The organism is Streptomyces sp. NBC_00996 (assembly GCF_045162675.1).
In the GTDB taxonomy this organism is placed as follows: Bacteria; Actinomycetota; Actinomycetes; order Streptomycetales; family Streptomycetaceae; genus Streptomyces.
This window is the reverse complement of record NZ_CP108723.1, coordinates 1,657,023-1,714,132: the sequence shown is the minus strand read 5'-3', so window position 1 is coordinate 1,714,132 and position 57,110 is coordinate 1,657,023. Positions and strand designations below refer to the sequence as shown.

General features: G+C 71.6%; 46 protein-coding genes and 3 pseudogenes (1 of these 49 only partly in view). 16 read left to right on the top strand and 33 right to left on the bottom strand.

What is annotated here, in order from left to right; genetic code table 11:
* Positions 1–255 precede the first annotated feature (255 nt).
* The gene (locus OG390_RS08260) at positions 256–1,743 is read left to right on the top strand and encodes an amidase (protein WP_406166286.1); all 1,488 of its coding nucleotides are present in this window, start codon (positions 256–258) and stop codon (positions 1,741–1,743) included.
* Between the two features lie 299 nt (positions 1,744–2,042).
* Here the strand turns inward: OG390_RS08260 and OG390_RS08255 are convergent, their stop codons facing one another.
* From OG390_RS08255 to OG390_RS08230, 6 genes and pseudogenes are all read right to left on the bottom strand, one after another.
* A complete protein-coding gene (locus OG390_RS08255) occupies positions 2,043–3,233 on the bottom strand; it encodes a thiolase family protein (protein WP_406166284.1) in 1,191 nt (396 codons plus the stop codon).
* A 115-nt stretch (positions 3,234–3,348) separates the two neighbouring features.
* Positions 3,349–3,993: a CoA transferase subunit B gene (locus tag OG390_RS08250; RefSeq protein WP_406166282.1), complete on the bottom strand. Its 645-nt coding sequence runs from the start codon at positions 3,991–3,993 to the stop codon at positions 3,349–3,351.
* Complete coding sequence (locus OG390_RS08245; RefSeq protein WP_406166280.1) at positions 3,993–4,775, bottom strand: CoA transferase subunit A; 783 nt, start codon at positions 4,773–4,775, stop codon at positions 3,993–3,995. Before OG390_RS08245 ends, OG390_RS08250 begins: the two co-directional genes overlap by 1 nt.
* 101 nt (positions 4,776–4,876) lie before the next feature.
* A pseudogene (locus OG390_RS08240) lies at positions 4,877–6,595 on the bottom strand (FAD-dependent oxidoreductase); the annotation flags it as partial.
* A gap of 330 nt (positions 6,596–6,925) precedes the next feature.
* On the bottom strand, positions 6,926–7,828 hold the full coding sequence (locus tag OG390_RS08235; protein ID WP_406166279.1) for a helix-turn-helix domain-containing protein: 903 nt from the start codon (positions 7,826–7,828) through the stop codon (positions 6,926–6,928).
* Between the two features lie 225 nt (positions 7,829–8,053).
* Positions 8,054–9,871 carry a TIGR03767 family metallophosphoesterase gene (locus OG390_RS08230; protein WP_406166277.1) on the bottom strand — a complete coding sequence of 606 codons (1,818 nt, stop codon included), beginning with the start codon at positions 9,869–9,871 and terminating at the stop codon, positions 8,054–8,056.
* 356 nt (positions 9,872–10,227) lie between these two features.
* Between OG390_RS08230 and OG390_RS08225 the strand changes: the two genes are divergently transcribed.
* Together OG390_RS08225 and OG390_RS08220 are read left to right on the top strand one after the other, a co-directional pair.
* Positions 10,228–10,968, top strand: coding sequence for a hypothetical protein (locus OG390_RS08225; RefSeq protein ID WP_406166276.1), 741 nt, complete (start codon positions 10,228–10,230; stop codon positions 10,966–10,968).
* Positions 10,965–11,510: a SixA phosphatase family protein gene (locus OG390_RS08220; RefSeq protein ID WP_406166274.1), complete on the top strand. Its 546-nt coding sequence runs from the start codon at positions 10,965–10,967 to the stop codon at positions 11,508–11,510. Before OG390_RS08225 ends, OG390_RS08220 begins: the two co-directional genes overlap by 4 nt.
* 3 nt (positions 11,511–11,513) lie before the next feature.
* Here OG390_RS08220 and OG390_RS08215 read toward each other — a convergent pair whose 3' ends face one another.
* A complete protein-coding gene (locus OG390_RS08215) occupies positions 11,514–13,505 on the bottom strand; it encodes an amino acid transporter (protein ID WP_406166272.1) in 1,992 nt (663 codons plus the stop codon).
* Positions 13,506–13,675: 170 nt separating this feature from the next.
* On the opposite strand from OG390_RS08215, the gene OG390_RS08210 reads away from it, so the two are divergent.
* The 3 genes from OG390_RS08210 (at position 13,676) to OG390_RS08200 (ending at position 18,713) form a co-directional block, all read left to right on the top strand.
* Entirely contained in the window at positions 13,676–14,302 is a 627-nt protein-coding gene (locus OG390_RS08210) for a YigZ family protein (RefSeq protein ID WP_406166270.1), read from the top strand.
* Between the two features lie 70 nt (positions 14,303–14,372).
* The gene (locus tag OG390_RS08205; RefSeq protein ID WP_406166268.1) at positions 14,373–15,536 is read left to right on the top strand and encodes an exonuclease SbcCD subunit D; all 1,164 of its coding nucleotides are present in this window, start codon (positions 14,373–14,375) and stop codon (positions 15,534–15,536) included.
* Positions 15,537–15,710: 174 nt separating this feature from the next.
* Positions 15,711–18,713 (top strand): AAA family ATPase, encoded by a 3,003-nt coding sequence (locus OG390_RS08200; protein WP_406166267.1) that lies wholly within the window; start codon positions 15,711–15,713, stop codon positions 18,711–18,713.
* Positions 18,714–18,809: 96 nt separating this feature from the next.
* Here OG390_RS08200 and OG390_RS08195 read toward each other — a convergent pair whose 3' ends face one another.
* Positions 18,810–19,256: an Lrp/AsnC family transcriptional regulator gene (locus OG390_RS08195; protein WP_369244993.1), complete on the bottom strand. Its 447-nt coding sequence runs from the start codon at positions 19,254–19,256 to the stop codon at positions 18,810–18,812.
* A 182-nt stretch (positions 19,257–19,438) separates the two neighbouring features.
* Here OG390_RS08195 and OG390_RS08190 point away from each other — a divergent pair, with 182 nt between their 5' ends.
* Positions 19,439–19,981: a rhodanese-like domain-containing protein gene (locus OG390_RS08190; RefSeq protein WP_406166265.1), complete on the top strand. Its 543-nt coding sequence runs from the start codon at positions 19,439–19,441 to the stop codon at positions 19,979–19,981.
* Positions 19,982–20,428: 447 nt separating this feature from the next.
* Here OG390_RS08190 and OG390_RS08185 read toward each other — a convergent pair whose 3' ends face one another.
* Positions 20,429–21,268 carry an ATP-grasp domain-containing protein gene (locus OG390_RS08185; protein WP_406166263.1) on the bottom strand — a complete coding sequence of 280 codons (840 nt, stop codon included), beginning with the start codon at positions 21,266–21,268 and terminating at the stop codon, positions 20,429–20,431.
* A gap of 77 nt (positions 21,269–21,345) precedes the next feature.
* Between OG390_RS08185 and OG390_RS08180 the strand changes: the two genes are divergently transcribed.
* Positions 21,346–21,861, top strand: coding sequence for an immunity 21 family protein (locus OG390_RS08180; RefSeq protein ID WP_406166261.1), 516 nt, complete (start codon positions 21,346–21,348; stop codon positions 21,859–21,861).
* A 64-nt stretch (positions 21,862–21,925) separates the two neighbouring features.
* Positions 21,926–22,771, top strand: coding sequence for an SDR family oxidoreductase (locus OG390_RS08175; RefSeq protein WP_406166260.1), 846 nt, complete (start codon positions 21,926–21,928; stop codon positions 22,769–22,771).
* A 96-nt stretch (positions 22,772–22,867) separates the two neighbouring features.
* On the opposite strand, the gene OG390_RS08170 is transcribed toward OG390_RS08175, so the two are convergent.
* Entirely contained in the window at positions 22,868–24,559 is a 1,692-nt protein-coding gene (locus OG390_RS08170; protein WP_406166259.1) for a DUF885 domain-containing protein, read from the bottom strand.
* A 63-nt stretch (positions 24,560–24,622) separates the two neighbouring features.
* Positions 24,623–25,150 carry an Lrp/AsnC family transcriptional regulator gene (locus OG390_RS08165; RefSeq protein ID WP_406166257.1) on the bottom strand — a complete coding sequence of 176 codons (528 nt, stop codon included), beginning with the start codon at positions 25,148–25,150 and terminating at the stop codon, positions 24,623–24,625.
* A 60-nt stretch (positions 25,151–25,210) separates the two neighbouring features.
* Between OG390_RS08165 and OG390_RS08160 the strand changes: the two genes are divergently transcribed.
* A complete protein-coding gene (locus tag OG390_RS08160; protein ID WP_406166255.1) occupies positions 25,211–26,404 on the top strand; it encodes a trans-sulfuration enzyme family protein in 1,194 nt (397 codons plus the stop codon).
* Positions 26,405–26,844: 440 nt separating this feature from the next.
* Here the strand turns inward: OG390_RS08160 and OG390_RS08155 are convergent, their stop codons facing one another.
* The 5 genes and pseudogenes from OG390_RS08155 to OG390_RS08135 form a co-directional block, all read right to left on the bottom strand.
* Positions 26,845–28,293: a GNAT family N-acetyltransferase gene (locus tag OG390_RS08155; protein WP_406166253.1), complete on the bottom strand. Its 1,449-nt coding sequence runs from the start codon at positions 28,291–28,293 to the stop codon at positions 26,845–26,847.
* A 147-nt stretch (positions 28,294–28,440) separates the two neighbouring features.
* Positions 28,441–31,092 (bottom strand): DUF6493 family protein, encoded by a 2,652-nt coding sequence (locus OG390_RS08150; protein ID WP_406166251.1) that lies wholly within the window; start codon positions 31,090–31,092, stop codon positions 28,441–28,443.
* Positions 31,089–32,496 (bottom strand): annotated as a pseudogene (locus OG390_RS08145) (SWIM zinc finger family protein). The gene OG390_RS08150 and the pseudogene OG390_RS08145 overlap by 4 nt, the downstream one beginning before the upstream one ends.
* A 196-nt stretch (positions 32,497–32,692) precedes the next feature.
* Positions 32,693–34,288, bottom strand: coding sequence for an alkaline phosphatase D family protein (locus tag OG390_RS08140; RefSeq protein WP_406166249.1), 1,596 nt, complete (start codon positions 34,286–34,288; stop codon positions 32,693–32,695).
* Between the two features lie 456 nt (positions 34,289–34,744).
* Positions 34,745–36,193, bottom strand: a complete 1,449-nt coding sequence (locus tag OG390_RS08135) for a PLP-dependent aminotransferase family protein (protein WP_406166247.1) — start codon at positions 36,191–36,193, stop codon at positions 34,745–34,747.
* On the opposite strand from OG390_RS08135, the pseudogene OG390_RS08130 reads away from it, so the two are divergent.
* Positions 36,157–36,597 (top strand): annotated as a pseudogene (locus tag OG390_RS08130) (EamA family transporter); the annotation flags it as partial. The gene OG390_RS08135 and the pseudogene OG390_RS08130 sit on opposite strands and share 37 nt — an antisense overlap.
* A 525-nt stretch (positions 36,598–37,122) precedes the next feature.
* Here the strand turns inward: OG390_RS08130 and OG390_RS08125 are convergent.
* Both OG390_RS08125 and OG390_RS08120 read right to left on the bottom strand, forming a co-directional pair.
* Positions 37,123–37,953, bottom strand: a complete 831-nt coding sequence (locus tag OG390_RS08125) for an alpha/beta fold hydrolase (protein ID WP_406166246.1) — start codon at positions 37,951–37,953, stop codon at positions 37,123–37,125.
* 146 nt (positions 37,954–38,099) lie between these two features.
* On the bottom strand, positions 38,100–38,744 hold the full coding sequence (locus OG390_RS08120; RefSeq protein WP_406177557.1) for an NADPH-dependent F420 reductase: 645 nt from the start codon (positions 38,742–38,744) through the stop codon (positions 38,100–38,102).
* A 113-nt stretch (positions 38,745–38,857) separates the two neighbouring features.
* Between OG390_RS08120 and OG390_RS08115 the strand changes: the two genes are divergently transcribed.
* Together OG390_RS08115 and OG390_RS08110 are read left to right on the top strand one after the other, a co-directional pair.
* Complete coding sequence (locus OG390_RS08115) at positions 38,858–39,742, top strand: RNA polymerase sigma-70 factor (protein ID WP_406166244.1); 885 nt, start codon at positions 38,858–38,860, stop codon at positions 39,740–39,742.
* A 269-nt stretch (positions 39,743–40,011) separates the two neighbouring features.
* Positions 40,012–40,773 carry a GntR family transcriptional regulator gene (locus OG390_RS08110; RefSeq protein ID WP_406166243.1) on the top strand — a complete coding sequence of 254 codons (762 nt, stop codon included), beginning with the start codon at positions 40,012–40,014 and terminating at the stop codon, positions 40,771–40,773.
* Between the two features lie 83 nt (positions 40,774–40,856).
* Here the strand turns inward: OG390_RS08110 and OG390_RS08105 are convergent, their stop codons facing one another.
* From OG390_RS08105 to OG390_RS08095, 3 genes are all read right to left on the bottom strand, one after another.
* Complete coding sequence (locus OG390_RS08105) at positions 40,857–42,014, bottom strand: ROK family transcriptional regulator (protein ID WP_406166241.1); 1,158 nt, start codon at positions 42,012–42,014, stop codon at positions 40,857–40,859.
* Positions 42,015–42,114: 100 nt separating this feature from the next.
* Positions 42,115–42,777, bottom strand: a complete 663-nt coding sequence (locus OG390_RS08100) for a response regulator (RefSeq protein ID WP_406166240.1) — start codon at positions 42,775–42,777, stop codon at positions 42,115–42,117.
* Between the two features lie 14 nt (positions 42,778–42,791).
* Positions 42,792–43,955: a sensor histidine kinase gene (locus tag OG390_RS08095; RefSeq protein WP_406166238.1), complete on the bottom strand. Its 1,164-nt coding sequence runs from the start codon at positions 43,953–43,955 to the stop codon at positions 42,792–42,794.
* Positions 43,956–44,063: 108 nt separating this feature from the next.
* Here OG390_RS08095 and OG390_RS08090 point away from each other — a divergent pair, with 108 nt between their 5' ends.
* The 3 genes from OG390_RS08090 to OG390_RS08080 are packed head-to-tail and all read left to right on the top strand — an operon-like array spanning position 44,064 to position 46,291.
* Positions 44,064–44,999 carry an ABC transporter ATP-binding protein gene (locus OG390_RS08090; protein ID WP_406166236.1) on the top strand — a complete coding sequence of 312 codons (936 nt, stop codon included), beginning with the start codon at positions 44,064–44,066 and terminating at the stop codon, positions 44,997–44,999.
* Between the two features lie 2 nt (positions 45,000–45,001).
* A complete protein-coding gene (locus OG390_RS08085; RefSeq protein WP_406166234.1) occupies positions 45,002–45,787 on the top strand; it encodes an ABC transporter permease subunit in 786 nt (261 codons plus the stop codon).
* Positions 45,788–45,847: 60 nt separating this feature from the next.
* The gene (locus OG390_RS08080) at positions 45,848–46,291 is read left to right on the top strand and encodes a hypothetical protein (RefSeq protein WP_406166233.1); all 444 of its coding nucleotides are present in this window, start codon (positions 45,848–45,850) and stop codon (positions 46,289–46,291) included.
* A gap of 1 nt (position 46,292) precedes the next feature.
* Here OG390_RS08080 and mug read toward each other — a convergent pair whose 3' ends face one another.
* The 12 genes from mug to OG390_RS08020 all read right to left on the bottom strand — a co-directional run.
* Positions 46,293–46,793 carry a G/U mismatch-specific DNA glycosylase gene (gene mug / locus OG390_RS08075; RefSeq protein WP_406166231.1) on the bottom strand — a complete coding sequence of 167 codons (501 nt, stop codon included), beginning with the start codon at positions 46,791–46,793 and terminating at the stop codon, positions 46,293–46,295.
* A 44-nt stretch (positions 46,794–46,837) separates the two neighbouring features.
* Positions 46,838–48,280, bottom strand: coding sequence for an adenylosuccinate lyase (gene purB / locus OG390_RS08070; RefSeq protein ID WP_406166229.1), 1,443 nt, complete (start codon positions 48,278–48,280; stop codon positions 46,838–46,840).
* Between the two features lie 80 nt (positions 48,281–48,360).
* Entirely contained in the window at positions 48,361–49,590 is a 1,230-nt protein-coding gene (locus OG390_RS08065; RefSeq protein WP_406166227.1) for a cytochrome P450, read from the bottom strand.
* Positions 49,591–49,613: 23 nt separating this feature from the next.
* A complete protein-coding gene (locus OG390_RS08060; RefSeq protein WP_406166225.1) occupies positions 49,614–51,008 on the bottom strand; it encodes an NAD(P)/FAD-dependent oxidoreductase in 1,395 nt (464 codons plus the stop codon).
* Positions 51,005–51,226 carry a ferredoxin gene (locus OG390_RS08055; protein WP_406166223.1) on the bottom strand — a complete coding sequence of 74 codons (222 nt, stop codon included), beginning with the start codon at positions 51,224–51,226 and terminating at the stop codon, positions 51,005–51,007. Before OG390_RS08055 ends, OG390_RS08060 begins: the two co-directional genes overlap by 4 nt.
* Positions 51,227–51,324: 98 nt before the next feature.
* Positions 51,325–51,957, bottom strand: a complete 633-nt coding sequence (locus tag OG390_RS08050; RefSeq protein ID WP_406166221.1) for a hypothetical protein — start codon at positions 51,955–51,957, stop codon at positions 51,325–51,327.
* Positions 51,958–52,064: 107 nt separating this feature from the next.
* A complete protein-coding gene (locus OG390_RS08045; protein WP_406166219.1) occupies positions 52,065–52,403 on the bottom strand; it encodes a DUF4326 domain-containing protein in 339 nt (112 codons plus the stop codon).
* Between the two features lie 22 nt (positions 52,404–52,425).
* On the bottom strand, positions 52,426–53,208 hold the full coding sequence (locus OG390_RS08040) for an SGNH/GDSL hydrolase family protein (protein ID WP_399079924.1): 783 nt from the start codon (positions 53,206–53,208) through the stop codon (positions 52,426–52,428).
* A gap of 81 nt (positions 53,209–53,289) precedes the next feature.
* Positions 53,290–54,303: a hemolysin family protein gene (locus tag OG390_RS08035; protein ID WP_406166217.1), complete on the bottom strand. Its 1,014-nt coding sequence runs from the start codon at positions 54,301–54,303 to the stop codon at positions 53,290–53,292.
* Positions 54,300–55,625 (bottom strand): hemolysin family protein, encoded by a 1,326-nt coding sequence (locus OG390_RS08030; protein WP_406166215.1) that lies wholly within the window; start codon positions 55,623–55,625, stop codon positions 54,300–54,302. Before OG390_RS08030 ends, OG390_RS08035 begins: the two co-directional genes overlap by 4 nt.
* A 159-nt stretch (positions 55,626–55,784) precedes the next feature.
* A complete protein-coding gene (locus OG390_RS08025; protein WP_399079918.1) occupies positions 55,785–56,210 on the bottom strand; it encodes a GNAT family N-acetyltransferase in 426 nt (141 codons plus the stop codon).
* 56 nt (positions 56,211–56,266) lie between these two features.
* A protein-coding gene (locus tag OG390_RS08020; RefSeq protein ID WP_406166213.1) for an LLM class F420-dependent oxidoreductase crosses the window boundary here: on the bottom strand, positions 56,267–57,110 show its 3' portion. It continues 74 nt past the right edge of the window; 844 of the gene's 918 nt are visible here — the last part of the coding sequence; the start codon falls outside the window, past its right edge; it ends in the stop codon at positions 56,267–56,269.

Here is a 57,110-nt window from a genome sequence, read left to right as displayed (position 1 = left end):
GACGGATTCCCGTCCGACCACTTCGCCGCAGGCAGTAGCGGGAGGCCGATTTCTCTCTCGGCGCCCTCGTGGAACGACCGTGGCCGGGGTGGGGATGAGCGGAAGGTCGCCCTCACTGGCTGAGGCACTCCGCACTGCGCGCGCCGGACCCGCGGGACGTCGCTGAAGTGTCCGACTGCCGAGTATTGAGACACCCAACCCGTTGTGCGAAGCGGCATTTCATGGCCTCTTCCAGTGGCCGATACGGTCGGATTCATGGAGTGGAATTTTCAGACGGCCGAAAAACTCGCGGCGGCCTTGCGTGCAGGTGAAGTGACCTCGGCGGAACTGACCGACGAGGCGATCGCCCGTATTGAGCGGGACGACAAGGCCATCAACGCGATCTGCGTGCCGGACTTCGACCGTGCACGGGCCGCCGCGCGCGGCGCCGACCAGGCGCGCGCCCGCGGTGAGGACCGGCCGCTGCTCGGAATTCCGGTGACGGTCAAAGAGTCCTACAACATCGCCGGGCTGCCCACGACCTGGGGCATGCCGCTGCACCGGGACTACATGCCGGCCGAGGATGCGGTGCAGGTGTCGCGACTCAAGGCCGCAGGCGCGGTGGTGCTCGGGAAGACCAATGTGCCCTTGGGGCTGCAAGATGTGCAGAGCTTCAACGAGATCTACGGCACCACCAATAACCCGTGGGATCACGGTCGCACGCCGGGGGGATCCTCCGGCGGATCAGCGGCGGCCCTGGCGTCCGGATTCGGAGTGCTGTCCATCGGCTCCGACATCGGCGGTTCGTTGCGCACCCCCGCACATTTCTGCGGTGTCTACGCCCACAAGCCGACGCTCGAGCTGGCGGCGACCCGCGGTATGGTCCCGCCGCCCGCGCCTGCATTGCCGGCCGACCTTGACCTCGCCGTCGTCGGTCCGATGGCGCGCACCGCCCGCGACCTCGCGCTCCTGCTCGACGTCATGGCCGGACCGGACCCGCTGACGCTCGGTGTGGCGTACGACCTGACGCTGCCGCCCGCGCGCCACGAGCGGCTCTGCGACTTCCGGGTCCTGGTCCTCGACGAGCATCCGTCCATTCCGACCGGGTCCGCCGTGCGGGCGGGCGTGAACCGGGTGGCCGACGCGCTTGTCGACGGCGGCGCCCGCGTCGAGCGGCACATTCCGCTGCTGCCCGATCTGACCGAAGCCGCGATGCTCTACACGCAGTTGCTGTTTTCGAGCTCCGCTGCACGTTTTCCCGTCGAAGCGTACGAGCAGCTGCGGACCCGCGCCGCCGGACTGAGCGCAGACGACCGGAGTCTCGACGCGGCGCGGCTGCGCGGCATGGTGTTCAGTCACCGCGACTGGATCGAGGCGAACAGCCGTCGCGAGCTCCACCGCCACGGCTGGCGGCAGCTCTTCGCCGAGTTCGATGCCGTGGTGTGCCCGATCACGCCTACTCCCGCGTTCCCGCACGACCACAACCCCAATCTGTTGGAACGCCGGATCGACATCGACGGCGTCGAGTACCCGTACTTGGACCAGCTCGTCTGGGCCGGTCTGGCCACCATGCCCGGTCTGCCCGCCACCGCCATACCAGCGGGCCGGTCCCCTGAGGGTCTGCCGGTGGGAGTGCAGCTCATCGGTCCGATGTTCGAGGACCGCACCCCGCTGCGGCTGGCCGAACTGCTCGAGCAGAAGATCGGCGGCTTCCAGGCACCGAAGCAGGGCGTACTACCTGGGCATCCGTCGAGGGCGAGGTGAGGATCACGACGAGATCCTCCGAATGCGCACAGTCGCTGCCCGGCACGCGAATGTCACCCGCCTCCCGCAACCCGACAGAAGGCCGTCGCCGCAGGTCGGCGGCGTGCACTTTCATCGGTGGCCTGGCGAACCACGGGGAAGTGCAGTGGAGTTGAGAGGGCCCACCGATGAAGCAGCCTGTGACAGCGCGGAAGGCGCAGGGCGCAGAGCCGCCATATGAAGCCGAGCGCGAGACCCTACATGTCGGTCGCCCGCCTCCACGTTCCCCGGGGAGCGGGGCACCGACCGCAGGGCGTCAGTCAGCGTTCCAGGACGAGGGCCAGGCCCTGTCCCACCCCGATGCACAGCGCGGCCAGACCCGTGCCCGAACCCGCTGCCGAGAGCTGGTGGGCGACCGCTCCGGTGATCCGGGCGCCCGAGGCACCGAGGGGATGCCCGAGGGCGATCGCGCCGCCCTTCGGGTTGAGGAGGTCGGAGTCGAGGTCGGGGAGGGCCGCGAGGCAGCCCAACGCCTGTGCGGCGTAGGCCTCGTTGAGCTCGATGGTGTGCAGGTCGCCGAAGTCGCGCCCGGCCTTCGTCAGTGCCTTGCGGATGGCGTCCACCGGGCCGAGACCGAAGTACTGCGGCTCGATGCCGGTCACGGCGCCGGCCCGGACCCTGGCCAGCGGCTCACGGCCGATTTCGGCCAGCCCGGCCTCGTCGGCCAGCAGCAGGGCCGCCGCGCCGTCGTTGAGCGGCGAGGCGTTGCCGGCCGTGACCCTGCCGCCCTCACGGAAGACGGGCTTGAGACGGGCCAGCGCCTCGAGGGACGTGTCGTCCCGGATGCCCTCGTCGCGTGGCAGGTCGACACCCTCGACGGGGACGACCTCGGCGTCGTACGCACCGTCCTTCCACGCCCGCGCGGCATTCTCGTGGCTGGCGAGCGCGAAGGCGTCCTGGGTCTCGCGGGTGATCCCGTACTGGTCGGCGATCAGCTCGGCGCTCTCGCCGAGCGGGATGGTCCATTCCTCGGGCATGCGCGGGTTGACCATCCTCCAGCCCAGAGTGGTGGAGTACAGCTGCTGGTTGCCGACAGGGAAGGCCCGGTCGGGTTTGGGCAGGACCCAGGGGGCGCGGCTCATGGACTCCACTCCGCCTGCGACGGCGATGGAGGCGTCGCCGAGCGCCACCGCGCGGGCGGCCTGGATGACGGCCTCCATCCCTGAGCCGCACAGCCGATTGACGGTGGCTCCGGGGACCGTGACGGGCAGGCCCGCGAGCAGGACGGCCATGCGTGCGACGTCGCGGTTCTCCTCCCCGGCACCGTTGGCGTTTCCGAAGAGCACATCGCCGATGAGGGCCGGGTCCAGCGCGGGGCTGCGGTCGAGCAGACCGCGCAGCACGCCTGCGGCGAGGTCGTCGGGGCGCACTGAGGACAGCGCCCCGCCATAGCGGCCGATCGGTGTACGGACGGCGTCGACGACGTAGACGTCCCGCAGGCGCTCGTTCATCGGGACTCCTTGTGCTGGAGGGGGAGATACGGACGGTGGCTGATGCCGGCCCGCCGGTCCGGGGTGCTGTCCGGGAATCCCGGCCGGCGGGCGATTGGGGGGAGCCGATCCACGGTCACCTGACGGTGTCGGGCACTCGTACGCGCGCGGCGGTACGGCTGACGATGTCGTCGGCGCTGACGCCGGGAGCCGTCTCGACGAGGACGAGCCCGTCCTCGGTGACGTCCAGGACGCCCAGGTCGGTGATGATGCGGTCGACGCATGCCCTGCCGGTCAGGGGCAGGGTGCAGGCCTCCACGACCTTCGGGCTGCCGTCCTTGGCGCAGTGGTCCATGACGACGATCACCCGCCGGGCGCCGTGGATGAGATCCATCGCACCGCCCATGCCCTTGACCATCTTGCCCGGGATCATCCAGTTGGCGAGGTCCCCGGCGGCGGAGACCTGCATGGCTCCCAGGATCGCCGCGTCGATGTGACCGCCTCGGATCATCCCGAAGGACAACGACGAGTCGAAGAAGCTCGCGCCCGGCAGCACCGTGACCGTCTCCTTGCCCGCGTTGACGAGGTCCGGGTCCACGTCCTCGTCGGCCGGGTACGGGCCGACACCGAGGATGCCGTTCTCCGACTGGAGCACCACATGCACCTCCGTCGGGATGTGCTCGGGCACCAGCGTGGGCAGTCCGATGCCGAGGTTCACGTAGTCGCCGTCCTGGATTTCGGCCGCCGCTCGTGCGGCCATCTCGTCCCTGGTCCAAGGCATTAGCGTCGCCCCGTCCTTTGTGCCGGAGGCGCGGAAATCGTGCGCCGTTCGATCTGCTTGTCCGCGGCCTGCTCCGGCGTCAGTTCGACCACCCGCTGGACGAAGACGCCGGGGAGATGGATCTCGTCCGGGTCCAGCTCGCCCGGCTCGACCAGGTGCTCCACTTCGGCGACCGTGACGCGGCCGGCCATGGCGGCGAGCGGGTTGAAGTTGCGGGCCGAGCGGTGGAAGACGAGATTGCCGTGGCGATCGCCCTTGGCGGCCCGGACCAGTGCGAAGTCGGTGGTGATGCCGTGTTCGAGCACGTAACGCCGCCCGTCGAACTCGCGTGTTTCCTTGGGCGGTGAGGCCACTGCCACGGTGCCGTCGGGTGCGTAGCGCCAGGGCAGGCCGCCCTCGGCGACCTGGGTGCCGACACCGGCGGGGGTGAAGAAGGCGGGGATTCCGCAGCCGCCGGCCCGCAGCCGCTCGGCGAGCGTGCCCTGCGGCGTCAGCTCGAGCAGCAGTTCCCCGGAGAGGTACTGGCGGGCGAACTCCTTGTTGTCGCCGACGTATGAGCCGGTGACACGGGCGATGCGACCCGCGGAGAGGAGGATGCCGAGGCCGCCGCCGTCCACACCGCAATTGTTCGACACCACGCTCAGCCTGCCCGCGCCGGTCGCGTACAGCGCCTGGATCAGCACATTGGGGACACCGCTGAGGCCGAAGCCGCCGACGGCCAGCGACGCTCCGTCCGCGACGCCGGCCAGCGCCTCCTCGGCGGTGGCAACCACCTTGTCCATGGGCATTGCACTCCGTTCGGGTCCGGCAGCTCGCCGGACCGGCGTCTGCCTTGCTTCCTGTGGTCCTGTGTGGGGCCTGGACCTGGTCCTGGGCCGCGCCGTCAACGCTGGAGCACGGTCCGAAGCGCGCCGAGCAGCTCGGCGTTGGCCGAGGATTCGTCCTGCGGAGTCGTGGCGGACCGCCAGGCGATGTATCCGTCCGGGCGGACGAGCAGGCAGGCGTCCTCGGCCACCTCCGATACGCGGCGCCACTCGCCGTAGGCGTCGCGGCTGTTCTCGCCGCCGATGCGCGCGCACTTGAGAGGGACGCCCAGGGCGGACTCGCAGGCGGCCGCGGCGGCCTCCCACACGCCGCCGGACGGCCCGGTCACCAGCGTGAAGATTCCCTTGCCGACGACGTCCAGCGTGGACAGGCGGTGGCCGTCGTTGTCGACGAGCCAGGCGTGCGGCAGCTTGGCGCCGGGGCGCGTCGTGGGCCGGTGGATCAGCTCCGGGTCCCCTGCCCATTCCTCGGCGGGGCCTGCGTCCTGGACGACCGCGGAGGAGACATAGCGCTGGTTCAGCTCGACACCGTGGGCGTTGAACTCGTAGTTCTTCAGCTGGACGGCTTCCTCCAGCGCCTGTCGCCGCTTGGTGCCGTCGGCCGTCTCGCTGCGGGATGCGGCGAGACCGTTCGCGATGTCGTCGTCCCCGCTGTACCCGTCGAGGCCCAGGGCCTCGAAGATCGGGCCGAACTGGTCGCGGCTCAGGTTGGCGCGATCGACGATCTGCTTGCCGATCGGTGCCCGCTCCGCGGTGTAGGTGTCCAGGAGAGCCGGCCCGGCCTGACCACGGATGACCATGGCGAGCTTCCAGGCCAGGTTGAACGAGTCCTGGATGGAGGTGTTGGAACCGAGACCGTTGGACGGCGGGTGCCGGTGCACCGCGTCACCGGCGCAGAAGACACGTCCGGCCGAGTATGTCGTGGCGTAGCTGTGGTTGACCGTCCACAACGAGCTCGACGTGATCTCGACGGGAATGTCACGGGCGCCGACGAGGTCGTGGACGATGTCCCGGGCCGTCGCCTCGTCCATCCGGGGCGGGGGCTGGTCGATGTCGTACCCCCACACCAGCAGCCACTCGTTCCACGGCCGCACCATGCGCACCAGGCCCATGCCGATGCCGCCCATGTGGGCGCCCGGCCGCAGCACCCAGTACAGAACGCTCGGACGGTGGGCCACATACCGGGACAGGTCGGCCTTGAAGGTGATGTTCATGCTGCCGGCCTTGCCGCTCTGACCGGCGATCGGCAGCCCGATCTGCTCCGCCACCCGGCTGCGGCTGCCGTCCGCGCCGATCAGGTAGCGGGCCCGCACGGTGAACTCGTCCCCGCGCACCCGGTCCCGTAGCAGGGCGGTGACACCGTCGGCGTCCTGCTCCAGGCTGAGGAACTCGGTGTCGAAGCGGACCTTTGCGCCGCGCGCGGCGGCGTTGTTCACCAGGATCGGTTCGAGGTACGTCTGCGGTAGGTCGATCATCTGCGTGGGGCTGGCGGCACCGTACTCGGTGGCCGCGTGCGGACCGGTGCCCCAGCTGCGGATCCGGCCGATCTCCTCGCCGGTCAGGGCGGTGCACAGGACGGTGTCGCCCATGAGTTCGGCGGGGCTGCCGGCCGCGGCGGCCTCGGCGTCCACGCCGAGGTCGCGCAGCACCTCCATGGTGCGCTGGTTGGTGATGTGCGCGCGGGGGGTGTTGGCCAGCCAGCCGTACTTATTGACGAGCAGAGTGCGAATTCCGTAGGTGGCCAGGAGCAGGGCGGCGGATCCGCCTGCGGGGCCGCTGGGAGCAGCCGAGCCGCTCGACTTCGTCGCGGACCTGGCCGACCGTTCCGGTGCCGAAGATGACCCGCGAGGGGTGGGAGGTGTAGACGAAGTTCCTCATCGTTGTCCGCCTTCGCGTGAGCCGTGGGTCCTGGACGTCTGCCACCGAGTGTCGGGGCCGTGAACGTTCCGTTTCCTGCACGATTCACGCGTGTTTCTGCAGGATCGGCGCAAGGCTTCCGAGGCTCGGCGGACCGGTCCGGGGCGCGCCGGATCGCGGCGGGGCGGGCAAGGGGGCGGTACGGCGGGAGGGCGCGAGTGATGCGGCGGCGAGGGCCGCGGAACCGAGGGTCAGGCCGCCCGGCGGAAGGCAGCGGGGGTCGTGCCCAGCTTGTCACGCATGACGCGTGTGAGGTGTTCCTGGTGGGAGAAGCCGCAGCGGACGGCCACGTCGGCGATGGGTAACGTCGTGGTGCGCAGCAGCCGGCGTGCGTGGTCCAGCCGCAGTTGGAGCAGGAACTGGTGGGGCGACTTCCCGGTGCTGGCTCGGAACCGTCTGGTGAACTGGCTCGCGCTCAGACCGGTGGCCGAGGCCAGCTCCGCCACGGGCAGCGGCTCGGAGAGCCGTGTCTCCATCAACTCGTGGGCGGACGTGAGCTGCTGACCCGTCAGTCCTGACGACGCGCTGTCGCGCTCCGCGGGCCGGCCGGCCGCATGCGCGTGGGCGAGCCGAGCGGCGAGCGTGCCGACAAGGTGGTCCGCGTAGGTGCGTGCGGAGGGCTCCCAGTGCCGCACGACGCCGTCCAGAGCCAGGACGAGTTGCTCGATCAGCGGGTCGGAGCTGCCCAGTTCCTCGGCGAGTTCCACCGTCCCGCCCTCACCGTGCGCTTGCTGCAGGACCGAGTCGGCGAGGTAGAGGTGGACGGTGTCCAGTCCCCCTTGGAGTTCCACGTCCAGCGCCCGGCCCGCGGGGTGGAGGAAGATCCCTCCGGCCGGAATCCGCTGCGTCCGCATCGACCGGCCGGTGCGGCGCCGAACGGTCACCGGGCCGCCCAGATGCAGGATCAGCAGGTGGGTGGGGGCGGCGTCGAATGTCGCGTGGTACGGCCGTTCTCGCTGGGTGGAGACATACGCGTGCTCCCAGCCCAGGCCCGAGCTGGTCCGCTCAGGTCTCACCCACGCCTGGCGCAGGATGCCGCTGGTGTCGAGGAGTCCCAGCTCGGACATCGGCGCCCCGAGGTCGAAGGTGCCCATGCGAGCCTCCCGTGGGTCCGTCGGCAGATCCATTTTATTGAATGTTTAATTGCTGCGGCGTATTCCCCGCAAGACCTTCTGCGCCCTGGCCGCTGCTCCGGTGCTCCTTCGCGACCGGGTGCCGCTTGCTGTACCGGACGGCTGGAGGAGACTCCTGTACGCCCGACACCCTCGAGCCTCAGCGACGGGTGAGCCGCACGGCAAGGGTTTCAGCGACCGCGTGTGTCATTGGCCCCCGCGGATGCTCAGCAGCTCCGTGTTGCGATCGCCGGCGCCGCCCGCCCAGCCCTCCTGGACCCCGGCCCTCATGCCGTCGGCCAGTCCGGGAGCGTTGTACGCCAGCTCCCGGTAGAGGGAGGCGAGGCCGACCGTCGACAGATCGTCGAAGTCCGGGGCGGTGCGGTGCGGGGCGGCCGACTCGATGAGGGTGGTGAACAGGGACAGCGTCCCGTCCTCGTTGTCGGCCAGTTCGAACAGCCGGGCGTGATGCGGATAGTCCACGTGGGAGGCGGTGTTGACCTCCCAGAAGGAGCGGGCGGGTGTCGCGTGCCCGTGCGGTGTGATCCGGTTGACGTGGCTGTGGCCGTTGATCCAGGCGACCACGTTCGGGAACCTGCTGAGCAGGGCGATGACTTCGGCGCCGTCGTGGCGCGGCTCGTCGGTGCGGGCGGCGTCGGGGCGGCGGGTCATGCTCGGGCTGTGGTGGTGGCTGAAGACCAGGATGTGGGCGTCGTCGGCGCCGGGATGGCGGACGAGACGGCCGTCCGTGTCGTAGGACCGGGAACTGTGAGCGGCCAGTGTCCTTTCCAGCCAGCGGAGTTGGTCGGTGCCGAGCGAACCCTCGTAGTGGCCGCTGCGGTACGTCGTGTCGATGCTGATCCCGATGACGTTCTCGGCGACCTGGAAGGTGTAGTACATCCGATCGCCGTCGAGATGGTCCTGCGTATAGCCGTGGCCGACCGGACCGGCACCGGCGTGGGCGGGGTCGAGGTGAGCGGCCAGATAGTCGTGCGGGGTGCACAGCCGGCGCCGCTCGTCGGCCGTCACGGTCCGCGCCGATGCCGCGTTCCTGCTCAGGATCGCCTTGAGCACCTCGCTCTTGGGATCGTCGCCCGACCCCAGCGCCTTCGCGTAGGCGGCGGCGTCCGCGGGCGGTACCGACAGCAGCTTGCGGGAGCCGACCGCGTAGTCGCTCAGCGCGGGCGAGAGGCAACCGCCGGGCAGATCGTCGTGGTTGCCGACCGTCGAGTGCCACGGGATGCGCAGCCCCGGGCTGGTCACCGGCCGGGTCACGGCGTCGAGGAAGCCGGGGATCAGGGGCAGCCCGCGCCGCTTGTCGAGGTCGCGCAGCACCGCGTCGCCCGGATGCCAGTACAGGGCGAGCCCGGAGTTCTGGACGCCTTCGTACGCCCGCGGGTCACCGGTGTTGGGGGTGATCCGACCGCCGCTCATCAGCGTGAGGAACCACTCCAGCTCGATCGCGGAGTTGTTGTCCACGTTGTCGCCCGTGGTCATCACGAACGCGGGCGGCTGACCGGTGTGCGGGCCACCGCCGAGCGCGTTCACCTGCTCCACGAGCGCGACCGCCCCCGCCACCGTCAGCGCCTCCTGCGCCCGCCACGCGGTGGGGGTGCGCGACCGCAGGAATTCCGTGCGCAGCGGGTTCTGCACGTCGGCGAGATGCAGATCGGTGAACTGGACGAAGCACGCGAGCGCCGTGCGCCGGTCCTCGCGCCCGACACGGGGCGGCGCCAGGTCACCCCGTACGACCGTGGGCCAGCCGGGGCCCGAGACCAGCCGCCGGTAGGTGCCCGGGTGCGCCGTGCCCCCGAGGCGCGCCGTCGTCTCCAGGGTCGTCGTGGCGTGCGGCGCCGACCGTTCGGCGCCGGCGCGTACGGCGGGCTCGGGCTGTGCGGAATGGGGCCGGCGTTGCCGGGGCAGGAGGGCTCCCGCCGTGCCGGCCGCCCCGACTGCCGCGGTGGCGCCCGAGGCGAGCAGAAATCGACGGCGGTTGATCGCGGACGCGGGTTCGGTCCCGGCCATGGGGCGGCCCTCCGGTGCCTCCGAGTGACTCACTGAGCGGAACCACTCATTCAGGTCCCAGGGGCACACGCGTGGCGACGCGATGAACGCCGCCGGAACAGCAGCACCGGCTGCCGGGCGACCTCGGCGGCCTCGGCCGCGGGACGGTCCACGGAAGGTCGGGCGAGTCTTGCGGGAGCCGGTCGAACCCTGGTGCCCGGGCCCGGGAAGGAGCTCCGTCCGGGGTGATCCCGAGTGCGAAGACCTGCCCGCGGCCCTCGTGGTCGTACGGCGACAGGCCCTTTGAAACGGGTACACGTGTCTGGAATGGGTCCCACCTCCCTGCGCCCGGCCCCCGGCCCGCCTACGCTCACCCCGTGCTCCGTATCATCGACGCCCGAACGGGCGAGCCCACCGACGTCGCCCGCGCCCGCCGCAGCCTGGTCCGCGTCCACGCGCGCGTGTGCGGGTACGACACCACGGGTCTGCGGGTGCTCCTCGTCGCGGATGTCCTCGTACGGGCCCTGGAACTCGGCGGAACTCCCGTCTGGGCGACCCTGAGCTGCTCGGCGGACCGGGCGGAACTCCGAGCCGGTGCCGCGTCGCTCGGTATCCGGCCGTTCGAGGAGCACCATGAGGCCGGGACCGGGCCGGGCGAGGCGCAGACCATCCACGTACTCGGCCCGGAGCGCGGGACGACGGGCGACGGGACGAGTGAGGGCGCGGCGACGGGCGGCGTGCGCGTCGAGGTCGCGCCGGTCGAGCCCGGCAATGGTCCCGTGGACCCCTCCGTCCTGCGGCTGGCCCTGCTCGCGCACCGCAGGGACCAGCCCGTGCGGCTCGACGCGGCCACCCTGGCGGACGCCGGCGATACGCTCGCGCGCTGGCGCGGTGCGGTGGCCGGCTGGGCGACCCGGCCGTCCCGGCCCGTCCCCGAGGACGTACGCCGGCGGCTGCGCGCAGCCTGGGAGGACGACCTGGACGTACCCGGCGTCCTCCGCGTCCTGCGCTGGGTGGAGACGTCCGACGTGCCGGACGGGGCGCGCTTCGAGACCTACGCCTACGCCGACCGTCTCCTCGGGCTCGAACTCACTCGGGAGATCGGGGCGTCGCTGTGATGGCGCGCGCCGGAGCCGGCCCGCTGCGCAGACTCGTCGTCCTGCGGCACGCCAAGTCCGCCTGGCCCGCGGGCGCGGCCGACCACGAGCGGCCCCTCGCGCCGCGCGGTCGGCGCGACGCTCCGGCGGCCGGACGAGCCCTCGCCGACGCCGACTGCCTGCCGGACCTCGCGCTGTGCTCCACCGCGGTACGCGCCCGCCAGACCTGGGAGCTGGCCGCGGAGCAGTGGGGCACCCCGCCGCCCGTACAGCTGGACGCGCGGCTGTACGGCGCGGACGTACCGGAGTTGCTGGAAGTCCTGCACGAAGTCCCGGCCCAGGTAAGGACGTTGCTGGTGATCGGGCACAACCCCGGCCTCGAGGAGCTGGTCCTCGAACTGGCGGGGGACGGGCTCGACGACGCGCTGGCACAGGTACGCCTGAAGTTCCCGACCTCGGCAGTCGCGGTCCTCGCCTGGCACGGCAGCAGCTGGCGGGAACTCGCCCCCGGTACGGCCCTGTTGACGGAGATGCTCGTGCCGAGGGGCAAGAAGCATCCCTGAGGCTCAGCCGACGTGGACCCGGGGCCTGCGCTCCGGGTCGGGCTCGGCGCGCCGGAGCACCTCCCGGGTGACCGGGGCGACCTCGCCCTCACCGAAGACGAGGAAGCGCACGAGGTGGCTCAGCGGATTGCCCTCGGTCCAGTTGAAGTAGGCGTTCGGGACCTGGCCGGTGCGCTCGCGCAGCTGCATGAGGACGGCGGCGATCGTGTTGGGCACGGTCGCGCTCTCCACGCGCAGCCTGCGTACGCCGTGCTTCTCGTCGCCGTGCACCGCCAGGTCGGCCGTGAAGTCGGAGGAGTCCGTGACGAAGACCTCCAGGAACAGTACCGGGCGGCCGTCGGGGATGTGGGTGTGTTCGCGCTGGCTGTGCTCCTTGGCGCGGTACTCCCGGGTGCTGTGCTCCTGCGGCTCGTTCGCGATGAGCTGCAGGGGGCCACTCGCGGCGGCTTCGTCGATGAACCGTGTCGCCGCCTCGTCGAAGGTGACGTCGGCGGCGCGCAGTTCGAAGGCGCGGCGCACCCGGGACGCGAACGAGGTGACCAGGATCGCGAGGATGAAGATCAGTGCGATCTTGATGCCGTCCGGACGCTCGATCACATTGGTGACCAGGGTGTATCCGAAGACCGCGGTGATCGCGCCGAATCCGGTCGCGGCGGCCCGGCGGCCCCGCTTGTGCACGGCGACGGTCGAGGCGAAGGACGCGGAGAGCATCAGGACCAGCACACCGGTCGCGTAGGCGCCGCTCTGGTCGTCGACGTTCGCGTTGAACCACAGCGTGATGAAGACCGCGGCCGTCATGAAGACCAGGACCAGCGGGCGCACCGCACGGGTCCACTCCGGTGCCATGCCGTAGCGCGGCAGATAGCGGGGCACGAGGTTCAGGAGCCCGGCGAGCGCGGAGGCGCCAGCGAACCAGAGGATCGCGATGGTCGAGAGGTCGTAGACCGTGCCGAAGGCCTCGCCCAGGTGCTCGTGCGCGAGATACGCGAGGGCGCGCCCGTTCGCCGAGCCGCCGCTCTTGAACTCGTCCTGAGGGATCAGGATCGTCGTCGCCAGGCTGGACAGAAGGAGGAAGCCGCTCATGATCACGGCGGCTGTGGTGAGCAGCTTGCGGGTGTCACGAATCCGGCCCGTCGGCTTCGCGTAGGTGTCCGTCGGGTCGCCCGTGACCTGGGGCATCACCGCGACACCCGTCTCGAAGCCGGACATGCCGAGTGCCAGCTTGGGGAAGACGAGCAGCGCCACGGCGATCATGGCGAGCGGCGAGGAGTGCTCGGCCGTCATCGCGTCGGTCCAGTTGCCGATCCTGACCGGGTGGCTCAGGACCTCGCAGGTGGCGACGGCCAGAACGACGACATTAAGTGTGAGATACGTCGCCACGAGCGCCACGGCGATGCCGATGGCCTCCTTGAAGCCCTTCAGGAAGACCGCACCCAGGGCGGCGACCAGGACGAGGGTGATCCAGACGTTCGCGTGGTGCATCCAATGCGGAGCGAAAGGATTCTCCACGACGTGCGCGGCGGCATCCGCGCCCGACAGCGTGATGGTGATCATGAAGTCGGTGGCGGCGAACCCGAGCAGCACGAGAACGAAGATCTTCCCCGCCCACCAGGGCAGCAGCCGCTCCAGCATCGCGATCGAGCCCTCGCCGTGCGGGCTCTCGCGCGCGACCCGGCGGTAGACAGGCAGCGCGCCGAGCAGGGTCAGCGCGATCAGCACGAGCGTCGCGAGCGGGGAGAGCAGTCCGGCCGCGAGTGCGGCGATACCCGGCTGGTAGCCGAGCGTGGAGAAGTAGTCCACGCCGGTGAGGCACATGACCCGCCACCACTTGTGGCCGTGGTGCTCGGCGTCCGGGGTGGCGTGCGGGCCCGGATGCCGTGCCGACTGTTCGCTCAGGCCCTCCAGGAGCCATGCCCGCCAGCGGGGCGTGGCAGCGGAGGGCCCCGGTTCGTCGGGTTCGGCGGCGTCCTTACTCTCCACCTGGGTGCCGGTCATGCTGCGATCTCCCTGCGATCGGTCGGGCCGCGTGGGGCCGAGGGTCTGGCCGGGGGCCTTGGACAACGACGAGCGAGTATTCACCACATCGTCGTCCGCGCCGCTGCCGGGGGCGGCCGGGCGCGGATCCGCCGTCCGCCACGCGCGTGTGCAGCGCATACGCTGGCCTGATGCAGGACGAGTACCGCACCGTGGCCCGCGCCGGCGTGCACGAGACCGAGGTCAACCGCTCCCGCTTCCTGTGCGCCCTCGCCCCGGCCGCCACCGAGCAGGAGGCGCAGGAGTTCATCGCCGGCGTCCGCAAGGAGCACGCGGACGCCACGCACAACTGCTACGCGTACGTCATCGGCGCCGACGCCGCCGTGCAGAAGGCGAGCGACGACGGCGAACCGGGCGGCACCGCGGGCGTCCCCATGCTCCGGATGCTGCTGCGCCGCGACATGCGGTACGTGGTCGCTGTCGTCACCCGCTACTACGGCGGGGTCAAGCTGGGCGCGGGTGGACTGATCAGGGCGTACGGCGGCTCGGTGGGCGAGGCGCTCGACACCCTCGGCACCCTCACGCGCAAACGCTTTCGTCTGGCCACGGTGACGGTGGACCACCAGCGGGCCGGCAAGGTCCAGAACGACCTGCGCTCCACCGGGCGCGAGGTGCGCGATGTGCGTTACGGCGAGGCGGTCACCATCGAGATCGGGTTGCCGGACTCCGACGTCGAGGCCTTCCGGGCGTGGCTGGCCGACGTCACCGCCGGGACGGCCGGGTTCGAACTGGGCGGAGAGGCATACGGGGACGCATAGGCGGGCCGGCACGGGCCGATACGGGAGTAGCCGCCCGTGATGTCCGACCCGCCCGTTAGTCTCGGGGATCATGAGGCTTCTGCACACTTCCGACTGGCATCTCGGCCGGGCGTTCCACCGGGTGAACATGCTCGGCGCCCAGGCCGAGTTCATCGGCCGCCTCGTCACGACCGTGCGCGAGCGCGACGTCGACGCCGTGGTCGTGTCGGGGGACGTGTACGACCGGGCGGTGCCGCCGCTCGCCGCCGTCGAGCTCTTCGACGACGCCCTGCACCGACTGGCCGACGTCGGCGTGCCCACGGTGATGATCTCCGGGAACCACGACTCGGCGCGCCGGCTCGGTGTCGGCGCCGGCCTCATCGGGCGCGCCGGTATCCACCTGCGCACCGAGGCCTCGGCCTGCGGCACACCCGTGGTGCTCTCCGACACCCACGGCGATGTGGCCTTCTACGGGCTGCCCTATCTCGAACCGGCCCTGGTGAAGGACGAGTTCGGGGTCGAGAAGGCCGGGCACGAGGTCGTGCTCGCCGCCGCCATGGACCGGGTCCGCACCGACCTCGCCACGCGCGCGCCGGGCACCCGCTCCGTCGTGCTCGCCCACGCCTTCGTCACGGGTGGCGAGGTCAGCGACAGTGAGCGGGACATCACCGTCGGCGGAGTCGCCTCCGTACCCGCCGGGGTCTTCGACGGCGTCGACTACACCGCGCTCGGGCATCTGCACGGCAGCCAGACCATCACCGAGCGCGTGCGCTACTCCGGCTCCCCGCTGCCGTACTCGTTCTCGGAGACCGACCACCGCAAGAGCATGTGGCTCGTGGACCTGGGCCCCGAAGGCGCCCTGAGCGCGGAGCGGATCGACTGCCCCGTCCCCCGAGCGCTCGCCCGCATCCGCGGCCACCTGGACGACCTTCTCGCCGACCCGGCGCTGGAGCGCCACGAGGAGGCGTGGATCGAGGCGACCCTCACCGACCCGGTGCGCCCGGCCGACCCCATGGCGCGGCTGACGGACCGCTTCCCGCACACGCTCAGTCTCGTCTTCGACCCGGAGCGGGCTCCCGAGGGCCCGGACATCTCCTACGCCCGGCGTCTGGCGGGCCGCAGCGAGCAGCAGATCGCGGAGGACTTCGTGGCCCATGTGCGCGGCGCGGGTCCCGACGCGGACGAACAGGCCGTGCTGCGGGACGCGTTCGACGCCGTCCGCGCGGACGAGGCCGTACGGGAGGTCGCCCGGTGAAGCGACGGCTGCGGAACACGGAGGGCGCCCGGTGACATCACGCGCACGGGACTCCAACAGGGCGCGAGGCCTTGGGGATTCCAAGACGGCCCGATGGCTCGTGGACTCCAGGACGGCCCGATGCCTTGGGGGCCCCGCGAGGGCCCGACGCCCGCTGGATATCGAGGGGGACCGATGAGGCTGCACCGCATGGACATCACCGCCTTCGGGCCCTTCGGCGGCGCCCAGAAGGTCGACTTCGACGAGCTGTCCGCCGCCGGTCTGTTCCTGCTGCACGGGCCGACGGGCGCGGGCAAGACCTCGGTCCTGGACGCCGTCTGCTACGCGCTGTACGGAGCGGTGCCCGGCGCCCGCCAGAGCGGCCAGGGTCTTGGCCTGCGCAGCGACCACGCGGCACCCGCCACCCGCACCGGGATCCGCCTCGAACTCACCGTCGCCGGACGCCGGTTGGAGATCACCCGACAGCCGCCCTGGGAGCGCCCCAAGAAGCGTGGCGTCGGCACGACGACCGAAAAGGCGCAGAGCTGGCTGCGGGAGTACGACGCGACGGCGGCCTCCTGGAAGGACCTCAGCCGCTCCCACCAGGAGATCGGCGAGGAGATCACCCAGCTGCTCGGCATGAGCCGCGAGCAGTTCTGCCAGGTCGTGCTGTTGCCCCAGGGCGACTTCGCGCGCTTCCTGCGGGCCGACGCCGAGGCCCGCGGGAAGCTGCTCGGCCGTCTCTTCGACACCCACCGCTACGCCGAGGTCGAGAAGCGCCTCGCCGAGCGGCGGAGGGCGGCCGAGGCCGAAGTACGCGCCGGAGACGCCGCGTTGCTGGCCGACGCGCACCGGATGCAGCAGGAGGCCGGGAACACCGTCGAGATTCCGCCGCCCGACCTGGCGCCCGGCGATCCCGGCCTCGCCGGCGCGGTCCTGGCCTGGGCGGCCGTGGCCCGCAGCACCGCCCGTGAACGGCTCACGATCGCCCACTGCACCCGTACGGCCGCCGAATCCGCGCAGGCCGCGGCGGGCCGTGTGTTCGACGACGTGCGCGAAGTGGCCCGCCTGCAGCGCCGGTTCGCTCAGGCGCGGGAGCGTGCCGCGAGCCTGGAGGAGCGGGCCGACGCCCATCGGGAGGCCCAGGCGCGGATGGAGCGCGCCCGCAAGGCCGAGGCGGTGGCCCCCGCGCTCGACCTGCGCGAGGTCGCCGAGGCCGAGCACCGACGCGCGGCGGCCGAGGAGGCACACGCGTGTGCCGCCCTGCCGGACACCTTCGCCGAGGCCGGTGCGCCCGGACTCGCGGCGGCGGCGCGCAAGGCGGCCGAGGAACTGGGCGGCCTGGAGTCGGCACGCCGGGCCGAGCGAAGAGTGGCCGAACTCGTCGAGGAGCGCGCCGACTTGGACCGGCAGGAGCGGGCCGACGAGGATGCGCTCCAGGAGGCCGACAGTTGGCTGGCCACGTGGGAGGCGACCCGCGCCGGTATCGAGGCGCGGATCGAGTCCGCGCAAGAGGCCGCGACGCTCGCCGAACAGCTCGCCGTCCAGCGCGAACCGGCGCTGAAGCGGCTCAACGCGGCCCGGCAGCGCGACCAGTTCGCCCAGGACACGGACGACGCGGCCGCGCGGGCCCTCGCCTCGCGCGAACGCGCCACGCAGGCGCGCACCCACTGGCTGGACCTGAAGGAACAGCGCCTGAACGGCATCGCCGCGGAACTCGCCGCCGGCCTGCTCGACGGCGAGCCGTGCGCCGTATGCGGTGCCACCGAACACCCCGCGCCCGCACGGAAGATCGCGGGGCATGTCGACCGGGAGGCGGAGGAGCGCGCCCTCGCCCTGTATCAGCGCGCCGACGAGGAGGTCGCCGAGGACGAGCGGCGGCTCGGTGTGGTACGCGAGTCGCTGGCTGCGGCGAGCGCCGAGGCGGGCGACGCGCCCACGGCACAACTCGTCGAAATGAGCGAGGAGTTGGAGCGGCAGTACGCCGAGGCCCGCGCGGCCGCCTCCGGGCTGCACGCCGCGCGTGAGACCCGGGAGCAGGCCGAACGAGAGCATGAACGGCGGCTGTCCGCCCAACAGGCGGCCGCCCGCCGCGTCGCGTCACGCGCCTCTCTCAGGGATGCCCTGGACCGCGAGAGGGCCGGTCTGGAAGGTGAGCTGGCACAGGCGCGCGGCGCCGCCGCAAGCGTATCCACTCGGGCCACGCAGCTGGAGCGGCAGGTCGCGCTGCTCACCGAGGCCGCGGACGCGGTCCGAGGGGCCGAGGACACCGCGCAGCGCCTGAAGGACGCCGATGCGCGGCTCGCCGACGCGGCCTTCCGCGCCGGATTCGACACGCCGCAGGCGGCGGCCGATGCGCTGCTCGACGACGCGGCTCACCGGGAGCTTCAACGGCGGCTGGACGCCTGGCAGTCGGAGGAGGCCGCGGTGCGCGCCGTCCTCGCCGAGGCCGACACGGCGGCCGCGGCGCGGCGGCCGCCCGCCGACCTGTGGGCCGTGGAGCAGGCCGCGGAGTCCGCCGCCCGGCGCCTGCGGGACGCCGCCTCCGCGCAGGACGCGGCCGCGCGGCGCTGCGCGGAGCTCGACGGACTGTCCGTGCGTGCGGCCAGAGGAGTCCGCCGCCTGGCGCCGCTGCGCGAGGAGTACGACCGGGTGGCCCGCCTGGCCGGTCTCGCGGCGGGCACATCGGCGGACAACGAGCGCAAGATGCGCCTGGAGTCGTACGTCCTCGCCGCGCGCCTGGAGCAGGTCGCCGCCGCCGCGACCGTGCGGCTGCAGCGGATGTCCTCCGGGCGCTACACCCTCGTGCACTCCGACGACCGTGCGGGCCGTGGCCGCAGTGGGCTCGGGCTGCATGTCGTCGACGCCTGGACCGGCCGGGAGCGCGACACGGCGACACTCTCCGGGGGCGAGACGTTCTTCGCCTCCCTCGCGCTGGCCCTCGGCCTCGCGGACGTGGTCACGGACGAGGCCGGGGGAGTGCGGCTCGACACGCTCTTCATCGACGAGGGTTTCGGCAGCCTCGACGACCAGACCCTCGACGAGGTTCTCGACGTTCTCGACTCGCTGCGGGAGCGTGACCGCAGCGTCGGAATCGTCAGCCATGTCGCGGATCTGCGCCGGCGCATCCACGCCCAGCTGGAGGTGGTGAAGGGCAGAACGGGGTCGGTCGTACGACAGCGGGGCATCGACGACTGACGGGCAGCCCCGCCGGGGGGCCCTATTGGCAAGGCCCAACAGGTGGGGCCTGACAGGTGGGGCCCGGCCGACAAGGCTCGGCCGGCAAGCCCCGGCTCAGTGGCCCAGCGGTCGCCGTGGCAGCGGTGAGGAGTAGACGACGCTCGTCGTCACCGAACCCAGGGCGCCGATCCTGCCCGACACCTCCTCCAGGTGGCTCATCGAGCGCGCCGCGACCTTGATGACGAAGCAGTCGTCGCCGGTGACGTGGTGCGCCTCCAGGATCTCGGGCGTCGCCTCGACGAGGTCGTGGAACGGCTTGTAGTTGCCGTTGGGGTATCTGAGGCGGACGAACGCGAGGATGGGCAGACCCAGGCTCTCCGGGTCGACGACGGCCGCGTACCCCTGGATGACGCCCGCCTCCTCCAGGCGCCGCACCCGCTCGGTGACCGCGCTCGCGGACATGGAGACGGCCCGGGCCAGCTCGGCGAAACTGGACCGGCCCTCGCGCTGGAGGACATCGAGGATGCGCCAGTCGGTGGCGTCCGGGGAATACGCGGTCATGTGCGATGGATAGCAGGGAAATCCCCGGCCTATCAAGAGGGAAGCCGTGGATCGCCACTTCAGGAAGTGGATCACCGGCCGTAGATTCTTGGCCAGGAAGTCCCGCGTGGCCGGTGCGGAAGAAGCACCGGGGGGCCGGAAACGGCACCAGACCCGTGGGACCCGGGAGGGAAGGCCTGACCATGAGCGTGACCGCTGACACCCCTGCGAGCAGCCCCGTGACCAGCCACGGAGCCAGCCTCGTGACCAGCTCCGTGACGGTGACGAACCCCGTGCTGCGCGTCGCGCCGGCGTCCCCGGCAGCGGCCGCCGCCTACTTCGGCGCCAGCCTCGCCTTCCACGCCGACGTGTCCGACGTCGCCGCCGCCCTCGCCACCGACGCCGACCCCGGATTCGTCGTCGTCGACTCCCGCTCCACCGAGTCGTGGGACCAGGGACACGTCCCCGGCGCGATCCACCTGCCCTGCGCGCTCATCCCCGAGCAGGCCGAGCAGCTCCTCGACAAGTCGGTGCCCGTCGTCACGTACTGCTGGGGCCCCGGCTGCAACGGCGCGACCCGTGCCGCCCTCGCCCTCGCCGAACTCGGCTTCCAGGTCAAGGAGATGCTCGGTGGCTTCGAGTACTGGGCGCGCGAGGGCTTCGAGTTCGAGACCTGGGAGGGACGCGAGCGGCGTGCCGCGGACCCGCTGACGGCGCCGGCCGACGCGCAGGACTGCGGCTGCTGAGCCGTTCCGGACCTCGCGCCGAGTCCTGTACGGCTCCGGACCTCACGCCGAGTCCTGTACGGCTCCGGACCTCACGCCGAGTCCTGTACGGCTCCGGACCTCACGCCGAGTCCTGTACGGCTCCGGACCTCACGCCGAGTCCTGTACGGCTCCGGACCTCACGCCGAGTCCTGTACGGCTCCGGACCTCACGCCGAGTCCTGTACGGCTCCGGACCTCACGCCGAGTCCTGTACGGCTCCGGACCTCACGCCGAGTCCCGTAAGGCTCCGGACCTCACGCCGAGTCCTGTACGGCTCCGGACCTCACGCCGAGTCCCGTAAGGCTCCGGACCTCACGCCGAGTCCTGTACGGCTCCGGACCTCACGCCGAGTCCTGTACGGCTCCGGACCTCACGCCGAGTCCCGTAAGGCTCCGGACCTCACGCCGAGTCCCGTAAGGCCCGGGCATCATACTGAGCGCCCTGCCACCCCGAGCGCCCGCCTCAGTCCCGTACGACCTCGGGCAGCGGGCGCAGGAAGCGGAGGTTCCGCCGCCGTGCACTCGGCCACCGGGCGGGCCGCGCGCAGCACCACGTCGAGGGCGGCGTGGGGATCGAAGGCGTAATGCCCGCTGGCCCAGGCTGCGTTGGCCTCGACGACGGCCCAGCGTGAGGTGCCGCCGGCCGGCAGACCGACGTCCACGACGACGGCACTCGGCAGCCCCGCCTCGGCGAGGCCGGCGGCGAAGGCGAGCACCTCGTCCTTGCGGGGGTCCTCGTCGAGCGGTGCGACATCCAGTTCGCCCCGCGCGAAGTACCGGCTTCCGGTGCGAACTTCGCCGTCCAGGAGGAAGAGCCGGTACTCCACGGCGAACGCCATGATGTCGCTCACGAGGACCGGGGTGTCGTCGTCCACCGCGTCCGGCCCGGGCAGCCGGCTGCCGTCCGGATAGACGCGCGCCGGAAAGCTCTTGTCGTTGGGCGGCTTCACGAACGCCGGACGTCGCAGCTGTCGGGCCTCGGCTACAGTGCTGAACTCGATCTTCCTGCTCGTGAGTTGGTACGGCAGCTGGGCCAGCCAGTCCGGCGGCGCCTCCAGCAGTCCGAGTCCGAGTCCCGGCTCCCCGGCGACGGCGTCCGCGAACAGCGGCCCGGCGTACAGCGTTGCTCCGGGCGTTCCCCGCCACTCGTCCGGCACCCGCCAGTCGCGCAGCGTCTCGACATGCATGCCACGTCGCCGCGCGGCGTCGGCCAGCGCCTGTCCGGTGGCGGTGACGCGCGGGGAGAGGAGGAGGGTTCGGATGCTCATGGGGGTCGAGGGTCGCGTATCGGACAGGGGAGGGGACACCGAATTTCCCGCGCATCCCCGCCGTGTAGCTTCTGCGCATGGCCAGATACGCGGACCCAGGTGCCGTCGAGTGGGTGGAGTCGGGCGGCGGACCGCTCATAGCGATCCCGGAGGTCGTGCTGCCGTTCTGGTCGGGGGCCGACGGTGACGACATGTCCTCCGACTACGACCGGGCATGTGACGTCGACGGATTCATCGGCCTCGTGCCCGTCGGCGACACCGGGGCCCTGGTCCTCGGGGACGAGCCCGCCTCGACGTCCTACCTGCCCGAGCACGGCACCTTCGTACGGTGGTGCGCCGCCGAGTCCGAGGACGAACTGCTCTCCGGAGTCCCCGCGGCTCTGGCGGCTGCGGAATGGGAGCCGGAGGTGCAGTGGAACGTGCCCGGCCCCGTGGTCCTCTTCGACGCGGCCTGGCCGGGAACCGCTTCGGTGCGCACGGACCACCTGAGGGTCGCGCTGCAGCCGGGGCGGTACGCGGTGCGCGCGGCGTACGTGGAGCCGGGACCCGAGACCTGGGTGGGGCTCGTACAACTGCGTCGGCTGAATCCCTGAGGAAGCGCGTGGTGCGCGGGAATTCACGTGCACCGCACCCGCACACCGCCCATCATGGTCCGTCATGCCCCAACTCCCGCACCCCGCACCCGAAGAACTCCGTCGAGACGTGCTCCCGCTGCGCGGCCGGACCGCCCTTGTCACCGGGGCGGGCCGACGCGGAGGGATCGGCTACGCCGTGGCCCGGCGGCTCGCCGCTTACGGGGCGAGCGTGTATCTGCACCACCATGTGCCGCACGATGCCGCGATGCCGTGGGGCGCCGACCGTCCCGAGAAGGTGGCCGCCGGGGTGCGTGAGGTGCTCGGTGACCCCGCGGCCCGGGTCGTCGAGGGGCCGGGCGATCTCTCCGATCCGACGGAGCCGGCCCGGCTGATCCGGACGGCCGCGGACGCGCTCGGCGGAGGTGTCGACATCCTCGTCGCCAACCACGCGCTGAGCGGGTCGGACGGCACCCTCGGCACCCTCGACGCCGCGATGCTCGACGCCCACTGGGCGGTCGACACCCGCTCGGTGCTCCTCCTCGTCCAGACCTACGCCCGACTGCGGGCCGCACTGCCGCCGGGCGAGCCCGGGGGCCGCGTCGTCATGATGACCTCCGGCCAGGACATCGCCGGCGGCATGCCCGGTGAGATCGCCTACGCCCTGCAGAAGGGTGCCCTGGCGTCGATCACCCGCTCGCTGGCGACCGCCCTCGCCGAGCACGCGATCACCGTGAACACCGTCAACCCCGGTCCGGTGGACACCGGTTACCTGACCGGCGACGCCCACTCGGCCGTCGCGGCGATGTTTCCCGCCGGACGCTGGGGGCAGCCCGACGATCCCGCGCGCCTCATCGCATGGCTCGCCACGGACGAGGCGGCGTGGATCACCGGGGAGGTCATCGACTCGGAGGGTGGATTCCGCCGCTGACGCCGGCCGATCACGGTGGCTCCCGGGTGTGGGGACGACGCCCCGCGGTGGCCGGGCTCGAGCCGTGGGGCTGAGACCGGCCGCCGCGAGTCAGCATCAGAGCTGGGACAGCTCGTCCACCAGGTCGTCCAGGCCCAGGGAGCCCTGGGAGAGGGCCGCCATGTGCCAGGCCTTCGCGTCGAAGGCGTCGCCGTGGCGCTTCTTCGCGTTCTCGCGGCCCAGCAGCCAGGCACGCTCGCCGAGCTTGTAGCCGATGGCCTGACCGGGGATGGTGAGGTAGCGCGTCAGCTCGCTCTCCACGAAGTCCGCCGGACGGCTGCTGTGCGCGCCGAAGAACTCCTGCGCCAGGTCAGGGGTCCACCGCTTGCCCGGGTGGAAGGGCGAGTCGGCGGGAATCTCCAGTTCCAGGTGCATGCCGATGTCGACGATGACCCGGGCGGCGCGCATCATCTGCGCGTCCAGGTAACCGAGCCGCTGCTCGGCGTCCGTCAGGAAGCCCAGCTCGTCCATCAGGCGCTCCGCGTAGAGAGCCCAGCCCTCGCAGTTGGCGCTGACCCGGCCGACGGTGGCCTGGTAGCGGGACAGGTCCTCGACGACGTACACCCATTGCGCGAGCTGCAGGTGATGCCCGGGCACGCCCTCGTGGTACCAGGTCGAGACGAGGTCGTAGACGGGGAAGCGGGTCTGCCCCATCGTGGGCAGCCACGTACGGCCGGGTCGTGAGAAGTCCGCCGACGGCGCGGTGTAGTACGGGGCCGCCGCACCGCCGGGCGGCGCGATGCGGGACTCCACTTTCCGTACCGGTCCGGCGAGTTCGAAGTGCGTGCCGTCCAGGGCCTCGATCGCCTCGTCCATCAGTCCCTGAAGCCAGGCCTGGACCTCGTCGACTCCCTCGATGTGCTTGCCGTGCTCGTCGAGGTGCGCGAGCGTCACCCACGGCGTCTCGGCGCCGGGCAGGATCTTCTCGGCTTCGGCCCTCATCTCGGCGAGCAGCCGGTGGTACTCGGCCCAGCCGTACGCGTACGCCTCGTCGAGGTCCAGATCCGTACCGTTGAAGTAGCGCGCCAGCCGCGCGTACCGCTCGCGGCCCACCGTGTCGGGCGCGCCCTCGATCGTGGGCGCGTACACGCCGCGCATCCAGTCCCGCAGGGCTACCAGCGCCTCGGTCGCGGTGCGGGCGGCCGTGTCCAGCTCGTCGCGCAGCGCCTCGGGGCCCGCGGACACGAAGTCCTCGAACCAGCCGAGGCCCTGCCCGTCGGTGTCCGACCACTCGGTGAGCTGGTCGATGAAGGTCGCGGTCGGGCGGGGGCCCGCGTACAGCTTGCGGTCCAGGCCGAGGGCGAGGGACGCACGGTACCCCTCCAGCGCGGTCGGCACCGCGCGCAGCCGCTCGGTGATCGCGGCCCAGTCCTCGTCCGTCTCGGTCGGCGTGAGGGTGAAGACCTGCCGCACCCCGTGCGCCGCCGTGTGCAGGTTGCCGACCGACCGCAGGCCCTCGCCTGCCTCGTGGACGGCGAGTTCGGCGGTGAGGCGCTCGCGCAGCAGCCGGGCGCAGCGGCGCTCCATGTCACGGTCCGCGCCGGGCTGCCGCTCCGCCTCGTCGAGCCGCGCGAGGGTCGCCCGCGCCAGATCGGCGACGGCCTCCTGGCCGGCGGGCGAGGTGTCGGGGAGCTTGCTGTAACTCTCCTTCACACCGAGGTACGTACCGAGAACCGGGTCGAGGGCGATGAGATCGTCGACATAGGCGTCGGCGACCTCTCGGGGCAGCGGGTTCTTCGTCTCTGACATGCGGACATCCTCATACGAGGATGCGGTCGGCGTCAGCCCGATAAGCCGGACCTCGCGCCGGTATCAACCTGATTTCGCCGTGAGCTCGTCCCCGGGCGGCCTGGCCGGGTGGGGATCCCGTTGGGGCGGCAGCAGCGGGCCGCAGTCCCACTGCTGGAAGATCAACCGCGTCTCGACCCGCGCCACTTCGCGTTGGGAGGTGAACTCGTCGATCACGAGTCGCTGCAGGTCCGCCATGTCCGCGACCGCGACATGCACGAGGTAGTCGTCGGGGCCGGTGAGATGGAAGACGGTACGGGACTCCGGCAGCGCCCTTATCCGATCCACGAACGGTCCCACCAACTCCCGTCGATGCGGCCTGACCTGCACGGACAGCAACGCCTCCAGTCCCCGCCCCAGCTTCGCCGGGTCCAGCCGCAGCTGATGGCCGAGAATCACCCCTGCCCGGCGCAGCCTCGTCACACGGTCCAGGCAGGTCGAAGGCGCGACGCCGACCTGGGCCGCGAGATCGCGGTACGTCGTCCGGGCGTCGTTCTGCAGCAGCCGCAGCAGATGCAGATCCACCGGATCGAGTACGACAGAATCGGCCATGGCGCGAACGTAACACGGGATTCGGCGCACGGACCCCGGTCGGTGTTCAGTCTTCCGGGCATGGAATCCGTGGTGTACGACGCATACGACGCTCAGCCCGACCTGAGCGGAACCGGCCAGGTCCTTGCCGAGCCCCCGGCTCGGGCGCTCGCCACCGAGGCCGTACACGCCGGGCGGGAGGATCTCGCCGCGCAGGGTCTGCACGCGGCACCGATCGACCTGTCCACCACATACCCCTCGTACGACAGCCGTGCTGAGGCAGCCCGGATCGACGCGTTCGCGGCCGACGGCGCCGAACCGGCGGGGCCGCCCGTCTATGCCCGGCTCGGCAACCCGACCGTCGCTCGCTTCGAGACCGCGCTCGCACGTCTCGAAGGCACCGAGAGCGCGGTCGCCTTCGCGAGCGGCATGGCCGCGCTGAGCGCCGTACTGCTCGTACGGAACGCGATGGGCCTGCGCCATGTCGTCGCCGTACGCCCCCTGTACGGCTGCAGCGACCACCTGCTCACGGCCGGGTTGCTGGGCACCGAGGTGACCTGGGTCGACCCGGCGGGCATCGCGGACGCCCTCCGCCCCGACACCGGCCTGGTGATGGTCGAGTCCCCGGCCAACCCCACGCTCGCCGAACTCGACCTGCGTGCCGTCGCGCACTCCTGCGGTTCCGTCCCCCTCCTCGCCGACAACACCTTCGCCACGCCCGTCCTGCAGCGCCCCGCCGAACACGGCGCCCGGCTCATCCTGCACAGCGCGACCAAGTACCTGGGCGGACACGGTGACGTGATGGCCGGAGTGGTGGCCTGCGACGAGGAGTTCGCCCGCCGGCTGCGCCAAGTCCGCTTCGCGACGGGGGGTGTCCTGCATCCGCTGGCCGGCTATCTGCTGCTGCGCGGCCTGTCGACCCTGCCCGTACGAGTCCGGGCCTCCTCCTCGAACGCCGCCGAACTCGCCCGCCGCCTCGCCGCCGACCCGCGCGTCGCCCGCGTCCACTATCCGCGCATCGGCGGCGCCATGATCGCCTTCGAGGTGCACGGCGACCCACACGACGTCATCGCAGGAGTCCGCCTGATCACCCCCGCCGTCAGCCTGGGCAGCGTGGACACCCTCATCCAGCACCCCGCCTCCATCAGCCACCGCATCGTCCCTACCCAGGACCGCCACGACGCGGGCGTCAGCGACCACCTGCTCCGGCTGTCAGTGGGGCTGGAGGATGTGGAGGACCTTTGGGCGGATCTGGAGGGGGCGCTGGGGGCTTGATGGAAGGGGGGAGGGGAGCAGGGGGACTCTGGGGCTGAGCGGTGGCCGGAGCTCGTCGCCACTCGTCCGGGACTGGTCCTGCGCCTCCCGCCGCACGCACCGCCGGCCTGGGCCGTGCCCCCGTGCGGCGGACGGTGCAGGCCACCAGCCACCAACAGCCACCGGCCACGCCGGTCACCCGGAGGTGCGCCGCCCGGTTTCGGACCGCCCCCCTGGCCTGGGTCCTGTCGTTCGGATCCCGCCTGGGCCGCGGGGCTCGGTGCGTACATCTGCGGCGGTGTCGTCAGTCGTCGACTCCCCCACGCACGGCTTCGCTCGCGTGGGGGGACCCCCATCGCGTCGACTCCCTCCTCCGCCTTGCAGCTGCACGCACCGAGCCCCGCTCCCCGGCAGTGGTGAAGCGCCAGGACCCGAAGTCGGCATGCTCCGATGGGCGGGCCCTAGTCCCGCACCGTGTGTTCTCCCCGCTGCCCCTCGTCGTACGGCAGTCGCGAAGCCACTGGCGTCGCGTCCAGGCGGGCGGTGATGACCAGGGTGCCCTCCTCGATCTGGTAGTCGAGGGGGAGACCGAGGCTGCGCATGGCGGCGACCATGCCGGTGTTGGAGGCCTGCGTGACGACGTACACGCTCTCGCAGCCGGCCTCGACGGCCATCGTCACGAGGCGGCCGAGCAGTTCGCTGCCGACACCGCGCCGCTGCCAGTCGTCCTCGACGAGGAGCGCGATCTCCGTCTCGTCACCGTCCCACAGAAGGTGGCCGAGCCCGACGATCCGCCCGGATGCCGTCTGCACGGCGAGGGTGCGTCCGAAGCGGGGGCTGAGCAGATGGTTGAGATAGCGGTCCGCGTCGCCGACCGGGCCGTGGTAGCGCATGTTCAGCGTGCGAGACGAGCAGCGCTCGTGCATCGCCTTGGCGGCCTCGACGTCGCCGACGTCGGCGCGTCGCACGGTGATGGCGTTCCCCTGGGGCAGCGTCAACATGTCCTGACTGCGTGGGATCCGCGGACCGAGCCGCGCATCCAGCTCCACCAGCGCCCGTGCCCGCGCGAACTCGGTCGGCGTGAACGGCAGATACGGCCGCTCCACCGTGATCACCCCACCCTCCGGTGCCGGCAGCCGCATCACCGTGTCCTCGAGCGCCCCCTCCACGGGAGCCCCCTCCTCCGCCCGCCCGGAGCTCGGGGACTTGGCGGGCAGTGAGCGGATGGTGCAGCGGCCGAGCAACTGTCGCAGCGCAAGCGGTAGTTCCGCCGTGTCCAGGGCGGTACGGGTGGCCAGGCCGAGCACCCGCGTCGGCGCGTCCACCAGGTCGTGGGCGTCGGCCCGCTCGATCCAGATACCGGTGCCACCCGCCCGCGACACCGCACGAGTGATCTCGGACGCGGCGAGCTCCGAGGGAGCGCGCAGCAGGAACTCGTCCACCGTGCCCTCCGCGAGCGGGTGTGTCTGCAGGCTCAGGATGTCCACCTGCGGCTGCGCCAGCGCCGTGCACAGCGCGGCCAGCGAGCCCGGCGCGTCCTTCACCGTCGTGCGCATCCGCCACAGCACGGTCGCCCCGGCGGCGGCCTCCGGCGTCGCGCCGGATTCTCCGGCACGCTCCCGCTGCTCGGACGGCCCGGCCCGTCGCACGTCGGCGATCGGCCGGGCGCCGGTATCGTCCGCCGGCGGCGCGTGACCGTGGCGTCGTGCCCACCAAATGTGGAACGCGGCCGTGGCGACGAGGATCATCGCCGAGATCAGCAGCAGGGCGGGACCGTCCGGTCCGTGCCCGATCAGGTTGGCGACGGCGTCGGCGACCGCGACGGCCGTGAACAGCGCGGCGAGTTCGACGACGTCCCGCCGCCAGTGGTGAACGGGTCGACCGTGCCTCGCACGGGTCACATCAGACATGTCTGGAGTCATGCAACCACTGTGAAGGAAGGGTGTTGCGTGATCACGAACGGTTTGTGACTGATCGGTTAAGTGTCGTTCTGCACCTTTTGCAGTTCTTTTTACGGGTCTTTTGCTCGGGTTGGACGGCTGGGCTTACGCCCCTGGTCAGGCGGCGCCCCCTTGCGCCAGGGCGGTCCTCAGCCGACGGGCCTGAGTCGCCACCTTGGACGAGCCGCGCCGGCCGGCCGCCTGCGCCAGATGCGCGACCTCACCGCGCGCCCCGGACCGCTCGGCACATTCGGCGGCGACGGCCAGCAGGTCCCCGAGCCCGCGCGCCGGCCTTCCGATCGTCGTGTCCGTCGCGAGATCGGCCAGCAGGATCGGCAGCGCATCGCGGAGCACCGACCAGACGGTGGCGTACGCGCCCGTGGCCGCCGCCGTCCGTATGGACTCGGCCAGCCGCAGCGGCTTGACGGCTCCCCGGCGCACCAACTGCCCGAGGTCGCCACCGAGCCGCCCCGCGTCGAGCTGCCCCCGCGCGGCCAGCACCAGCAACGCGTCCACGGCGGAGAGCCGGTCCTCCGTATGCCGCGCCCCGAGCCCGTACGCCAGGCACAGATGCAGGGCCTCGCCCGCTTCACCGTCGGCCTCGGCGAGGAGCGGCAGAAGGGCGGCTCCACGTCGGCTGTCGTCCACGGCCACCGAGGACAGGTCGCCCAGCACGCGTGCCGCCACCAGCTCCCGCCGACCGGGCACGACGGCCGACCAGTGCTGCCGATCCGACTCGGCCCAGTGCGGGCAGTACCAGCGGTCCTTGAAGACGGACAGCGGGCGCCCCAACCCGCGGAATTCCGGCGGGAACTGTCCCTGCAAATCTTCGAGTTCGCCCAGTTCCAGCAGGATGCGGACGCCCGAGGTCCGCCGTCGGCTCAGGGGAAGGTCCGGCCCCTCGGCGGTGAGCCACTGGGTCAGCCGGTACCCCTCGGGGGTGCCGAGGGTGCGAGCCCGCACCGCCGCTGCCTCCGCCGTGGCGCGGTCGTCCCGCCGCACCCGCAGAAGTGCCTGGGCGAAGTCGGCCGTCCCCGGCCGGGCATTGAGGCGTCGGTACGCGGTGAGACGGGCCACCAGCTCCTCCGGCTCCAGCAGCCCCGTGTCCCAGCTGGGCGTGGCCAGCAGGAAGGGCAGCGGTTCGACAAGGATCCGGTGGGCCACCTCCCACAGTCGTGCGTCGAAGGCGCGCGACAGCGCGGCGTGCCGGCAGCCGCCCCTCGTCGTCCCCTGCTGGACCGCCGCGTGAAGTGTGTCGGTACGCACATGGCCGAGCAGGGTCGCGAGGACGACTTCCACGCCGTACGGCGCCTCGCGGAAGTATGCGTCCACGGTGGGGTAATGCGGGTCGGCGTCGATCCACCAGCGTCGGGCCACCACCGGGCGCAGCGCCTCCACCAGACCGTCGCGCTCGTCGTAGGCATGCCGGACCAGACCGTCCAAGGTGCGTTCGAACGCGGCCACGTCGCCGCCCGAGGCCAGCAGGGCGCTCACTTCTTCTGCCAGTTCGGCTGCCGAAACCGGGGCCGGAGCGAGCCGAGCCCGCTCCGGCACGGGTGGCAGTACCTCTTCGTGGATCACCGGCGTGGAGCTCAGTGCCTCGGCGCCGAGCAGCTTCTCCGCGTGGATCCGCACCCCTGGGCTCAACTCGTTCGCCGCCTGGACGAGTTGTTCACGGACGCCCTCGGAGACGCCCGGCCCCGTCACGTGTCGCTCCACGAGCTTCAGCGCACGCTCCTGCACCTCGGTGTCCTCGTGCCCGAAGGGCTGCGCCACCGCCGGCAGCAGTGCGGCCGCTGCGGACGGATCGCGCCTGAGCGTCTTCCCCAACAGGATGAGCTGTGCCCGTACGAGTTTCTTCTCGGTGCGGAAGAGTACGCCGGACGACATCTCGGCGAGCTGTCGGGGGGTCAACTCGCCGTCGAGTGCCAGCGAGGCGAGGATCGACTGGGCGTGCCACGCCACCGTCGAGGTCGCCTGGGAAGCGAGCGCGATCCAGTCGGCACAGCGCGCCCGTGCCTCGTCCCGGGTCAGGTCGAGGCACGTCAACAGCTTCAGGAACACCCGCTGATCGGCGGGGGCGCCGCCGCGCAGCAGCCGCGCCACGCAGGTGTCGACCAGCACCTTGCGGTCGAGGGTGCCTTCCCGCGCGAGCTGCGCGAGTGCGTTGTACCAACTGCCCGGCCCGTCGCCGAACAGCCAGGCGACCCGGCCGGTCACGTCCAGGGACTCGAAGAGCGCGGCGATCATCCGCGCCAGGTGCGGCTCCTTGCGAAGCCGCTCCACCACGGTGCCCCCGTGGTGCCACGTACCGCCGATGTGTTCGAACCAACCCTCCACATAGGCATCGGTGGTGGGCACCTCACAGCCGGACAGTTGCACAAGCCCGGCCAGCAGCGCATACGGGATCCGGGATGTGGCCGGCCGCTCGGCGAGCCGGTGCGCCACGTCGCCGAGCCATGCGGGGTCGCGGTCGCCGAGTACATGCAGGAACACCCCGGGGGAGGCCTGGGACCAGCGCATGTCGGCTGACGCGATCCAGGTCGCCGCGCCCGCTGCGCCCGTGTGACACGCGGCCCCCGCCGCGTGCAGCGCGGGACAGGCCTTGCGGGACGACTCGCTCCACTGCGCGGTGCGCAGCTCCTTGCGGAGTTCCTTCAACGCGGGCAGACAGGCCCGGCGTTCGGCATCGGTCATCCCGTCCAGGAGACCCGCTGCCTCCACCGTCTGCCCCGCCCGTACCGCCCGCACCAGCGCTTCGCCGCTCATCGCGCATCGCCCCCGTCGACCAGAACCTGTTCGTGTCGTACCTGCGCTCCCCGCCGCACCATCCGTACCGCCAGCGCGTGCTTGCAGGGTCCGCGCCCACCCCGGTACTTCGCCCACCACAAGCAGGAGCAGCTCAGCGTCCCGGATTCGTCGCGGACCCGGTGCACATGTCCGTCGTCGGCGGTCACCGTGCCGAGCGCGCCGTCCAGGGCGACCGCCTCTGCCGCGACCAAGGCGCGGGCCGCACGCAGCCGCGGGTTGTGGCGCTCCACGCGCTCGGCGTCGTAGGGCAGTTCGCGGTGGAAGTACGCCGCCTCCGCCGTGTCGTACCCCACGCGCCCTGACGTGCCGAGCCGCACCAGTGCGGCGCGCACCCGCTCGGCCGGCAGGCCCGAGGCGGTGGCCAGCTCGCCGACGTCGATGCGCGGCTCCCAGGCGAGGAGGACGGCGATCAACTCGGCGTCCTCGGCCGCCTCGTCGGTGGCGAGGGCGTCCAGCACCCCGCCCTCCCCGGAGAACCCGCGCGCGGCGTCCGGCGACAGGGTGAGCGTGAGTCGCATGCCCGGCAGGACGACCTCCCACGCGCCTGCGGCAGCCGTCTCACCGGCGACCGGAGGGCCGTACACCCGCAGGGCCGTCGCATGGCGCAGCACGCGCTGCAGCGCGATCAGCCGCTCGGGACCGGGCAGGCACACCGCCCCCGGCACCGGCCGGGTCGTCGCTCGCAAGCCGTGCCCCGTGGGCACCACCCACTGTGCGCCGCGGGCGGCCCCGCGTGCCGAGCCGCGCGAAAGCGAGCGCAGGAACCGCACGGCCTCGGCCGCCGACAGCTCGGCCCGCAGGTCGAATCCCGGCGGCAATCACCTGGGCCTCGGCGAAACCGCGCAGCCAGCGGTCGGGCAATGGCACCTTCTTCTCCACCACAGGGCCGTCCAGGGTGGTCACGGCCATCTCGTCGGGGCCGACCCGAAGGTGCATCGGATCGTCCGTGCCGATCCGCGAAAGCGCCTCGCGCAGAGGGTTGTTGACGTCGACATTGGTCGTCCCGTGCCCCACCTCGCCGCCGTCGAGGCCCGCCGTCAGTACGTCCAGACGCGCGTACACCCCTCCGCAGCCGGAGAAGGACTCGAAGCGGAGCCGGTCGCCGTTTCCCGTGACCACCGGGTCCAGCGAGGCGCGCAGCTGCCGCTGGTAGTAACGGGCCGCCGCCACGTCGGCGACCGCGAGCAGCCCGGCGGCGGCGACCTGAGGTGACGTCAAGAAACCCGCGAAGAAGCGGGGATGCTCCTCGAACCCTGTGGGCGTCGCACCGTGCGAGGTCTCAAGTCCCAGGCGTCGTCCGCCCGGTGCGGACTCCAGCGCGGAGGATCGGGTGTAGGCCACGGCCTGCAGAGATCGCGTCATGGAAAAACCGTAGAGGCGACCACTGACAGTGGGCTCTGACCTGCGGAAACTTGCTCGTGAGCCAGGTCCGACGACAAGCGAGCGGGGCCGCGCACCGGGGGATGACTCCGGTGCGCGGCCCAGCGGTTCGAGGGTACGGGAGGCGGAGAGCGTCACGGTCCTCCGCGGTCCGCGCCGGCGCCCCCACCCGCCCGCGCTACTGCCCCACGCGCCCCGGGTGCAGCACCTGGGTGAACAGCACCGTTCCGTCCTGCTCGCGCAGTCGCACCGTCAGTTCGCCGCTGTCGCCGTCGATGTCGACCTCGCCGAAGAACTGGTAGCCGCCTGCGGGCGAGACGTTCGAGGCGGTAGGCGCCTTCACGAACACTCGCTCCGGACCGAAGGTGTTGTCCAGCGCACTCGCCGGGAAAGCACCGGCGTTGAGGGGGCCGGAGACGAATTCCCAGAACGGCTCGAAGTCGGTGAAGGCGGCCCGCGACGGCTGGTAGTGCTGGGCCGAGGTGTGGTGCACGTCGGCGGTCAGCCAGACGGTGCCCGTGATCTTCCGGTACTTGATGAACCGCAACAGCTCGGCGATCTGCAGCTCGCGCCCGAGCGGCGCGCCCGGGTCGCCCTGGGCCACGGCCTCGATGTTCGGCTTGCCCTCGGTCGTGTCCGGCACGACCAGTCCGAGCGGCATGTCCGCTGCGATCACCTTCCACACGGCCCGCGACCGCGACAGTTCCCGCTCGAGCCACTCCAGCTGCTCGGCGCCGAGGATGCCCTGCGGGTCGGTGGTCTGGTTGTCGGGTGAGTTGGCATTGCGGTACGTACGCATGTCGAGCACGAAGACGTCGAGCAGCGGGCCGTGGCGCATGACCCGGTTCACGCGGCCGTCCTTGTTGCCCGGCAGCAGCGTCGAGATGGGAAAGTACTCGCTGAACGCGCGACGGGCCCGGGAGGCCAGCACGTCGACGCTCTTCTCGGTGTACCGCGTGTCCGTGGCCGCGATCACCTCGCCCGGGTACCAGTTGTTGCGTACCTCGTGGTCGTCCCACTGGATGATCGACGGCACCTGCGCGTTGAAGCGCTTCAGGTTCTCGTCCAGCAGGTTGTAACGGAAGTTGCCGCGGAACTCGGCCAGCGTCTCGGCGACCTTGGACTTCTCCTCGGTCGTGATATTCCGCCAGGTGCTGCCGTCGGGAAGCGCCGCGGTTGCCGCGATCGGTCCGTCGGCATAGATGTTGTCACCGCTGCACAGGAAGAAGTCCGGGTCGAGCTTGGCCATGGCGTCGTAGATCCGGTAGCCGCCGATGCCCGGGTTGATGCCCCAGCCCTGCCCCGCCAGGTCGCCCGACCACAGGAAGCGCACCCCGCCGCGTCGGCCGACCGGCGTCGTACGGAAGGTGCCGGTCACCGGTTCGCCGGTGCGCCGCGGGTCGTCGGGGTCGGCGAGCAGTACGCGGTAGTGGATCTGCTCGCCCGGGGGCAGCCCGCGCAGCCGTGTCGTCCCCGTGAAGTCGGTGTCCGCGCCGAGCAGCGGACCATGCCATCTGTGCGGGTTGCGGAACGACTCGGTCGCGGACGTCTCGACGATCATCCGGGCGGGGCGGTCGGAACGAACCCACACCAGGCCGGAGTCGGCGGTCACGTCGCCGGTCTGGACGCCCCACCCCGCCTTCGGCCGCCCGGAGAGGGCGAATGCCGGTGCCGCGCCGAGCGCGGTGGGCAGGGCCAGCGCCGCGGACGCGGCGAGGGAGCCGCGCAGAACGCTGCGGCGACCGGGGAAGGGGCTCTGCGGACGGTGTGACATGAATGCGCCTCCAGGGACGGATTCGGCCAGTGTGCAGTGCCACAACTACTGGGGCGCCGCAGCGCACACGGAAACCACAAGTGAACAACTGACCCCAGGGACAAGGGAACCGGTGTGCGGCCGGTGTGCGACGGCGGGGTGCCCCGGCCGCGCACGGTGGCCTTCCCGGGCTTGGTGTTGCAGGTGCCGCAGGCGCCGCAGGAGTCGCGAAGTGGCCGCGCACGGCGTCCGGCCTGCGCTTCGAGGCGGCTCAGCCGCCCGAAACGGCCGTCCTCGGCTTCGTGGTGGCTCAGCCGCGCGAGGTGTCCGCCCTCCGATGCGGGCTTCGTGGTGGCTCAGCCGCGCGAGGTGTCCGCCCTCCGCCCCGCGCTCCGTGGCGGCTCAGCCACGTATGGCCGGCCTGGGTCCCGAGGCGGCTCAGCCACGTATCGCCTCCGCCCTCGGCCCCGAGGTGACTCAGTCACGCACCGCTTGCGCCAGCCACCGCACCCCGTCGCGGATCCGCGAGGGAGACAGGTGCGCGTACCCCAGTACCAGCCGTACGCCCCCCTCGGCCGCCGCCCCGTAGTGGGCCAGCGGACGCACCGCCACTCCGGCCGCGGCGGCCCGCTCCAGGAAGTGGTTCTGGGGGCCGTACCGGTCGGGCAACGTGGCGATGGCATGCAGACCCGCGGCGATTCCGGACACCTCCGTGCCCGGAAAGTGCTCCTCCAGGGCGGACACGAGTGCGTCGCGCCGTTCCCGGTAGGCGCGCTGGCAGCGACGCAGCTGCCGGTCGTAGTCACCCCGTTCCACGAAGCGGGCGAGGAGCGCCTGGTCGACGACCGGGTTCCCGAGATCCATCGTGCGCTTGCGCTCGACGACCTCGTCGGAGAAGGAAGCGGGCACGAGCAGCCAGCCGAGCCGCAGCCCCGGCGCGAGGGACTTGCTGACCGACCCCGTGTAGACGACGTGTTCGGGGTCGAGTCCTTGCAGGGCGCCCACCGGGGCACGGTCGTAGCGGAAGTCCCCGTCGTAGTCGTCCTCGATCACCAGACCGTCCACCGAGCGCGCCCAGTCGAGGAGTTCCGCGCGGCGCCGCGCGGAGTACGCGATCCCGGAAGGGAACTGGTGGGCGGGCGTCGTCACCACCGCGTGTACGCCCGACGTCTCCAGCGGTCCGATGGCCAGCCCTTCCTCGTCCAGGGGCAGCGGCAGGGTGCCGATGCCCGCCGAGGCGTACAGGGCGCCGTGCTCGGGACTCCCCGGATCCTCGACGCCGACATGGCGCACCCCGCGCGCGTGGAGCACGAATCCGAGCAACGTCATCGCCTGCGCGACTCCGGAGACCACGACGAGCCGCTCCGGGTCCGCGACCACGCCCCGGCGCCGGGCGAGCAACGCGGCGAGGGCGGTACGCAGCCGGGGCAGCCCGCGCGGATCCGGGTAGCCCAGTGCGTGGTGCGGGAGTTCGGCCAGTACACCGCGCTGCGCGGCTGCCCACGCGGCGCGCGGGAACAGCGACAGGTCCGGCGTGCCGGGAACGAAGTCGGCCCGCGCTCCGGCAGGCCGTGGGGCGAGATCACGCGCGCGGGGGCTCGCCGCCCGGGCCGCGCCGCCGACCCAGGTCCCGGCACCCCGGTCACTGCGCAGGTACCCCTCGGCCGTCAACTGCTCGTACGCCTCGGTGACCAGCCCCCGCGACACGCCGAGATCGGCGGCGAGCTCCCGGCTGGCCGGCAGTCGGGTGCCCGGAGCGAGCCGACCGGAACGGACCGCCTCGCGCAGCGCCGCCTGGAGTGTGCGGCCACGCGCGCGTGCCGGGGCCGAAGCGGCGGGTACGAGCAGCTCCCAGGCTGCGGCCCAGGGCGAGGGTCCCGACGATCCGGATGACGGGCCGCTCGAATTGGTCCCTGATGACGTCATGGAAGTGGACCTTAAACCGGACCATGCCGCTTCATAGCGTCACCGTCATGAACGCCACCACCACTCGGGGCGCGCCGCTCGCCGCCCTCGCCTGCGTCCTCGTCGGAGGCTCCTTCACCGCCAACAGCGTCCTGGGTCACTACCCGTACGCGGGCGGCCAGTTCCTCCGCTACGGTCTCGCCTGCGTCCTGCTGCTGCCGCTGGTCGGCCGGGGTGGCGCGGCGCCGCTGCGCCGGCTCGCGGCACGCCAGTGGGGGCGCCTCGCGCTGCTCGCGGCCGTCGGCATGGTCGGCTTCAACCTCGCGGTGCTCGCCGCCGAACGTACGGCGGAACCGGCGGTTCCCGGCGTCTTCGTGGGCTGCGCCCCGATGGTCGTGGCCGTTGTCGTACCCCTTCAGGAGGGCCGCCGCCCGCAACGTGGCGTGCTGCACGGGGCGTTGCTCGTCGCGCTGGGTGCCTTCACCGTCCAGGGGTGGGGGCGTACGGACGCCGCCGGGATCGCGTACGCCGCGTGCGCGCTGGCCGGGGAGGTCGGCTTCGCGGTCCTGGCCGTGCCCGTCCTGCGCCCGCTCGGGCCACGGCTGCTGTCGGCCACCGTCTGTGGGATCGCCGCGGTCGAGTCGGCGGTGGCCGGGATGCTCGCCGACGGAGCGGCGTGGCTGCGGCTGCCGGACGCCACCGAGGCCGCCGCGCTGCTGTGGCAGGCGGCGGTCGTCACGGTCGTCGGCTTCGTGTGCTGGTACATGGGCATGCAGCGCATCGGTGCGGAGCGCGCCACGCTCTTCTCCGGGCTCATCCCCGTCGCGGCCGCCGGCACCGCGCCGCTCGTCGGCACGGGCGCCTACGGCGCCGCGCAGGCCGCGGGGAGCACCCTGGTCGGCGCGGGAGTAGCCCTGGGATCCGGTGTGTTGGGCACCCTGGGGCGTCGTTCAGCGGCTGCCGTCGAGGATGACGCGGGCAACGAGCGCCGGATCGTCGTTCATCGGGACGTGCCCGCAGCCGGGCAGCCGCACCAGCCGCGCCCGGGGAATGATGTGCTTGGCGCGGATCCCCTGGCGGCGCACCAGCAGCCGGTCGCGGGTGCCCCAGGCCACGGTGACGGGGAGCCCTGGGATGTCGTCCGTGAACTGGACGGTGGTGCCGGCCCGGAGAGTGTCGGTGAAGCCCTCGGCTCTGGCCAGCGCGAGGGTCTCGGCGACGACGGCCTCGGGTGAACGGCGGCCGGGGCGGGCGTAGATGGTGCTCGTCAGCGCCGCGCGCCCGGCCGCCGTACGCGAGAGCCGCTCGACCACCGGGAGCGGCAGGCGCCGGGCGCCCTGTCGCATCGCGATCAGCACACCGAACGCGTACCGCCGCTCGACCGGCGACCAGAAGCCGGCGGGCGAGAGCGCCGTGACGGACCGTACGAGCTTCTCCCGGCCCAGCTCCAGAGCCAGCAGCCCGCCCAGGGAGTTGCCCGCCACGTGCGGCCGCTCGATCTCCAGCGCCTCGCACAGCGCGCCGAGCGCGGGTGCCACCGTCGACAGGTCGTGCGTGAGGCCTTCGGGCAGCGCCGGTGACTCGCCGAACCCGGGGAGGTCGACGGCTATGACGTCGCGCTCGGCCGCCAGGATGTGGATGACCGGGTCCCAGGCCTGTCGGTGGTGACCGATGCCGTGCAGCAGGAGCAGCGGTTCACCGGTGCCCACACGCGCGTAGGACATGGTCACGGTCCTCGGGCCGCGCGGAGAGGGGAGGCTGAAGGAGACCGTGGCGGACATGGGGCTGCTCCTCGTCTGGGACACACTGACGGACAGTCTTGTAGACAGCTTGTCAGCAACTGCTACCGACGGGTAGCCCCCGGCCGCCACGAACCCGCACGCGTGCGTGTGCCGCCGTGCAGTCGTGCTCCACGCGCGTGCGTCCCTCAACGTGCCCTGCGCACCTCCACGTTGAACTCCGGGTGCCCGATCCGCTGGAACAGGGTCAGCCATATGGGCAGGTACATCTCCGCGGCCCGCGCCGTCCGGATGCCGCCCAGGTCGAGCACGCGGTGCGGCGGTCGGCCGAACTCACCGAGGAGCGCCGTCACCTGCTCCTTGGCGCTCTGGTCCTCCCCGGAGACGAAGATCTGGTGCTCGCCCGGTACCAGTGCGGGGTCGACCATCAGGTGGCAGTTGACGGTGTTGAGGCTCTTCACGACGCGGGTCTGCGGAAAGGAGCGCTGGATCTGCTCGCCCACGCTGTCCGACTCGACGGGGGAGAGGCGCACCTGTCCGTCCTCGAACGCGAGGGGATTGGAGACGTCGAGGACGACCTTGCCGTTCAGGTGCTCCTCACCGGCCGCTTGCAGCGCGGTGACGGCCACCCGCCCGCCGACCGCGTTCACGACCACCTCGCCGATGGCCGCGAACGTGCCGTGGCCCGCCCGGGACCCCGCGCTCTCGGCCCACTCCGCCGCGGCCGGGTTGTCCTTCGTGCGCGAACCCAACGACACCTCGTGACCCAGTTCCACCAGTTTGCCGCCCAGGGTGCGCCCCACTTCGCCCGTGCCCAGAACCGCGTAGCGCATCGTCACGCCTCCAGTGTCGGGGCCGTCGGCCACCGGTGGCCCGCGGGTCATTGTGCTCCGGTCAGCGCCGATTCCGCCTGGACACGGCACGAGGTGTCGGGTGGGATGGGACGGTGGCAATCGACACCGTGACCGATGTCTTCGAAGAGCACCGTCCCGTCCTGATGGGCGTCGCCTACCGGATGCTGGGGCGGGTGGTCGACGCGGAGGACGTGGTCCAGGAGGCGTGGCTGCGCTGGTCCGGCGCGGACCGGACCGAGGTGCGCGAGCCACGCGCCTACCTGGTCCGCATCACCACCCGCCTCGCCATCGACCGGCTGCGCCAGGTGCAGTCGCGCAGCGAGGCGTACGTGGGGCCGTGGCTCCCCGAGCCCTATCTCACCGACTTCGGGGACACCGTTGCCGACACGGCGGAGCGGGCCGTGCTCGCCGACTCCGTCTCGCTCGCCGTCCTCGTCGTCCTGGAGTCGCTGTCACCCCTGGAGCGCGCGGTATTCGTCCTCAGGGAGGCGTTCGGATACCCGTACGCGGACATCGCCGCCGTCCTCGACCGCGGCGAGCCCGCGGTACGGCAACTCGCCGGGCGGGCGCGCAAGCACGTCGACGAACGGCGGCCGCGCTACGAGGTCGACCCGGCCGAACGCCACGATCTGACCGAACGGTTCCTCGCCGCTGCCGCCGAGGGCGACCTGGAGGGGCTCATGTCGATCCTGGCGCCGGACGCGCGGCTGGTCGGCGACAGCGGCGGCCTGTCCCAGGCGCCGCGGCGGGTCCTCGATTCCGCCGACAAGGTGGGGCGCTTCCTCATCGGCGCGGCCAAGAAGGGCGTGCCCGGCCCCTCGTTCCGCTTCCTTGAGGTCAACGGCGGGTTCGCGGTGCTCGTCCTCTCCGCCGGCAAGCCGGACAGCATCTTCCAGTTGGACGTCGCGGACGGCCGCATCCAGTGCGTCTACATCATGCGCAATCCCGAGAAGCTGGTGTCCTTGTCCGCCATCTAGACAATCCGTGCCGCATCGGCCGCGTTGCTGTGCCATGCCGAAAGCCCCCGTCTTCTGGACGGGGGCTTTCGGCGTTGTGTCACGAACATCGCCCGGCACGAACGGCTTGTGAACGCTCTGCGGCAACGCACCTGTGCAATCCGTAAGCGATCGAGGATTGGTCTTGACCAAGGGTGGGGGCGGCCCTATGGTCGCAGAGATAGTGCAAGAACCTTTAATAAACAAGGGCGCTAAAACGCCGCCGGGCCACGGCGATTGCGGAGGACAGGGTGGGGACCCAGCAGCTGGAATCGGTGCCGGAGCCTAAGTACTGGCATCTCAAGACGGTGCTCAGTGAGGCACTGGACTCCGAGTTCTCCGTGGGCGAGATCCTGCCCAACGAACGCGATCTGGCGGCCCGCTTCGGCGTCGCCCGGGCCACGCTGCGCCAGGCTCTCGAGCAGCTCGAACTGGAAGGACGGCTGCAGCGCCGCCGCGGAGTGGGCACCACCGTCGCGCCGCCCCGCGTGGGCGTGGCCGTCGGGTCCGAGCAGCACGTGTGGCCGGGCGCGGTCGGCGACGCCTGGCAGCCCGTGGACTGCGCGGTGGCTCTCCCGCCCGCGTCGGTGGCCGACATCCTGGAGACCGTCCACGGCGAGCAGGTCCACACGGTGCGCCGCTCGCGCGTGACGCACGGCCAGCCGGTCGCCGCCGAGCTGCTCTACATCCCGGCGTCCTCGGTGCCCGACCTGTCCGCGATCGACGCGCCCTCGGGTGCGGCACGCGCGCGTGCCGTGCTGCGTGAGCTGCAGCGCCTGGAGCTGGAGGGCCAGGACCGCGCCGTGGAGCTCGGCTCGGCCCGCGCGGACGACGCCAAGGAACTCGACCGGCTGCCCGGAGCCCCCGTCCTTGTCGTCACGACCCGCTTCTTCGCCGAGGGGCGCACCGCGGCGGTCTCCGTGGCCACGTACCGCGCCGACACCTGCCGGCTGACCTTCGGCGACACCGGCGGCGTGGAGATTCACCACGACCCGGAGCGCCGCGCTTCCTGAGCCGCGCACCGAGCGCTCAGCCGATCCGTACCCGTCGCGCCCCGGAGAAATCCGGGGCGCGACGTCGTTCATGAGGAGCCGGGTCAGCGGCGCGCCGTCATGGTTCCCTCCACCGCGAACAGCTGCTCCTCCACATGATCGAGAGCCAGCCGCAGCGCTCCGGTCGCCACCGCCGCCTCGCCCAGCAGTGAGAGCGCCACCTTGGGCGGCCGCAGACAGTAGCGCGCCAACTCGTGGCGCAGCGGCTCCAGTACACCGTCCAGGCCGGCCGCCCAGCCGCCCACGACGACCAGCTCGGGGTCGAGGGCGAGGACGAGCGCCGCGACGTCGTGCACGAGGCGCTGGATGAAGCGGTCGACCGCCGCACGGGCCCGCTGGTCACCGCCCTTGGCGAGCGCGAAGACCTCGGCGACGGCCTGCTCGTCGAGTGGGTGGAGCGGCTCGTCCGTGGTGGAGAGCAGTGTCTCGGGGGTGACATCGCGGCCCAGCAGATGCAACGCGCCGATCTCGCCGGCCGCGCCCCCGTACCCCCGGTGCAGCCGTCCGCCGATCAGCGAACCGGCACCCGGGCTCAGCCCCGCCATCACGAACACGACGTCGTCGGACTCCGTCGCCGCGCCCTTCCAATGCTCGGCGACCGCCGCCGCGTTGGCGTCGTTCTCGACGAGCACCGGGCACTTGAAGGAACGGCTCAGCCGCTCGCCGAGCCGCAGGCCCGTCCACTCCGGCAGCGCCGTGCCCAGCCGCACGGTGCCGTCCGCCTCCACGATCCCGGGGCTGCCCACGCCGACCGCCCGCAGCGAACCGCGGGCGACTCCCGCGCGGCGCAGCAGCTCGGCGACCGCCATCCGCAGCCGTTCGAGCCGCTCGTCCGCCGAAGCGCTCTCGTCCACGTCCTTGGCCATGGCACCCAGCACACGGCCGTCCAGATCCGCGAGCAGCGCGGCGACGCGGTGCGGGCCGATCTCCAGGCCCAGCAGATGGCCCGCCTCGGCCCGGAACCGGAACCTGCGTGCCGGGCGCCCCTGGCGCCGGGCAGCGCCCTCCTCGGCCGCCTTCTCGACGACGAGTCCGTTCTCGATCAGCCCTTCGACGACGCCCTCGACCGTGGGCCGGGACAATCCCGTCACCCGGGTGATCTCGGTGAGGGTCGCGCAGTCCGTGGCGCGCAGCGCGTGCAGCACCACCGCGGAATTGATCCTTCGCAGCAGAGAGGGGTCCCCGCCGGTCAACCGCCCCAACGTCCGTCCTCCCAGCTCGTGCGCGTGTTGGCCGGATCGTACTCGGCGGGGCGGACCCCGGCGAGTGCCGGGGACCCCCTTTGCTACCGGCGAGTCGGAATCAGCCGGGCGCCACGAACCCCGACTCGTACGCCGCGATGACCGCCTGCGTACGATCCCGGGCTCCCAGTTTCGCCAGTACGGCGCTGACGTGGGACTTCACCGTCTCGGTCCCGACGATCAGCCGCACGGCGATCTCCGCGTTCGACAGCCCCCTGGCCATCAGCCGCAGTACCTCTGCCTCCCGCTCGGTCAGCGCGGCGCGCTCCATGGCCGTGCGTGCCGCCGTGTTCCCGGCGCCGTCCCCGTACTCGGCGGCCAACTGCCGTACGGAGGCCGGGAACAGCAGCGACTCGCCCTCGGCGATCAGCCGCACCGCGTGCACGATCTCGGCGGGCCGGGCCCGCTTCAGCAGGAAACCGTCGGCACCCGCGCGCAGCGCCTCGTAGACGTACTCGTCGTTCTCGAACGTCGTGACCACGAGGATCTTCGGCGGGTCACTCACCGTGCGCAGCACCGCGCGCGTGGCCTCGATGCCGTCCAGAAGGGGCATACGGACGTCCATGGCGACCACGTCCGGCCGGAGCTGTCGCACCAGCGGGATCACGGCGGCACCGTCGGCCGCCTCCCCGACGACCTCGATGTCGGGCTGCGCCTCCAGGACGGCGCGCAGACCGGCACGTACGAGGGGTTCGTCGTCGACTAGGAGAACGGTGACCGGCATCCGGCCAGCGTAGATCAACGCAGCGGCAGCTCTACATGTACCTGCCAGTCACCTTGGTCCGGTCCCGTCCGCGCGCGGCCGCCGAGCAGCGCGGCCCGTTCCCGTATGCCGCGCAGGCCGCTGCCCCGGCCGGGCCCGGGTATCTCCGCGGTCAGCGGATTGCGGACCTCCAGACCGAGCGCGCCGTCCGCGACCTGGATACGTACTCGGACCGGGACGCCCCCCGCGTGCCGCAGCACATTGGTCAGGGACTCCTGGAGGATGCGGTAGCCCTCCCGGGACACCGGACCCGGCACGGTCTCCAACGCACCCGTCACCTCGGCGTCGACCTTCGCTCCGGAAGCACGCGCCGACTCCAGGAGACGGTCGGCCTCGGTCAGCGTCGGGCGGCTGCTCGCGGGACGCTCCGCCTCGCGCAGCACGCCAAGGACCCGCTCCAGGTCCTCCAAAGCGGCCCGGCCGGTGTCCTCGATGGCGCCCAGGGCCCGGTCGGTGAACGCCGGGTCCCCGGCCGCCCGCGCCGCGCCCGCCTGCACCACTGCCACGGTCAGCGCGTGCCCGATGGAGTCATGGAGCTCCCGGGCGATGCGGTTGCGCTCCAGGAGCTGCTCGGTGCGCTCCTCGAGTGCGGCGAGCCGCTCGGTCGGGGAGGGACCGAGGAGACGGCGCGCGATGGCCGTGATCAGCTCGCCGAGGCCGACGACAGAGCCGTACAGGGCGAGCAGTGGCAGCGGGGCGAGCAGTGCGCAGGCCCACTGCGGAAGCATCACCGTCATGACCGGCGTGTGGACCGGTCCCGAGCCCAACGCGGCGCCGACCAGGAGGACGGCTGCCGCGGGCAACCAGACGGTGAGAGGTCCCGCCACCCAGCCCATGACCATCCGTGCTTCCAGCCAGAGCACGGTCCGCCACCGGTCCCGCCAGGTGACCGAGGGCGAGACCGAGAACGCCGTGTCCTCGCCGCTCCGTTCACCGGGCGCCAGCATGAACCGCGCCTGCACCCCCTCGCCCCGCCGCACGGCCGGGACCATCCCCAGCGGCAGCAGCAGCACCGCGGGCACCCACGGCTTCGACATGTCGATGAACAGCCACACACTTTCGAACAGCATCGGCACCCACAGGTGCAGCCAGCGTGTGTACGTCGTCCCCCGGACCAGCGGGTGCAGAAAGCGGGCCATTGCGTCATCGTGCCAGGCGCCACTGACAACGAGCCTCCCCCGAGCGGGGGAGGCGATCTCCGCCCGCGGGGGAGGTGACGCCCCCTCAGCAACGGCCAGGCTGTGCCCATGACCAGCATCGACGTCCAAGACCTGACCAAGGAGTACGGCAGCAGGCGAGCCGTGGACCACCTCACCTTCAGCGTTCTTCCCGGCCGCGTCACCGGATTCCTCGGCCCCAACGGCGCCGGAAAGTCCACCACCATGCGGCTCGTGCTGGGCCTGGACCGGCCCACGTCCGGCACCGCCACCGTCGGCGGGCGTGCCTACGCCACCCTCCACGAGCCGCTGCGTGAGGTGGGCGCGCTGCTCGACGCGGGGGCCGCGCACGGATCGCGGACCGCCCGCGACCATCTGCGGGCGCTCGCCGCGAGCAACCGCATCCCCGAACGCCGCGTGGACGAGGTGCTGGAGGAGGCGGGGCTCGCCTCCGTCGCGCGGCGCCGGGTGAAGACGTACTCCCTGGGCATGCGCCAGCGCCTGGGCATCGCGGCAGCGCTCCTCGGTGACCCGCCCGTGGTGCTGCTCGACGAACCGTCGAACGGGCTGGACCCCGAAGGCATCATCTGGATCCGGGAGTTGATGCGCCGACTGGCTCAGGAAGGGCGAACGGTCCTCGTCTCCAGCCACCTCATGAACGAGACCGCGTCCTTCGCCGACCACCTCGTCGTCCTCGGCCGGGGCCGACTCCTCGCCGACATGCCCATGCGGGAGTTCATCGACGCGCGCGTGCAGCCCCGCGTGCGGGTGCGCACCACGGACAGCGGGGCGTTGAGCGCGTTGCTCGCGAGCCACGGCATCGAGGCCGTCGAAGGCGAGGACGGGCGCTGGACCGCCCTCGACGCGCGCGTGGAGGACATCGGGCGACTCACCTCCGCCGCGGGCCTGCCGATCCTCGAACTCGCTGCGGAGGAAGGCACGTTGGAGCAGGCCTACCTGGATCTGACGGCCACCGAGACCGAGTTCGCCGCCACGCCGACCCCGACGCAGCCTCAGGAGGCCTGACCATGACGGACGCAGCCGCAAGAGGCCTGCCCAAGACGGACACAGCCCGAGGGGGCCTCTCAGCGACCTTCGCACCCGTACTCCGCGCGGAGTGGATCAAGATCCGTACGCTGCGGTCGCTCCTGTGGGGACTGGCCGCCGTCCTCCTCGCCACCACGGCGTTCTCCGCGCTCGCCGGTCTCGACGACTCCGGGGACCAGGACTTCGACCCGCTGTTCTCGGCGTTCTTCGGCGTCAGCTTCGGACAGATCGCGGCGATCACCTTCGGCGCTCAGGCGGTCTCGGCCGAGTTCCAGGGAGGCGCCCTGCGCGTCACGCTCGCCGCGGTCCCGGACCGAGTGCGGTGGTTCGCGGCCAAGGCGGTGGCCATCGGCGTACCGGCGCTCGTCGTCGGCCTGGTCACGGGAGGTGTGAGCCTGATCGTGGGCAAGGCGGTCCTCGGGACCAGGGCGAACGGGCTGACCTGGGGCGAGGGGCTCCGCGCAGTGGTCGGCTGCGGCCTCTACCTGACGCTCATGGCGCTGCTCGCGGCGGGACTCGCGGCCGTTCTGCGCAGCGGAGTCGCCACCCTGAGCATTCTGATCCCGTTCCTCCTCATCGTGTCGTTCGTCGTCGGGGGAGCCTCGGGCAGTGTCGCCGACTTCCTGCCGGACAAGGCGGGACAGGTGGTGCTCCACGAGACGTGGGACGGCGCCCTCGGGCCCTGGACGGGGCTCGCCGTGACCGCGGCCTGGGCTGCGGCAGCCCTGACGGCCGGCGCGTGGAGCCTGCGGCGTCGCGACGCCTGACGCCACTGGACCGTACTGACGACACACCAATTGTCAGTGGCAGCCGCTTTACTGGATCTCATGACCAGCGCGCTGCACCTCGCCACGATCGTGCGGCTGTGCTCCGAGGCCTTCCCCGCGGAGCGCGGCCGGTCGGACGTCGGCACCGGCGGACCCGGCTATCACATCGCCGAGTTAGTGACGAGCGAGGACTTCTGGGAGGACGACGGCACGGCACGCGAGGAGACGGAGGCGCAGTACGAGGCAGATCGGGACGGCCTCTCGGAGCTGCTCACCCGTCGCTGGGGCCGTCCGCAGGTCTTCACCTTGTCGAGCGTTTTCGATCGGTCGATGGACGGTGAGGACATACCCGAGCCATGGGGCATCCTGAGTTCCCATGTGCCCGACGTGCACCTCTGGAAGGCGGACGGGCACGACCGCTGGGTTGCCCTCGGCATCTCGCAGTGGGACAAGGAACTGCCGTTCCAGCTCCTGGCCGTGGTCACGGAGATAGACCCACCCTGACTCAGAGAGCCTGCGCGGCCTCCCGCAACCGACCGAACTCCTCCGCCATCGTCGCCGCCGTCCAATGCGCGTTGAGCCCACTTGGGTTGGGCAGCACCCACACCCGGCTGGCCCCGATCGTCCGCTCCTGCGGGCCGACTTGAGCCCTTCGCTCGCCGAACGCCGCCCGGTACGCGGTCACGCCGACCACCGCGAGCCACCCCGGCCGCAGTCGCTCCACCTTCGCGCGGAGCAGCCGCCCGCCCTCGAGGTACTCCTCGGCGCCGAGCTCGTCGGCCCGAGCGGTCGCGCGCGCCACCACGTTCGTGATGCCGAGCCCGTACGAGAGCAACTCGCCCTGTTCCGACGGCTTCATGAGCCGGGGCGTGAACCCGGAAAGGTGCAGCACCGGCCAGAAGCGGTTGCCGGGCCGGGCGAAGTGATGGCCGGTGGCGGCCGTCATCAGACCCGGATTGATACCGCAGAACAGAACGTGGAGGCCGTCCGCGACGACATCCGGCACGAGCCGGTCGCGGGCGGCCTCCAGGTCCGCGGGGGTGAGCCGCGTCAGAGGATCGCCCCCGGCGTGTAGCCCGCGGCCTCCGGGTGCTGCTTCACGATGTCCTCGATACGGCCGACGACGGCGGCGACCTGGTCGGCGGCGGCACCCGTGAAGGACAGCTTGTCGGCCATCAGCTCGTTGAGCCGAGCGCGGTCCAGCGGGATGCGCTCGTCCGCGGCGAGCTTGTCGAGCAGCTCGTTGCGCTCGGCGCCCTGCTCACGCATGGCGAGCGCGGAGGCGACGGCGTTCTCCTTGATCGCCTCGTGCGCGACCTCGCGGCCGACGCCCGCGCGCACCGCGCCCATCAGGACCTTCGTCGTCGCGAGGAACGGAAGGTAGCGGTCCAGCTCGCGCGCGACGACGGCCGGGAAGGCGCCGAACTCGTCGAGGACGGTGAGGAAGGTCTCCAGCAGGCCGTCCAGCGCGAAGAACGCGTCGGGCAGCGCGACGCGGCGTACGACCGAGCACGACACGTCGCCCTCGTTCCACTGGTCGCCCGCCAGCTCGCCGGTCATCGACGCATAGCCGCGCAGGATCACCATCAGGCCGTTGACGCGCTCGCAGGAGCGGGTGTTCATCTTGTGCGGCATCGCGGACGAGCCGACCTGGCCGGGCTTGAAGCCTTCGGTGACCAGCTCATGCCCGGCCATCAGCCGGATCGTCTTGGCGAGCGAGGACGGGGCGGCCGCCAGCTGCACCAGAGAGGTGACGACCTCGTAGTCGAGCGAGCGCGGGTAGACCTGGCCGACGGAGGTGAAGGCCTGGGAGAAGCCGAGGTGCCGGGCGATGCGCTGCTCCAGGTCCGCCAGCTTCGCCGCGTCCCCACCGAGCAGATCGAGCATGTCCTGCGCCGTGCCGACCGGGCCCTTGATCCCGCGCAGCGGGTAGCGGCCGAGCAGCTCCTCGACCCGGCCGTACGCGACGAGCAGTTCGTCGGCGGCGGTCGCGAAGCGCTTGCCGAGGGTGGTGGCCTGGGCGGCCACGTTGTGCGAGCGGCCGGCCATGACCAGCTCGGCGTATTCGCCCGCGAGCTTGCCGAGGCGCGCCAGGACGGCGACCGTGCGGTCGCGCACCAGCTCCAGCGAGAGCCGGATCTGCAGCTGCTCGACGTTCTCGGTGAGGTCCCGGGACGTCATGCCCTTGTGCACGTGCTCGTGTCCGGCGAGGTCGTTGAACTCCTCGATCCGTGCCTTCACGTCGTGCCGCGTGACCTTCTCGCGCTCGGCGATCGAGGCGAGGTCGACCTGGTCGAGGACGCGCTCGTAGTCGGTGACGGCGGCGTCCGGCACCTCGATCCCGAGGTCCTTCTGGGCTCGCAGCACGGCGAGCCAGAGCTGACGCTCCAGCTTCACCTTCTGCTCGGGGGACCAGAGCGTGGCGAGCTCGGCGGAGGCGTAGCGTCCGGCGAGGACGTTGGGGATACGGGGCTTTGCGGGCGCGGCAGTCACGTGTAGGGAGTTTACCCGGCGTACGGTGGGGCTCTGTACGTCCACACAGCTCAGAGAGCCCGAGCCGGTGTGGTGAAGCTCTAAGGACGGATGCCGTCACAGGCGATCGCCAGATGGCGCGGGCCGCGAAGGACCGCGCTCTGCCGGTAGGGCGGCGGATCCTCCAGCAGCCGGGGGTTCTCCAGCCTGCGGGCCAGCTCGCTCAGCGCGAGCTGTGCCTCGAGCCGGGCCAGCGGGGCGCCGAAGCAGCTGTGGATGCCGCTGCCGAAGCCCAGATGCTGGATGTCCCCGCGGTCCGGGTCGAACCGGTCCGGATGCTCGAAGCGGTCGGGATCGCGGTTGCCCGCTGCCAGTACCAGCCACAGCGACGCGCCCTTGGGGACGGTGACGCCGCGCACCTCGATGTCGGCGAGGGTGCTGCGCTGCGGCACCAGCTGCACCGGTGGTTCGAAGCGCAGCAACTCCTCGACGATGGGGACGGACAGTTTCGGGTCCTCGCGCAGCCGTTGCAGGACGTCGGGGTTGCGCAGCAGGGTCAGCATGCCGTTCGTGATGAGGTTGACCGTCGTCTCGTGGCCGGCGATCAACAGGAGCACCGACGTGGTCAGGGCCTCCATCGTCGTCATGGCGCCGTCCGGCCCGTGCGAGGTGGCCAGCTCCGACAACATGTCGTCGGCCGGCTTCTTGCGGCGTTCCTCGATGAGCCCGGCCAGATACATGCCCAGCTCCGTGCGGGCATTCTGCGCGATCTTGTCGCGCTCCTCGCGATCGGCGTCCATGACGGGGTCCAGACTGGCGGCGAGGGTGTCCGCCCAGGTGTGGAAACGCCTCTCGTCCTCGCGCGGCACTCCCAGCAGTCGGCAGATCACGGTCACGGGGAAGGGATAGGAGACCTGGTCGACCAGATCGATCCGATCCGGGGCGTCGATACCGTCGATGAGCCCGGAGATGATGCGTTTCAGGTCGTCGTGCATGTCGTAGATGCGCCGTGGGGAGTGCGGGGGACCGAAGGGCCGGTTCGTCATACGCCGCAGTCGGTCGTGTTCAGGAGGGTCGAGCCGCAGGAAGCTCGGTGGCAGCGTCGACCCCTCCTGCTCGTCGGAGGCCAGCGGATCGGCCGCCGACGACTTGAGATTGCGCACGTCGGAGCTGACCCGCGGATCGTGCAGAAGACTCTGGATGTCGTAGTACGTGCTGACGACGTAGGGCCCGTCCGCCTCGTGGTACACCGGCGTCTTGCGGAGCTGCTCGTACAGCGGATACGGATTGGCGCGGTTGGTGTGGTCGATGATCTGCCGCAGGATGTCCATGGTGCGTCCTCGTGAGCGTCGGATCAGTGCACGGCGGGGGTGAACGTCATCCGCCGGTCGGCCGGCGAATATCCGCTGAGAGTGACGGTCGGGCCGTGCGTGGGCACCGACGGGTCGGGGAAGTCGGCGTCCATCGGGTGTTGTCCCTCCGGACGGCGGTCCACCGTGAGGTACGGCGGGGGGAACGGCGCTGTGGTCTCGATCTGCTGCTGGTAGAACTGCAGCCACTTCGACTGGTCGAAGGTGACGGCGCCGATGACGCGCCCCTGATACCCGTACACGCCGGTGAATCTGCGCTCGTTGAGGGCGCCCTGCGCGATGAGGATCTCCGTCCCCATCGTCGGCACCCCGACGGACTTGATGTTCACACCGAACTGGGAGGACCAGAAGGCGGGCACCCAGATGTGGGGGCGGCGGTCCGTGCTTTCACTCATCATGTTGTGCGCTGCGGTCTCGGCCTGGGAAACGGCGTTCCCCCAGTGCTCCAGAGACAGGAACTGGTATCCGAACAGCGGATGTGGGGACCGGGCGACGTCGCCCGCCACATAGATGTCGTCGGTGACGATGCCCCGGATGTCGAAGGCCCGGCAGCCGGCGTCACAGGCGATGCCACGGGGGCCCGCGCCGAGTCCGGATCCGGCGAGCCATTCGGTGTTGCGCATGGCGCCGAGCGATACGACCACCACGTTCGCCTCGACGGAGTTCCCGTCGGAGAAGTGGGCGGCGCGGACGCGACCCGTGGAGTCGCCCTCCAGGCGGGTCACCATCACACCGCAGCGCAGGTCGACGCCGTTCTCGCGATGCAGCGCGGCCGCGACCTGGCCGATGACTCCACCGAGCGCTCCGACCAGGGGGGCGTCGGCCCGTTCGGCCACGGTGACCGCGATCCCGCGTTCCCGGCAGGCGGAGGCGATCTCCGAGCCGGTGAATCCGGCGCCGATCACGAGCACGCGGCGCGGTCCCTGCGCCAGCGCGCGCTCCAAGGCGTGGGCGTCGTCGCGGGTCCGCAGGACGAACACGCCTTCGAGCTCCGCCTCGTCCTCCTTCGGCCACGGGCGGGCCCGTACACCGGTGGCGATGAGCAGCCGGTCGTACCCCACCTCGTCGCCGTCGGCCAGCCGTACCCGCCTGGCCGCCATGTCGAGACCGGTGGCCGGCACCCCGAGACGCCACTGAGCGTCGATCGCCCGGCGCCGGGGAAGGAGCGTGCGGTCCGCTGTCGCCTTGCCCAGCAGGACCTGCTTGGACAGCGGGGGGCGGTCGTACGGCTCGTACGGCTCGTCCCCGATCATTGTGAGCGAGCCCGTGAACCCTTCCTCGCGCAACGTCTCCGCGCCCCGCAGCCCCGCCAGGGAAGCCCCGACGACGACGATGCGCCCTTCGCGCTTGAGCCGGTCCAGAGATCCGTCACTGCTCACCGGGCGCCTCCGGGGGCCTCGTCCGAGGTGTCCGCGTCCACGAGGATGGCCTGAACGGGGCACGCGGCGACGGCTCTCGCCACTTCCTCGCGCCTCTCCTCCTCGGCGAGCGGGTTGTAGAGCAGCGACTCGTCTCCGTGCATGGCGAACACGTCAGGCGAGAGGAACGCGCACTGCGCGTATCCCTGGCAGCGGTTGAGATCGACGACAAGCCTCACCGAGGATCAGCCCTTCCGTGTCCCCTTCTCGCCCCCTCCACCTCAGCATGCGCGAGGGGGTGTGCAGGCGCGCGCCGGGGCACCCGTTGGGGGCATGCTCACCGCGAGCCCCCGGCAGGGAGCGGCTCGCGAGGACCGACGCGGAGGATGTGGACGCTGACGACCAGTGCCCAGGCGGGGAAGACCAGTTCGGACCAGGGAAGGCCGGACCCGAAGACGAGCAGGACAAGACCCACCAGGTACCCGAGGACGGCGATCGGACGTCGGAAGACGCCGAGGCGGTGCCCGATGGTCGAGGTGGTGAAGACGAACACGGCCGCCATGCGGAGCGCGTACGTCGTCATGAGCGCGTACGCGAAGTGGCGGCCGAAGCCGGAGGGCTGAGTCTCATTCAGTACGGTGCCCGCCGCGGCGCCGGCCCCGAACATGGTGGCGACGAAGACCAGTCCACTGCCCAGGAACACGGTGGCGATGAATCTGTCCTCGGCGTCCCCGACCTGTGCGCGCAGGGCGCCCATGAACCACAGGAAGAAGATTCCCGCGAACGGGAGGATCTCGAGCGCCACCCGCACCGCCCACCGCTCGCCCGGATCGATCTTCGCGTCGGCGGCGTTCCCCGCGGGGATGGCGATCCGCACCAGTACGATCGCCGTCGCCAGCAGGACCGCGAACACCGCCCCCGCCATACCGGCGGCCCGCGGCGTCCTCAGCCGCTCGTCCTTCGGCTCCATCGACGCTCGCCTTCTTTCCCGATTCCCCTCTCGGTCCAGAAAGCAGGCAGAGGCGCGCCGACGCCATCGGTGACAGCCACGGGAGTGACGGCCCGAGGCCGGCCGGTCTACGAGGCGTTCGCCAGCTCGGCCAGGATGTCGCCGTGGCACAACTCGGGCGCGCACCAGCACGCCAGGGTTTTGCCGCGCAGGGCGGGCACCTGGGCGAGGAGCTCGGGACGTTCGAGGAGATACGCCCGGTACTTCTCCATGACCTCGGGCCGCGGGCCGTCGCGCTTCTTGGTGGGGGTGTCGGGCGCGAACGGGTTGTAGAGCGGATGCCGCGGGAGGTCCCAGTGGCCGATGGTCCAGCGCCGGCCGATGTAGACGAGGTCGGCCGGAGCCTTCTCCAGCCGGGGGCCGAAGTCGTGGATGCGGCCCTTGAGATTGATCACGGTGGTGGGCATGCGGCTCCCTTCCGCCGTATGTCTACCCCGCCGGCTCCTCGTACGGCAGCAGCTCCGGCCGCTTGGCCGGGCGTCCGTCCCCCGAGGAACGGCCCGTCAGCCGCCGGCCTATCCACGGCAGCAGGTGCTGCTTGGCGAACCGGGCGTCGGCGGTGCGGCGAGCGACCCAGCCGGGCGGCGCCGTGGCCGCCATCGGCGTATGCCACTGGGCGTCCTTCGGCTCGTACCCGAGTGTCTGCCACACCGCCTCGGCGACGCGACGGTGTCCCTCCGCCGTCAGGTGCAGCCGGTCCACGTCCCACAGACGGGGGTCGGCGAGCGAGGGCGCCCCGTACAGGTCGACCACGAGCGCACCGTGCCGTTCCGCCAGGTCGTCCACCACGGCGAAGAGCTCCTCCATGCGCGGCCGGAAGCGCTCGAGTACCGGGCCGTTGCGGCCCGGGCTGCGCATCAGGACCAGTTGCTTGCAGGCGGGGGCGAGCCGCTCCACGGCCTCCTCCAGGAGACCGCGGACGCGTCCCATGTCGACCTTGGGTCGCAACGTGTCGTTGAGCCCGCCGACCAGCGTGATCACGTCGGGCCGCATCGCGGCTGCCACGTCCACCTGCTCGTCGACGATCTGCCCGATCAGCTTGCCGCGCACCGCGAGGTTGGCGTACCGGAAGCCGGGCGTCCGTGCCGCCATCCGGGCGGCGAGGAGGTCGGCCCAGCCGCGGTAGGAGCCGTCGGGCAAGAGGTCCGACATGCCCTCGGTGAAGGAGTCGCCGACCGCGACAAGACTGGTGTAGGTGGCATTCGTCTGCATGGCGGAAAGGATGGTATCCCGACCGCATACCCGTCGGTCGGTCGGGCCACCGAGGGCCGACGCCCCGGTGGCCCGGCGTGCTCACGCCGGCTGCCCGAACAACTCCCGCAGCACGTCCTCCATGGTCACCAGCCCCGCGAGCCGCCCGTCGCTGCCCATGACCGCCGCGAGGTGCGTACGACTGCGCCGCATGGCCGTCAGCACGTCGTCCAGGGGAGTGCTCTCCCGGACGCGGGCGATGGACCGCATGTCCTGCACCCGGAACGGCACGTCGCGCGGCATGGCGTCGAGCGCGTCCTTGACGTGCAGGTAGCCGACGATGTGCCGGCCCTCGTCGACGACGGGGAAGCGGGAGAAGCCGGACTCGGCGGCCAGCCCTTCCAGTTCCTCCGGCGTGACGCCCACGCGCGCGTAGACGACGCGTTCCACGGGCAGGACGACGTCGCGCACGGGTCGGCGGCCCAGTTCCAGCGCGTCGTGCAGGCGCTCCTGGGCGCGGTCGTCGATGAGTCCGGCCGCGCTGGAGTCCTTGACCAGCCGGGCCAGTTCGTCGTCCGAGAAGGTCGCCGTGACCTCGCCCTTGACCTCGACCCGCAGCAGCTTCAGCAGCCCGTTCGCGAAGGCGTTGACCGTGAAAATCACCGGGCGCAGCGCGCGCGAGAGCGCGACCAGCGGCGGGCCGAGCAGCAGTGCGCTGCGCACCGGCTCCGCGAGCGCGATGTTCTTCGGCACCATCTCGCCGAGCAGCATGTGCAGATACGTGGCCAGAGTGAGCGCGATGACGAACGAGACCGCGTGACCCGCGCTCTGCGAGACGCCCACCGCGTGGAACACCGGCTCCAGAAGGTGCGCGATCGCGGGCTCGGCCACGATGCCCAGGACCAGCGTGCACAGGGTGATGCCCAACTGCGCGGCGGCCAGCAGCGCGGACACGTGCTCCAGACCCCACAGCACACTGTGCGCCCGCCGGTCACCCCGCTCGGAGTGCGGCTCGATCTGGCTGCGCCGCACCGAGATCAGCGCGAACTCGGCGCCCACGAAGAAAGCGTTCACGACCAGCGTCGCAAGGCCGATCAGCAGCTGTACGACGGTCATCGCTCACCCTCCTCTTCGCCGTGCGGCGCGTGCAGCAGCACGCGCGCGGCGCGCCGCCCCGAGGCGTCCACCACTTCGAGGAGCCACCCGACGACCTGGACGGTGTCCCCGATGGCGGGAATGCGGCCGAGCTCGGCCGCCATGAAACCGGCCAGCGTCTCATACGGTCCCTCGGGCACGCGCAGCCCGACCCGCGCCAGCTGGTCGGTGCGGGCCGATCCGTCGGCCGAGTACAGCGCCCGGCCCTCGCCGTCCGTGCCCGCAGGGGCCAGATCGGGCGTCTCGTGCGGGTCGTGCTCGTCCCGCACCTCGCCGACGACCTCCTCGACGATGTCCTCCAACGTGGCGATGCCGGCCGTGCCGCCGTACTCGTCGATGACCATGGCCATGGTGCGCTTGCCGGACAGCCGGTCGAGCAACCGGTCGACGGTCAGTGACTCCGGCACGAACAGCGGCTCACGCATGATCGGGGAGACGGACATACGGGTCCTTCGGTCCGCGGGCACGGCGAGTGCGTCCTTGATGTGCGCGATGCCGACGACCGAGTCGAGATTGCCGCGGTAGACGGGGAAGCGGGACAGTCCGGTCGCCCGTGTCGCGTTCGCCACGTCCTCGCAGGTGGCCTGCACATCCAGTGCGATGACCTGCACACGCGGTGTCATCACGTTCTCCGCGGTCAGGTCGGCCAGGTTCAGCGTGCGCACGAACAGCTCGGCGGTGTCCGCCTCGAGGGCGCCCAGCTTGGCGGAGTGCCGGGCGAGCGCCACCAGTTCCTGGGGCCCGCGCGCGGAGGCCAGTTCCTCGGCGGGTTCGAGGCCGAAGCGCCGCACGATGCGGTTCGCGGAGTTGTTGAGGTGCGTGATGAACGGGCGGAACGCGGCGCTGAACCAGCGCTGCGGCGTCGCCACTCGTTTGGCCACCGCGAGCGGCGAAGAGATCGCCCAGTTCTTGGGCACGAGTTCGCCGACGACCATCAGGAAGAGCGTCGACAGGGCTGTGCCGATGACCAGGGCCACCGAGTTCGACGCGGAGGGCGGGACGCCGATCGACTCCAGCGGACCCGCGATGAGCTTGGCGATCGACGACTCGGAGAGCATGCCGACGACCAGGTTGGTGACCGTGATGCCGAGCTGGGCGCCGGACAGCTGGAAGGTCAGATTCCGTACGGCCTTGAGGGCGCCGGACGCGCCGCGCTCACCGCGCTCGACGGCCCGCTCCAGCTCGCTGCGCTCGACCGTGGTCAGGGAGAACTCCGCGGCGACGAAGGCGCCACAGGCCAGTGAGAGCAGGACCGCCACCAGGAGGAGGAGCACTTCGGTCATCGGGTCACCTCCGTCCCATGGTCGGCCAGGGGCGGGGGGATCGCGCGATGTCGGGTACTGGGAGGCTCGCCCATGGGCGGACGCTCACACCTTTCATTGGAGGACCGAGTGACCCTCCAATAGTAAAGGATCAGCAAAGTGCTCTCGTCGACGGTGGGTCTAGTCGATGAGCGGCTTCACCCAGCGGCGCCACTGCTCCTCGGGGGCATACCCGGCCGCCCGCCACGCATGCTGCGCGGTCTCGTTCCGCTGGAGCACCATCGCATCGCCGCGGCGGCCGCCGAGCCGTACGAAACGCTCCTCGGCCGCGGCGAGGAGTGCCGCGCCGATACCGAGGCGCCGCCGCTCGGGGTGCACCGCGAGACGGTACAGATGGCACCGCCAGCCGTCGAAGCCCGCGATCACCGTGCCGGCCAGCTCGCCGTCCTGTTCGGCGAGGATCAGCGCCTCCGGATCGCGGGCGATCATCCGGTCCACGCCGTCCCGGTCGTCACTGATGCTGGTGCCCTCGGCGGCCACTTTCCAGAAGGCCAGCACGGCGTCGAGATCATCGGGCGTCGCGGCCCGTATGCGCGGGTCAGTCATGCCGCGATCCCATCACGGGCCCTCGCCCGCGCTACGGAATTTCCAGTATCCGGACGTCACTCGCCACACAGCGCCTCGACGACGGGGGCGAATGCCTCCATGTTCGGCTCCAGCACCGTCAGATACGAGAATCCGTACCGCTCCCGATGCGCCCGCACCTGCTCGATGATCTGCTCCAAGGTGCCCACCAGCACGATCGGCAGTTCCAGGACCTGTTGCTCGGTCAGGTGAGGAATGCGGGGCAGCCAGGGCTGAACGGCGGCAGCAGGGTCGTCGGTGACGGTGACGATCTGGATCAGCAGATTGAGCTCGGCGGGCTCCTTGCGCCCGGTGGCAGCCTCCCTGAACAGGGTGACGCGTTCATCGAGTTCCCCGTCCGTGAGGGGCGCCAGTGTGCCGCCCTCCACGGTGCGCGCGCCGGTGAAGGCCGCGATGTCCGCGTGCTCGGCGGTGAGTCGCAGCATCCGGTCGCCGTTGGCGCCGATGAGCAGCGGGACCCGAGGCCTCTGCACCGCCTGCGGCATGGCGGTCCCCCCGCTCGAGCGCGACCGAGAGTGGGGGAGTGCTTCCGAACCGAGGAGCCGGTCCATCTCCTCCACCGTGCGCAGGAGATGGTCGACCCGCTCGCGCGGCGAACCCCAGGGCAGGCCCGCGGTCTCGTGCTCCGCCTGTACGTAGCCCGTGCCGAGGCCGAGTTCGAGACGCCCGCCCGTCAGCGCGTCCGTGGTGGCCACCTCGCGGGCCAGCAGGGTGGGGTTCCAGAAGCCCGTGTTGAGCACGAACGTGCCGAGGCGGGGCCGCTCGGTCGCCTCGGCGGCGGCGACCAGGGACGGGAACGGGGCGGGCATGCCGAGGTGGTCGGCCACGGTGATGACGTCGTAGCCGAGTTCCTCGGCCCGA

Bases quoted from the DNA above. Each gene is read 5' to 3' on its own strand.
- OG390_RS08080 (WP_406166233.1), top strand. From the start codon at position 45,848: ATGACCAGCGCGCTGCACCTCGCCACGATCGTGCGGCTGTGCTCCGAG.
- OG390_RS08090 (WP_406166236.1), top strand. From the start codon at position 44,064: ATGACCAGCATCGACGTCCAAGACCTGACCAAGGAGTACGGCAGCAGG.
- OG390_RS08180 (WP_406166261.1), top strand. From the start codon at position 21,346: ATGGCCAGATACGCGGACCCAGGTGCCGTCGAGTGGGTGGAGTCGGGC.
- OG390_RS08135 (WP_406166247.1), bottom strand. From the start codon at position 36,193: ATGACGTCATCAGGGACCAATTCGAGCGGCCCGTCATCCGGATCGTCG.
- OG390_RS08255 (WP_406166284.1), bottom strand. From the start codon at position 3,233: ATGAACGAGCGCCTGCGGGACGTCTACGTCGTCGACGCCGTCCGTACA.
- OG390_RS08030 (WP_406166215.1), bottom strand. From the start codon at position 55,625: ATGACCGAAGTGCTCCTCCTCCTGGTGGCGGTCCTGCTCTCACTGGCC.
- OG390_RS08170 (WP_406166259.1), bottom strand. From the start codon at position 24,559: ATGTCAGAGACGAAGAACCCGCTGCCCCGAGAGGTCGCCGACGCCTAT.
- OG390_RS08230 (WP_406166277.1), bottom strand. From the start codon at position 9,871: ATGGCCGGGACCGAACCCGCGTCCGCGATCAACCGCCGTCGATTTCTG.
- OG390_RS08205 (WP_406166268.1), top strand. From the start codon at position 14,373: ATGAGGCTTCTGCACACTTCCGACTGGCATCTCGGCCGGGCGTTCCAC.
- OG390_RS08050 (WP_406166221.1), bottom strand. From the start codon at position 51,957: ATGGAGCCGAAGGACGAGCGGCTGAGGACGCCGCGGGCCGCCGGTATG.
- OG390_RS08175 (WP_406166260.1), top strand. From the start codon at position 21,926: ATGCCCCAACTCCCGCACCCCGCACCCGAAGAACTCCGTCGAGACGTG.
- OG390_RS08190 (WP_406166265.1), top strand. From the start codon at position 19,439: ATGAGCGTGACCGCTGACACCCCTGCGAGCAGCCCCGTGACCAGCCAC.
- OG390_RS08085 (WP_406166234.1), top strand. From the start codon at position 45,002: ATGACGGACGCAGCCGCAAGAGGCCTGCCCAAGACGGACACAGCCCGA.
- OG390_RS08215 (WP_406166272.1), bottom strand. From the start codon at position 13,505: ATGACCGGCACCCAGGTGGAGAGTAAGGACGCCGCCGAACCCGACGAA.
- OG390_RS08150 (WP_406166251.1), bottom strand. From the start codon at position 31,092: ATGAGCGGCGAAGCGCTGGTGCGGGCGGTACGGGCGGGGCAGACGGTG.
- OG390_RS08065 (WP_406166227.1), bottom strand. From the start codon at position 49,590: ATGGACATCCTGCGGCAGATCATCGACCACACCAACCGCGCCAATCCG.
- OG390_RS08040 (WP_399079924.1), bottom strand. From the start codon at position 53,208: ATGCAGACGAATGCCACCTACACCAGTCTTGTCGCGGTCGGCGACTCC.
- OG390_RS08025 (WP_399079918.1), bottom strand. From the start codon at position 56,210: ATGACTGACCCGCGCATACGGGCCGCGACGCCCGATGATCTCGACGCC.
- OG390_RS08120 (WP_406177557.1), bottom strand. From the start codon at position 38,744: ATGCGCTACGCGGTTCTGGGCACGGGCGAAGTGGGGCGCACCCTGGGC.
- OG390_RS08200 (WP_406166267.1), top strand. From the start codon at position 15,711: ATGAGGCTGCACCGCATGGACATCACCGCCTTCGGGCCCTTCGGCGGC.
- OG390_RS08045 (WP_406166219.1), bottom strand. From the start codon at position 52,403: ATGCCCACCACCGTGATCAATCTCAAGGGCCGCATCCACGACTTCGGC.
- OG390_RS08185 (WP_406166263.1), bottom strand. From the start codon at position 21,268: ATGAGCATCCGAACCCTCCTCCTCTCCCCGCGCGTCACCGCCACCGGA.
- OG390_RS08100 (WP_406166240.1), bottom strand. From the start codon at position 42,777: ATGCCGGTCACCGTTCTCCTAGTCGACGACGAACCCCTCGTACGTGCC.
- OG390_RS08195 (WP_369244993.1), bottom strand. From the start codon at position 19,256: ATGACCGCGTATTCCCCGGACGCCACCGACTGGCGCATCCTCGATGTC.
- OG390_RS08095 (WP_406166238.1), bottom strand. From the start codon at position 43,955: ATGGCCCGCTTTCTGCACCCGCTGGTCCGGGGGACGACGTACACACGC.
- OG390_RS08155 (WP_406166253.1), bottom strand. From the start codon at position 28,293: ATGTCTGATGTGACCCGTGCGAGGCACGGTCGACCCGTTCACCACTGG.
- OG390_RS08235 (WP_406166279.1), bottom strand. From the start codon at position 7,828: ATGGGCACCTTCGACCTCGGGGCGCCGATGTCCGAGCTGGGACTCCTC.
- OG390_RS08250 (WP_406166282.1), bottom strand. From the start codon at position 3,993: ATGCCTTGGACCAGGGACGAGATGGCCGCACGAGCGGCGGCCGAAATC.
- OG390_RS08260 (WP_406166286.1), top strand. From the start codon at position 256: ATGGAGTGGAATTTTCAGACGGCCGAAAAACTCGCGGCGGCCTTGCGT.
- OG390_RS08165 (WP_406166257.1), bottom strand. From the start codon at position 25,150: ATGGCCGATTCTGTCGTACTCGATCCGGTGGATCTGCATCTGCTGCGG.
- OG390_RS08035 (WP_406166217.1), bottom strand. From the start codon at position 54,303: ATGACCGTCGTACAGCTGCTGATCGGCCTTGCGACGCTGGTCGTGAAC.
- OG390_RS08125 (WP_406166246.1), bottom strand. From the start codon at position 37,953: ATGTCCGCCACGGTCTCCTTCAGCCTCCCCTCTCCGCGCGGCCCGAGG.
- OG390_RS08160 (WP_406166255.1), top strand. From the start codon at position 25,211: ATGGAATCCGTGGTGTACGACGCATACGACGCTCAGCCCGACCTGAGC.
- OG390_RS08140 (WP_406166249.1), bottom strand. From the start codon at position 34,288: ATGTCACACCGTCCGCAGAGCCCCTTCCCCGGTCGCCGCAGCGTTCTG.
- OG390_RS08210 (WP_406166270.1), top strand. From the start codon at position 13,676: ATGCAGGACGAGTACCGCACCGTGGCCCGCGCCGGCGTGCACGAGACC.
- OG390_RS08245 (WP_406166280.1), bottom strand. From the start codon at position 4,775: ATGGACAAGGTGGTTGCCACCGCCGAGGAGGCGCTGGCCGGCGTCGCG.